The sequence below is a fragment of the Streptomyces sp. NPDC050619 genome, assembly GCF_040654815.1.
Classification (GTDB): Bacteria; Actinomycetota; Actinomycetes; order Streptomycetales; family Streptomycetaceae; genus Streptomyces.
In genome coordinates, this window is the sequence record NZ_JBFAIR010000060.1 from 1 (window position 1) to 44,952 (window position 44,952).

39 protein-coding genes and 3 pseudogenes are annotated in these 44,952 nt (G+C 71.7%); 21 read left to right on the forward strand and 21 right to left on the reverse strand.

What is annotated here, in order from left to right; genetic code table 11:
- Positions 1-156: 156 nt before the first annotated feature.
- Entirely contained in the window at positions 157-582 is a 426-nt protein-coding gene (locus AB0I77_RS49780; RefSeq protein ID WP_363289623.1) for an ATP-binding protein, read from the reverse strand.
- 232 nt (positions 583-814) lie between these two features.
- On the opposite strand from AB0I77_RS49780, the gene AB0I77_RS49785 reads away from it, so the two are divergent.
- Both AB0I77_RS49785 and AB0I77_RS49790 read left to right on the forward strand, forming a co-directional pair.
- Positions 815-1,657: a helix-turn-helix transcriptional regulator gene (locus AB0I77_RS49785; RefSeq protein WP_363289624.1), complete on the forward strand. Its 843-nt coding sequence runs from the start codon at positions 815-817 to the stop codon at positions 1,655-1,657.
- A 2-nt stretch (positions 1,658-1,659) separates the two neighbouring features.
- Positions 1,660-1,833: a DUF397 domain-containing protein gene (locus AB0I77_RS49790; protein WP_363289625.1), complete on the forward strand. Its 174-nt coding sequence runs from the start codon at positions 1,660-1,662 to the stop codon at positions 1,831-1,833.
- On the opposite strand, the gene AB0I77_RS49795 is transcribed toward AB0I77_RS49790, so the two are convergent.
- The 3 genes from AB0I77_RS49795 to AB0I77_RS49805 all read right to left on the reverse strand — a co-directional run bounded on the left by AB0I77_RS49795 (position 1,826) and on the right by AB0I77_RS49805 (position 5,485).
- The gene (locus AB0I77_RS49795) at positions 1,826-2,302 is read right to left on the reverse strand and encodes a hypothetical protein (RefSeq protein ID WP_363289658.1); all 477 of its coding nucleotides are present in this window, start codon (positions 2,300-2,302) and stop codon (positions 1,826-1,828) included. The genes AB0I77_RS49790 and AB0I77_RS49795 overlap by 8 nt on opposite strands.
- 112 nt (positions 2,303-2,414) lie before the next feature.
- Positions 2,415-4,022 (reverse strand): methionine--tRNA ligase, encoded by a 1,608-nt coding sequence (gene metG, locus AB0I77_RS49800; protein WP_363289626.1) that lies wholly within the window; start codon positions 4,020-4,022, stop codon positions 2,415-2,417.
- 92 nt (positions 4,023-4,114) lie between these two features.
- Entirely contained in the window at positions 4,115-5,485 is a 1,371-nt protein-coding gene (locus tag AB0I77_RS49805; RefSeq protein WP_363289627.1) for a VWA domain-containing protein, read from the reverse strand.
- A 272-nt stretch (positions 5,486-5,757) separates the two neighbouring features.
- Between AB0I77_RS49805 and AB0I77_RS49810 the strand changes: the two genes are divergently transcribed.
- Complete coding sequence (locus tag AB0I77_RS49810) at positions 5,758-7,830, forward strand: PhoX family protein (protein ID WP_363289628.1); 2,073 nt, start codon at positions 5,758-5,760, stop codon at positions 7,828-7,830.
- Between the two features lie 76 nt (positions 7,831-7,906).
- On the opposite strand, the gene AB0I77_RS49815 is transcribed toward AB0I77_RS49810, so the two are convergent.
- From AB0I77_RS49815 to AB0I77_RS49830, 4 genes and pseudogenes are all read right to left on the reverse strand, one after another.
- Positions 7,907-9,868 carry an FUSC family protein gene (locus AB0I77_RS49815; protein ID WP_363289629.1) on the reverse strand — a complete coding sequence of 654 codons (1,962 nt, stop codon included), beginning with the start codon at positions 9,866-9,868 and terminating at the stop codon, positions 7,907-7,909.
- A gap of 82 nt (positions 9,869-9,950) precedes the next feature.
- Positions 9,951-10,684, reverse strand: a pseudogene (locus AB0I77_RS49820) (endonuclease/exonuclease/phosphatase family protein); the annotation flags it as partial.
- A gap of 277 nt (positions 10,685-10,961) precedes the next feature.
- Positions 10,962-11,129 (reverse strand): annotated as a pseudogene (locus AB0I77_RS49825) (endonuclease/exonuclease/phosphatase family protein); the annotation flags it as partial.
- A 10-nt stretch (positions 11,130-11,139) separates the two neighbouring features.
- The gene (locus AB0I77_RS49830) at positions 11,140-11,919 is read right to left on the reverse strand and encodes an alpha/beta hydrolase (protein ID WP_363289630.1); all 780 of its coding nucleotides are present in this window, start codon (positions 11,917-11,919) and stop codon (positions 11,140-11,142) included.
- Positions 11,920-11,996: 77 nt separating this feature from the next.
- Here AB0I77_RS49830 and AB0I77_RS49835 point away from each other — a divergent pair, with 77 nt between their 5' ends.
- A complete protein-coding gene (locus AB0I77_RS49835; protein ID WP_363289631.1) occupies positions 11,997-13,361 on the forward strand; it encodes a PLP-dependent aminotransferase family protein in 1,365 nt (454 codons plus the stop codon).
- Here the strand turns inward: AB0I77_RS49835 and AB0I77_RS49840 are convergent.
- Both AB0I77_RS49840 and AB0I77_RS49845 read right to left on the reverse strand, forming a co-directional pair.
- Positions 13,258-14,163, reverse strand: coding sequence for a hypothetical protein (locus tag AB0I77_RS49840; RefSeq protein ID WP_363289632.1), 906 nt, complete (start codon positions 14,161-14,163; stop codon positions 13,258-13,260). The genes AB0I77_RS49835 and AB0I77_RS49840 overlap by 104 nt on opposite strands.
- A gap of 157 nt (positions 14,164-14,320) precedes the next feature.
- Positions 14,321-14,737: a hypothetical protein gene (locus tag AB0I77_RS49845; protein ID WP_363289659.1), complete on the reverse strand. Its 417-nt coding sequence runs from the start codon at positions 14,735-14,737 to the stop codon at positions 14,321-14,323.
- 221 nt (positions 14,738-14,958) lie between these two features.
- On the opposite strand from AB0I77_RS49845, the gene AB0I77_RS49850 reads away from it, so the two are divergent.
- Together AB0I77_RS49850 and AB0I77_RS49855 are read left to right on the forward strand one after the other, a co-directional pair.
- Complete coding sequence (locus tag AB0I77_RS49850; RefSeq protein WP_363289660.1) at positions 14,959-16,098, forward strand: PP2C family protein-serine/threonine phosphatase; 1,140 nt, start codon at positions 14,959-14,961, stop codon at positions 16,096-16,098.
- Between the two features lie 149 nt (positions 16,099-16,247).
- Positions 16,248-17,429, forward strand: coding sequence for a hypothetical protein (locus tag AB0I77_RS49855; protein ID WP_363289633.1), 1,182 nt, complete (start codon positions 16,248-16,250; stop codon positions 17,427-17,429).
- 32 nt (positions 17,430-17,461) lie between these two features.
- Here the strand turns inward: AB0I77_RS49855 and AB0I77_RS49860 are convergent, their stop codons facing one another.
- A complete protein-coding gene (locus tag AB0I77_RS49860) occupies positions 17,462-18,703 on the reverse strand; it encodes an amidohydrolase (RefSeq protein WP_363289634.1) in 1,242 nt (413 codons plus the stop codon).
- 89 nt (positions 18,704-18,792) lie between these two features.
- Entirely contained in the window at positions 18,793-19,602 is an 810-nt protein-coding gene (locus AB0I77_RS49865; RefSeq protein WP_363289635.1) for an NPP1 family protein, read from the reverse strand.
- Between the two features lie 268 nt (positions 19,603-19,870).
- Here AB0I77_RS49865 and AB0I77_RS49870 point away from each other — a divergent pair, with 268 nt between their 5' ends.
- A complete protein-coding gene (locus tag AB0I77_RS49870) occupies positions 19,871-23,770 on the forward strand; it encodes a hypothetical protein (RefSeq protein ID WP_363289636.1) in 3,900 nt (1,299 codons plus the stop codon).
- Positions 23,771-23,773: 3 nt separating this feature from the next.
- On the opposite strand, the gene AB0I77_RS49875 is transcribed toward AB0I77_RS49870, so the two are convergent.
- The gene (locus AB0I77_RS49875) at positions 23,774-23,965 is read right to left on the reverse strand and encodes a hypothetical protein (RefSeq protein ID WP_363289637.1); all 192 of its coding nucleotides are present in this window, start codon (positions 23,963-23,965) and stop codon (positions 23,774-23,776) included.
- Between the two features lie 99 nt (positions 23,966-24,064).
- Here AB0I77_RS49875 and AB0I77_RS49880 point away from each other — a divergent pair, with 99 nt between their 5' ends.
- Positions 24,065-25,408, forward strand: a complete 1,344-nt coding sequence (locus AB0I77_RS49880) for a tetratricopeptide repeat protein (protein ID WP_363289638.1) — start codon at positions 24,065-24,067, stop codon at positions 25,406-25,408.
- A gap of 369 nt (positions 25,409-25,777) precedes the next feature.
- Positions 25,778-26,524 carry a GAF and ANTAR domain-containing protein gene (locus AB0I77_RS49885; protein ID WP_363289661.1) on the forward strand — a complete coding sequence of 249 codons (747 nt, stop codon included), beginning with the start codon at positions 25,778-25,780 and terminating at the stop codon, positions 26,522-26,524.
- Positions 26,525-26,594: 70 nt separating this feature from the next.
- On the opposite strand, the gene AB0I77_RS49890 is transcribed toward AB0I77_RS49885, so the two are convergent.
- Positions 26,595-27,374 (reverse strand): hypothetical protein, encoded by a 780-nt coding sequence (locus AB0I77_RS49890; RefSeq protein WP_363289639.1) that lies wholly within the window; start codon positions 27,372-27,374, stop codon positions 26,595-26,597.
- A 331-nt stretch (positions 27,375-27,705) separates the two neighbouring features.
- On the opposite strand from AB0I77_RS49890, the gene thrS reads away from it, so the two are divergent.
- Together thrS and AB0I77_RS49900 are read left to right on the forward strand one after the other, a co-directional pair.
- A complete protein-coding gene (gene thrS, locus AB0I77_RS49895; protein WP_363289640.1) occupies positions 27,706-28,974 on the forward strand; it encodes a threonine--tRNA ligase in 1,269 nt (422 codons plus the stop codon).
- A gap of 38 nt (positions 28,975-29,012) precedes the next feature.
- Positions 29,013-29,969: a nucleoside hydrolase gene (locus AB0I77_RS49900; protein ID WP_363289641.1), complete on the forward strand. Its 957-nt coding sequence runs from the start codon at positions 29,013-29,015 to the stop codon at positions 29,967-29,969.
- A gap of 56 nt (positions 29,970-30,025) precedes the next feature.
- On the opposite strand, the gene AB0I77_RS49905 is transcribed toward AB0I77_RS49900, so the two are convergent.
- Entirely contained in the window at positions 30,026-30,775 is a 750-nt protein-coding gene (locus AB0I77_RS49905; RefSeq protein WP_363289642.1) for an SDR family oxidoreductase, read from the reverse strand.
- A 95-nt stretch (positions 30,776-30,870) separates the two neighbouring features.
- Between AB0I77_RS49905 and AB0I77_RS49910 the strand changes: the two genes are divergently transcribed.
- Positions 30,871-31,479 carry a TetR/AcrR family transcriptional regulator gene (locus AB0I77_RS49910; RefSeq protein ID WP_363289643.1) on the forward strand — a complete coding sequence of 203 codons (609 nt, stop codon included), beginning with the start codon at positions 30,871-30,873 and terminating at the stop codon, positions 31,477-31,479.
- Positions 31,480-31,585: 106 nt separating this feature from the next.
- Here the strand turns inward: AB0I77_RS49910 and AB0I77_RS49915 are convergent, their stop codons facing one another.
- Positions 31,586-32,401 (reverse strand): methyltransferase domain-containing protein, encoded by an 816-nt coding sequence (locus AB0I77_RS49915; protein WP_363289644.1) that lies wholly within the window; start codon positions 32,399-32,401, stop codon positions 31,586-31,588.
- A 54-nt stretch (positions 32,402-32,455) separates the two neighbouring features.
- On the opposite strand from AB0I77_RS49915, the gene AB0I77_RS49920 reads away from it, so the two are divergent.
- From AB0I77_RS49920 to AB0I77_RS49935, 4 genes and pseudogenes are all read left to right on the forward strand, one after another.
- Positions 32,456-33,175: a GntR family transcriptional regulator gene (locus AB0I77_RS49920; protein ID WP_363289646.1), complete on the forward strand. Its 720-nt coding sequence runs from the start codon at positions 32,456-32,458 to the stop codon at positions 33,173-33,175.
- A gap of 787 nt (positions 33,176-33,962) precedes the next feature.
- A complete protein-coding gene (locus tag AB0I77_RS49925; protein ID WP_363289648.1) occupies positions 33,963-34,172 on the forward strand; it encodes a hypothetical protein in 210 nt (69 codons plus the stop codon).
- Positions 34,169-34,370: pseudogene (locus AB0I77_RS49930) on the forward strand (radical SAM protein); the annotation flags it as partial. The gene AB0I77_RS49925 and the pseudogene AB0I77_RS49930, both read left to right, overlap by 4 nt.
- A 36-nt stretch (positions 34,371-34,406) precedes the next feature.
- A complete protein-coding gene (locus AB0I77_RS49935) occupies positions 34,407-34,934 on the forward strand; it encodes a hypothetical protein (RefSeq protein WP_363289663.1) in 528 nt (175 codons plus the stop codon).
- A gap of 97 nt (positions 34,935-35,031) precedes the next feature.
- Here the strand turns inward: AB0I77_RS49935 and AB0I77_RS49940 are convergent, their stop codons facing one another.
- A complete protein-coding gene (locus AB0I77_RS49940; RefSeq protein WP_363289649.1) occupies positions 35,032-35,976 on the reverse strand; it encodes an LAETG motif-containing sortase-dependent surface protein in 945 nt (314 codons plus the stop codon).
- Between the two features lie 248 nt (positions 35,977-36,224).
- Between AB0I77_RS49940 and AB0I77_RS49945 the strand changes: the two genes are divergently transcribed.
- Positions 36,225-37,889, forward strand: coding sequence for a glycoside hydrolase family 13 protein (locus AB0I77_RS49945; RefSeq protein ID WP_363289650.1), 1,665 nt, complete (start codon positions 36,225-36,227; stop codon positions 37,887-37,889).
- 32 nt (positions 37,890-37,921) lie between these two features.
- On the opposite strand, the gene AB0I77_RS49950 is transcribed toward AB0I77_RS49945, so the two are convergent.
- The gene (locus AB0I77_RS49950) at positions 37,922-39,046 is read right to left on the reverse strand and encodes an aminopeptidase P family protein (RefSeq protein ID WP_363289651.1); all 1,125 of its coding nucleotides are present in this window, start codon (positions 39,044-39,046) and stop codon (positions 37,922-37,924) included.
- Between the two features lie 298 nt (positions 39,047-39,344).
- Here AB0I77_RS49950 and AB0I77_RS49955 point away from each other — a divergent pair, with 298 nt between their 5' ends.
- A complete protein-coding gene (locus AB0I77_RS49955) occupies positions 39,345-39,905 on the forward strand; it encodes a hypothetical protein (protein ID WP_363289652.1) in 561 nt (186 codons plus the stop codon).
- On the opposite strand, the gene AB0I77_RS49960 is transcribed toward AB0I77_RS49955, so the two are convergent.
- From AB0I77_RS49960 to AB0I77_RS49970, 3 genes are all read right to left on the reverse strand, one after another.
- Positions 39,865-40,053, reverse strand: a complete 189-nt coding sequence (locus AB0I77_RS49960; RefSeq protein ID WP_363289653.1) for a hypothetical protein — start codon at positions 40,051-40,053, stop codon at positions 39,865-39,867. The two genes, AB0I77_RS49955 and AB0I77_RS49960, sit on opposite strands and share 41 nt — an antisense overlap.
- A 162-nt stretch (positions 40,054-40,215) precedes the next feature.
- Positions 40,216-40,587: a DUF6479 family protein gene (locus tag AB0I77_RS49965; protein WP_363289654.1), complete on the reverse strand. Its 372-nt coding sequence runs from the start codon at positions 40,585-40,587 to the stop codon at positions 40,216-40,218.
- A gap of 51 nt (positions 40,588-40,638) precedes the next feature.
- Positions 40,639-41,313, reverse strand: coding sequence for a TetR family transcriptional regulator (locus tag AB0I77_RS49970; RefSeq protein WP_363289655.1), 675 nt, complete (start codon positions 41,311-41,313; stop codon positions 40,639-40,641).
- A 111-nt stretch (positions 41,314-41,424) separates the two neighbouring features.
- Here AB0I77_RS49970 and AB0I77_RS49975 point away from each other — a divergent pair, with 111 nt between their 5' ends.
- From AB0I77_RS49975 to AB0I77_RS49985, 3 genes are all read left to right on the forward strand, one after another.
- On the forward strand, positions 41,425-42,180 hold the full coding sequence (locus AB0I77_RS49975) for a dienelactone hydrolase family protein (RefSeq protein ID WP_363289656.1): 756 nt from the start codon (positions 41,425-41,427) through the stop codon (positions 42,178-42,180).
- An 85-nt stretch (positions 42,181-42,265) separates the two neighbouring features.
- Positions 42,266-42,892: a DUF4328 domain-containing protein gene (locus AB0I77_RS49980; protein WP_363289662.1), complete on the forward strand. Its 627-nt coding sequence runs from the start codon at positions 42,266-42,268 to the stop codon at positions 42,890-42,892.
- A gap of 174 nt (positions 42,893-43,066) precedes the next feature.
- Positions 43,067-44,952, forward strand: a 1,886-nt coding sequence (locus AB0I77_RS49985; RefSeq protein ID WP_363289657.1) for an MFS transporter, incomplete at its 3' end; no start/stop codon positions are given.

Here is a 44,952-nt window from a genome sequence, read left to right on the forward strand (position 1 = left end):
GCCGTATCGCGCGGGTCTCTCGGTGCACCGTCCCTGACACCTGGACCCGGCCACCGATTTCCTGACATGCTACGGTCCCCATCACCTTTCAGCTCCGGGTAAGTCATTTGACCCAGGAATACTCTCCGAATTCCTCCCGGCTCAACCGGGGATACATCAAGGCGCCTCCATGGCGCACTCGCACCAGACGTACTTGCCTCGGCTGCCGTTCCTGGCCAGCGGCTGCCAGCCCCAGAGGTCGGCGCAGGCGCGGACCAGGGCGAGGCCTCTGCCCTCCTCGGCGTCGGTGAGGGTCGCCAGGTCGAGGGGTGGGTGCGGGGGTTCGGGGTCCGCGTCCCAGGCGCCGATGCGCAGGACGCCGGCCGACCAGTGGACGCGGAGGATGGCGGGGCCCTTGGTGTGGAGTACGGCGTTGGAAATCAGCTCCGTGGCGAGGAGTTCGGCGGTGTCGGTGAGGCGGATCAGGCCGTGCATGGTCAGGATCAGGCGGAGGGTGCGGCGGGAGACGGTGACTGCTCGGGGGTCGTGGGGGATGGAGAGGGTGTATTCCCAGGGTTCGGGGGCGGGGTGGGTTTCGGGCATGGGTGGACTCCGGGTGTGGTGGGGAGTTGGTGGTTCGCTGCGGGATGGGCGGTGGCTCCGTCGCTCCCGTCATGGCATGGCGGGGCGGTGCGCTTCCGGTAACCCCGGGTTCCGCAGCGTGTGCGTCGCGTCACTGACGGTATGGCATTAATTTGTGCCGCAGCAAGCTCGTTGCTTAATCTGGCACCCACAAGTGGGACGTCAGTATGGGCTGTTGAGGGAAGAGGGTCGGATGCCGCCGAGGAGTCAGCCGACTGCGCGTCAGGTGCGGTTTGGCGCGGAGCTGCGCAGGCTGAGGGACGCCGCAGGCATGACCGCACGGGAGGTGGCCGGCTTTCTTGGCTCGACATCCGCTCAGATGAGTCAGATGGAGGCGGGCATCGCCGGAGTCAGCGAGGAGCGGGTGCGCAGGCTGGCTGCCCACTATCGCTGTGGGGATGTCGCGTTGGTCGACGCGTTGGTGGAGATGGCGACGGATCGCACGCGCGGGTGGTGGGAGGAGTACCGGGACAGGTTGCCTCCCGTGTTCCTTGACCTGGCGGAGTTGCAGCACCACGCGATGTTCCTCCAGGAGATCGCCACCGCACATGTGCCGGGGCTGCTCCAGGTCGAGGAGTACGCGCGCGCTGTGTTCGCCTACTGGCGGCCTGAACTCTCGAAGGCCGAGCTGGAGTTGAGAGTGGAGCACCGAATGCGGCGGCAGGCGGACATCGGGGCGACTCCGTATGTGGCGGTACTCCACGAACCGGTGCTGCGTACCCGGGTCGCCGACCGGCGCGTGGCACGGGCTCAACTCGACGCGGTACTGGCACAGTCAGAGGCTCCCGGCATCACCGTACGGGTGATCCCGTTCGACGTGGACGGCTTCGCAGGCGCGAGTGCCGAACTGCTGTACGCGGGCGGCCGGGTACCCGCATTGGACACTGCTCAGCGTGACACCCCTCAGGGGACGGCCTTCGTGGATGCGCCGGCGCAGCTCCTTTCCATGCGAACGCTCTTTCGTAAAGTGGAGGCGGTGTCCCTCGAACCGGTCCGATCCCGGGACTACATTCACCGTCTGGCGAAGGAGCTGTAGACGTGATCCAGTGGCAGAAGTCGACCTTCTCCAGTGGGAGCGACGGAGCCAACTGCGTGGAACTGGCCGTCCACGAAGAACAGTTGCTCCTCCGTGAGAGCGACGACCCCGACCGAATACTCCAGGTCACCCCGGACAGCCTCGCCGCCCTCCTTCACCAACTGCGGCTCAGGTGACGTACCTGCCGTCCCAAGGTTCGCCGAATTCGAGGCGGTCGGGGTAGAGCTCCGCCCAGGACTCGCCCTCCTCTTCGCGGATCACCAGGCCGAACCGGACGCCGTCGACGGTGAGTTGGAAGGGGCGTATGGCGATGTCCGTGTAGGAGCGGCGCGGGAGGCTGCGTAGGAGTTTCGCCAGGTGGATGCGGGCGCGGCCGAGGACCGAGTCGTCGCCGGCCGGGGCGCGCTGCTGCTCGGCCCACGTGCCCGCGCACCAGATCTCCGAGTCGCGGTAGTGGCCGTCGGCGTCGAAGGTGTGGAGTGCCACGTAGAGGCGTTTGTGCTCTTCCCAGCCTTCGCCGGGACGGAAGCCTTCGGGGAAGGCGTACGTGATCGACGCCAGGAACTGACCGTCCGCGTACCGGCCGATGGACTCGGTGTGACGCCTGGGCACGTAGGCGATCGGAATGACCTCGGGTACTGCCATTGCCATGGCGGAAACCATACGGGTGGTCGGGGACATGCAGGTAGGGGGTACGGGTAGGCCGAGGGCCCGGGAAGCACCTCTGGCTTCCCGGGCCCTCGGCCGCACGCGTGCGTTACGCCGTCGGCTTCTCCTCCAGGCGGGGGAAGAGGACCGCTCCCTTGGTGACCGTCGTGCCGGACGGGAGCCTGCCCCACTCGCCCGCCTCCTGGACCTTCTGGTCCGCGAGGGGACCGAGGGAGGAGCCGGCGCCGAGGGAGTCCCAGAGCTTCTGGGAGGTGTCCGGCATGATCGGGTTCAGGAGGACCGCTACCGCGCGGAGGGACTCGGCGGCCGTGTAGAGGATCGTCGCCAGGCGGGCCTTGCCCTCGTCGCTCGTGTCCTTCGCCACCTTCCACGGCTCCTGCTCCGTGATGTAGCCGTTGACCTGCTTGACGAAGTCGAAGACGGCCAGGATGCCGCCCTGGAAGTCCAGCTCGTCGCCGATCCGGCGGTCTGCTTCCGCGACCGCCTTCGCCAGGCCGTCCTCGATCGCCTTCTCGGCCTCGCCGGACGCCGTCGCCTCGGGCAGGGCGCCGCCGAAGTACTTGCCGACCATCGCCGCGACGCGGGAGGCGAGGTTGCCGTAGTCGTTCGCCAGCTCGCTGGTGTAGCGGGCGGCGAAGTCCTCCCACGAGAAGGAGCCGTCCTGGCCGAAGGCGATCGCGCGCAGGAAGTACCAGCGGTATGCGTCCACGCCGAAGTGCGAGGTCAGGTCCTGGGGCTTGATGCCCGTCAGGTTCGACTTCGACATCTTCTCGCCGCCCACCATCAGCCAGCCGTTCGCGGCGATCTTGCCCGGCAGCGGGAGGCCCTGCGCCATCAGCATCGCGGGCCAGATGATCGCGTGGAAGCGGAGGATGTCCTTGCCCACGAGGTGGACGTCGGCGGGGAAGGTGTTCTCGAACTTCTCCGGGTTCTCGTTGTAGCCGACCGCCGTCGCGTAGTTCAGCAACGCGTCGATCCACACGTAGATGACGTGCTTGTCGTCCCACGGGACCGGGACGCCCCAGTCGAAGGTGGAGCGCGAGATGGACAGGTCCTGAAGGCCCTGGCGGACGAAGTTCACGACCTCGTTGCGCGCCGACTCGGGCTGGATGAAGCCGGGGTTGGCCTCGTAGTGGGCGAGGAGCTTGTCGCCGTACTCGCTGAGCTTGAAGAAGTAGTTCTCCTCCTTGAGGATCTCCACCGGCTTCTTGTGGATGGCACACAGCTTCGTGCCGTCCTCGGCCTCGATGAGGTCGCCGGGGAGCTTGTACTCCTCGCAGCCCACGCAGTACGGGCCCTCGTAGCCGCCCTTGTAGATCTCGCCCTTGTCATGGAGATCCTGGACGAACTCCTGGACGCGGTCCGTGTGACGCTTCTCCGTCGTACGGATGAAGTCGTCGTTCGCGATCTCCAGGTGCTCCCAGAGGGGCTTCCAGGCTTCGGTGACGAGTTTGTCGGCCCACTTCTGCGGGCTGACGCCGTTCGCCTCCGCGGTGCGCATGATCTTCTGACCGTGCTCGTCCGTGCCGGTGAGGTACCACACCTTCTCGCCGCGCTGACGGTGCCAGCGCGAGAGCACGTCGCCTGCGACGGTCGTATAGGCGTGGCCCAGGTGAGGAGCGTCGTTGACGTAGTAAATGGGGGTCGAGACGTAGTACGCCTTCGCCCCCTGCTTCTCGGATCCAGTGGCCGCCATGGGCGAAATCCTACTGGGCCTGGGGAGATCGACTCACATGCGTTTCGGGGGGTGGGAGTCGGGAGCCCACCCCCCGAGGGGCGCATGCGTGGTTACGGGCGCCAGGTTGCCAGTACGCCCTCGTAGAGCTCCGTGTCCGTGAGCTCGCGGGGGGTCGGGCCCGCGTGGAAGAAGGACGTGTTGTCGGTCTTCAGCTTGCGGAGGTAGTCGAAGGCCTTGTTGTCGTGCTCGCCGAACGCGACGAAGGAGAAGAAGACGGAGGGGTGCTTTTCGGCGGCCTCGGTGAGGGACTGGGTGGCGGGGGTTTTGGCGTCCGGGGCGCCGTCCGTCTGGAAGACGACGAGGGCGGGGGTGCCGGGGGCTGCCTTTTCGTGGTGGGTTTCGTGGTGGGTCACGACCGCTTCGACCGCCGCGTGGTAGCTGGTACGGCCCATGCGGCCGAGGCCGGCGTGCAGCTCGTCGATCTTGTTGTCGTGGTCGGTGAGGGTGAGCTCGCCGGTGCCGTCGAGTTCCGTGGAGAAGAAGACGACGTGGACCTTGGACTCCGGGTCCATGTGCGCCGCGAGGGCGAGGGTCTGCTCGCCGAGGGCCTGGGCGGAGCCGTCCTTGTAGTACGGGCGCATGCTCGCGGAGCGGTCGAGGACGAGGTAGACCTTGGCGCGGGTGCCGGTGAGGTTCTTGTCCTTGAGGGTGGTGGCGGCGGCGTCGTAGGCGGTGCGGAGGGTTGCCGGTACGGTCACGGCCTCGGCTTCGCCTTCGGCCGTGTCGTTCCCACCCGCACCACCCGTGCTGCTTTCGTCGTCGACTGCGGGTGGCCCCTGTGGGGCGTCCTCGCCGTCGGCGGCCAGCGGTTCGGGGGTGGGCTCGGCGGTCGGTTCCGGTTCCGGTTCCGGCTCGGGCTCCGGTGTGACCTCTGCGACGGGCTCCGGCTCGGGTTCGGGAGCAACCTCCGCAATCGGCTCCGGCTCCTCCACCGGTTCGGGAGTGATCTCCGCGACCGGCTCCGGCTCCTCCACCGTCGCCGGCTCGGGAGTGACCTCCGCGACCGGCTCCGGGTCGGGTTCGGGTTCCGGCTCGGAGACAACCTCCGCAGCCGCCACCGGCTCCTCCGCCTTGGTAGGCGCAGCGACCGCCACCTGGTCGAAGGCCGCCGCGACCAGGTCGTGCTCCTCCTTCGTGGACAAGGTGGTCGGCGTGGACGTCCGGGGCTCGGGTACCCGTGCCGTCTCCGAGGTCGTCGCCGTCTGCTGCGGCTCGGGGGTCGGCTCCGTCGACGGGGACGGGACCTTCGGGTCCGCCTCCGGCGAGGTCACCGGCGAGGCCTCCGGCGCGGTCACCTGTGAGGCCTCCGGCGAGGCGACCTCGTCTGTCTCCCGCTCAGCCCCCTGCGAAGGCACCGCCTCGGCGGTACGCCCCTTGCGTGACTTGCCGAACGTGTTCCGCAAGAGAGTAAGAATGCCCATGGTGCGCAACCCTTCGCATGAGTTGAAGCCCGTCAATCCCTGGCCAGGACGGACACGTAAGGTTAGCCGCCCCTGCGGGTGATCTTGGGCAGGGGCGGCTCATACACCGCCCTGGACGTCAAGGCTCACATCAGGTCTGCCTCATCTCTCCGGTCAACTGACCTACATCCACTTCCGGTTCACCCTGCGTTCACCAGTGCGCCCCGCTCCCGCACAAACAGGGCCCTACCGTCCGTCACGCTGGATAAAAGGGGAAGCAAGGGGAGAGCAAAGTGCGCATACAGTTGCCGTTGATCAGGACCTCGACCGAGTCGCATCCCGGTGGGCGGTCCGCTCTGACGTGCCGTTTCCGGTGTGGTGACGCCTGTTTCCACGAGGTGCCCAACACCTCCGCAAACCCGTACGTCGGTGATGTGATCGCGGGTGCGCTCAGTCGCCGTTCGATGATGCGGGCCGCCGCCGTCGTCACCGTGGCCGGTGCCGCGGGAGCCGGTCTCGCCGCGCCCGTCGCCGCGGCCGAAAACAGCCCCGAGAGCGCTACGACGCACAAGCCCGGCACCTCCAAGGGCGCCCGCGGACTGCGGTTCACTCCCGTCGCGCCCAACACCGCCGATGTCGTGACCGTCCCGGACGGCTACCGGCAGAACGTCGTCATCCGCTGGGGCGAGCCCATCCTGCGTGGCGCGCCCGCCTTCGACCCGGAGAAGCAGACCGCCGCCGCCCAGGCCGGTCAGTTCGGGTACAACAACGACTTCCTGGCCCTCCTGCCCCTCCCGGGGGAGCGGGACAAGCAACTTCTCGTCGCCAACCACGAGTACACCGACGAAGTGCTCATGTTCCGTGGTTACGACGCCGCCAACCCCACCCGTGAGCAGGCCGAGATCGCCTGGGCGGCGCACGGGCTGTCCGTCGTCGTCGTCGAAGGGGAGCGGAAGAACGGGAAGCTCGGCGCCGTTTCCCGGCATCCGCTCAACCGGCGCGTCACCGCCACCACCGAGTTCCGGGTCACCGGGCCCGCCGCCGGGTCCGACCTTCTCAAGACCTCCGTCGACCCGACCGGCCGCAAGGTCCTCGGCACCCTCAACAACTGCGCGGGCGGGACGACCCCCTGGGGCACGACCCTGCACGGCGAGGAGAACTTCAACCAGTACTTCGCCAACGCCACCAGCGCCACCGACAAGCGGTACGGCATCGGTACCGGCGCCTCCGAGCGCAAGTGGGAGCGGTTCGACAAGCGGTTCGACGTCGCCCAGGAGCCGAACGAGCCGCACCGCTTCGGGTACGTCGTCGAACTCGACCCGTACGACCCGCACTCCACGCCCCGCAAGCACACCGCCCTCGGCCGGTTCAAGCACGAGGGCGCGACCGTGCGGCTCACGCACGACGGGCGGCCGGTCGTCTACACCGGGGACGACGAGCGCTTCGACTACATGTACAAGTTCATCGGCAGCAAGCCGATGAAGCGCGGCAGCAGCCGTGCCGTGCGCGAGCACAATCTCTCCCTGCTCGACGAGGGCACCCTCTACGTCGCCAAGCTCACCGGTGACTCCCCCGCCATCGAGATCGACGGCACCGGCAAGCTGCCCGCCGACGGCGAGTTCGACGGCAGTGGTGAGTGGGTTCCGCTGGTCACCGCTACCGCCAAGGGCGCCGTCTCGCACGTCGAGGGCATGACCGCCGAGGAGGTCTGCGTCTTCACCCGCCTCGCCGGTGACAAGGTCGGCGCCACCAAGATGGACCGGCCCGAGGACATCGAGCCGAACCCGGCCACCGGCAAGGTGTACGTCGCCCTCACCAACAACACCAACCGCGGTCTGACCGGCTACGCCGCCGCCGACGAGGCCAACCCGCGCAACGCCAACAAGCACGGGCACGTCCTGGAGCTGACCGAGCGCTGGAACCTGGCCGACAGCACCAAGTTCGCCTGGTCCCTGTTCCTGGTCGCCGGTGACCCGAACGACCCGGCCACCTACTTCGCCGGGTTCCCGAAGGACAAGGTCAGCCCGATCTCCTGCCCGGACAACGTGGCCTTCGACCCGCACGGCAACCTGTGGATCTCCACCGACGGCGCTCAGCTCGGCTTCCACGACGGCCTCTTCGGCGTCGCCACGAAGGGCGACCGGCGCGGTGAGCTCAAGCAGTTCCTGACCATGCCGAACGGTGCCGAGACCTGCGGCCCGCTCGTCCAGGACCGGCGCGTGCTCGTCTCCGTGCAGCACCCGGGGGAGATCAGCGGCGCGTCCGTGGAGAAGCCGGCCAGCACCTGGCCCGACGGTCCCGGCACGTACGTGCGCCCGTCGGTCGTGTCGGTCTGGCGCGCGGACGGCGACGACATCGGCGTCTGACACAAAGGACAAACAAAGGACAAACAAAGGACAAAGGGGAACACCTCGGTGATCGCGTCACCCCTGAGCCTCACCCTCAGTGCGGTGACGCGATCGCCCTCGCCGCCGCCACCTCCTGCCGCAGCGGCTCCAGCACGCTGTCCGCCGGCCCGGTGAGGTCCGTACGGACCTCGAACAGCACCTCGACCTCCCGTACGCCCTGCGCCAACTCCCGTAGCTGGAGGGCGACCTGGCCCACCTCGGCCGAGGAGGGCGGCGGCGCCCCGTGCTTCACCCGGACCCGGGCCGCCGTCGTCGCGTCCACGATGCGCTCGACGGCCACCACCAGCGGCCACCAGGCCGCCGCCCGGCGTCCGGTGGGCGGCGGCTCGGTCAGGGCGCGCTGGAACTCCGTACGGATGGCGGACAGGTCGCGGTAGAGGCGGCGGCGCATCCGGGCACGCGCGGGCGGGTCCACGGCCGCCACGCCCGGCGCTCCGAACGCGCCCTCCACATAGCGCGCGGTGTCCGAGACCGCGTCCGCGAGGCGGTCGCCGACGCGGGTGTGCCAGCTCTCCGGCCAGAGGAGATAGCCGGCCACGAGGGCGATCGCGCAGCCGATCAGGGAGTCCACCAGGCGGGGCAGGAGCAGGGCCGTGCCCTCGTGGTTCAGGACGTCGGATATGAGGAGGATCACCGGGGTGATCGCCGCCGTCTGGTAGCCGTAGCCGCGCGGGGTGAGCGCCGGGATCAGCGGGGCCAGCAGCAGCATCACCGGTACGTCCCACCAGCCCCGCGGGACCTGGGAGAGGACCGCTGCCGCGATCACCAGCCCGGCGACCGTGCCCAGGGCCCGCAGCAGCGCGCGGGAGAACACCGAGCCGAAGTCCGGCTTCAGTACGAAGGTGATGGTCAGGGCGACCCAGTACGAGCGCGGGACGGAAACGATCGAGACCAGCGACTGGGCCAGGCCGATGCAGAGCGCGAGGCGCAGGCCGTAGCGCCAGGAGGCGGCGGAGAGGGCGACGTCGCGGGCGGCGCGGGCGGTGCGGATGCTCAGGGCGGCCGGGCGGCCCAGGCGGTCGTCGATGCCCCGGGGGTCGACGTCCGGCGCGGTGACGACCTCGGCGGTGTGGCGCAGGGCGTGGTCGACGGCGCGGGAGGTCTCGGTGAGGGGGACGGGGAGGTGCAGGCCTATCGGGCCGGTGTAGCCGGTCTCGACCGCCTGGGCGAGGTGGCGGACGGCCTCCGGGAGCTCCGCCGCGAGCGGGGTGCCGGCCAGGTGGACGGCGGGGGCGGCCTCCACGACCGGGATGATCGCGTTCAACTGGGCGAGCAGGCGGGTCAGTTCGGGGCTGCGGCCGTGGTGACGGGCACGCCGGGCGAGGACGAGGTCGTACGCCTGGTTGAGGGACTGGGTGACGGCATGGCGGGCCTCGTCGTACTCCTCCTCCGTCCGGTCGGTGCCGCAGACGGCGAGCAGACCGGCCACCGTCCGGTACGCGTCCCCCACCGCCGCCCGCTCCGGCACCCCCGAACGCAGCGGCCAGGCCAGCAGCGCCAGGAGCAGGACGAGCAGCCCGCCGCCGGCCATCAGGGCCGGGGCCAGCCACCACTCGCCGGGCATGTCGAGGCCCGCGCCCACCACGGAGTTGAGGAGCAGCAGCAGTCCCGATACGGAGGCCACCGCGCCGATCGTCGAGATCATCCCGGAGACGAGCGCGACGCCGGTGACGGCGGCGACGGCCGCCCAGCCGTGGCCCTGGACGAGGGAGCCGAGGGTGATGCCGACGGCGCCGAAGAGCTGCGGGATCGCGATGTTGAGGATCCGCATGCGGTAGGCGTCGGCGGTGTCGCTGATGACGCCGAAGAGGGCGCCCATGGAGGCGAGGGCGCCGTAGGCCGTGTGATCGGTGGCGAGGCCGATCGCGAGGGGGAGGGTCATCGCCACGGCGGCGCGGGCGACGGCGGGCCGGTTGACGGGCGGTGCCTGCTGGGGCCGGAGGTTCCTCACCAGCCAGTCGGGAGGCGTGAGGCCGATGGGGAACTCTCGGGACATGCGCCCATTATGAGCCCGGCTATGAGCCCGGCCCTCAGTCATTCCCGCTGGTGAAGCGTGACGTCGACGAGCAGCGCGCGGAGAAGTCCCGGGAGACGAGGACGTGGTCGATCTGGACACCGAGCGTCGGGGCGGTGCGGGCCGGCCAGCTGGGCGTGCGGTCGGCTCCGGCCAGGCGGGCCGCGTCGCGCAGGCCGGTGTCGAGGATGCGGCGGAAGGCGGCGTGGTCCTGGGAGGCGTTGAAGTCGCCGGCCAGGACCGTGGAGGTGTCCGAACTGTCCGACCCTGCGGTGCCTTCGGTGCCTTCGGCGGCGAAGTCGCGCAGGGCGCCCAGCTCCCGCCGCCAGACGTCTACCTGGCCGGGCAGCGGGGGCATGGGGTGCGCGAGCTGGAGCCGTACGGCGCGCCCGCGCACGTCGGCGACGGCGCCCGGCATGCCCATGGTGCCCGGCACGCCGTCGGCGGCTTCGAGGGGGAAGCGGCTGAGGATGACGGATCCTTTCGAACCGCCCGCCTCCACGGCCTGCCGGTGCGGGTAGGCGGTGCTCAGGGCCCGCTTCAGAGCCGCGTCGCACGCGTACTCGCACTCCGCCACGAACACGACGTCCGGCTTCTCCCGGCGGACGGCCGCGACGAGGGAGTCGGAGCCACGTCCGAACCGACGTTCGAGGTCAGCACCCGGAAGGAGGCGAGGGCGGTGCCGCCGGGTTCACCGCTCTTGCCGTACGGCTCGATGAACCAGGCCAGGAGCCCGAGCACCACCATCGCCCACGCCACCCCGGCCCACCAGCGGGCGAGCAGCGCGAGCCCCAGACCTGGGGCCTGTCCGGCGGATCATGCCGCAGACGCGGGGTCGCAGTGACACTAGCCGCTCCGCGGCGGGCGCCCATCTGCGGCGTTGTCGTCACTCGCCGACTCCCCCCACGCTCGGCTTCGCTCGAGCGGGGGGACCCCCATCGCGTCGACTCCCTCCTCCGCCTTGCAGCTGGACGCTCCCCCACGCTCGAACAACCTCGCGCGGGGGCACCCCCATCGCCCCCGCTCACCGGCGCTGATGAGGCGCCGCCGATTTCCTGCGACCTGATCCGCCGGACAGGCCCAGCCCGGCGGGCGCGAGCAACCAGGGCAGGAAGGCGAGGAGTTGCGGGACGGGCGTGATGCCGTCGGTGTCGGCGGCCCGGCAGCCCACGACGACACTCACGCCGGCGAACAGCAGCGCGGCGACCCACATACCGAGTCTTCGTCCGGGCCGGCCGGTCATCGTCCCGAGACTACGAGTGGCCGTCCACCCGCGCCAGGAACTCTTCCAAGGTCTCGTTGAACTCCTTGGGCCGTTCCAGGTTCGGCAGGTGGGCCGCGCCCTCGATCACCCGCAGCGTCGAGTCGGGGAGCGCCGCGTGCATCGCCTCCGCGTCGGCGACCGGCGTGTACGCGTCGTCGGCGCCCACGACGACCAGCGCGGGGACCGTGACGCGGGTCAACAGGTCGCGGTAGTCGGGGCGTTTGGCGCGGGCGCGGAGGGCGGCGGCGGCACCCTCGGGGGGCGCGGACGTCATCATGCGGTGGACGTGGGCCTTGACCCCCGCCTCGGCATACGGCGCCACCATCTTCTCCAGGACCTCCTCGGCGTAGCCCCGCATGCCCTCCCGCAGCAGCCGGTCCGCCATGGCGTTGCGGGCCTCGACGCCCTCCGGTGTCTCCGCCGCCGGGAAGGTGTCGGCGAGCACCAGCCCACGGACGCGGTCGCCGAGCTGCCCGTAGCACTCCATCGCGATCTGGCCGCCCATCGACAGACCGGCCAGGACGAAGGTCTCCACTCCCAGGTCGTCCAGCTGCGCCCCGATGTCCTCGGCGAACTGCGCGAAGCGCGTGATGCCGGGGGCGGCCTGCGGCGCCGCGCCGTACCCGCGCAGGTCGGGGGCGATCACCCGGCGCGTGGCGGAGAACGCCTCGATCTGCGGGGCCCACATCGTGTGGTCGAAGGGGTGGCCATGGACGAGAACAAGGGGAACAAGGGGAACAACAGGGGTAAAGGGAACCGGAGGGGTCATGTGAGCGACCCTAGATCGCTCCAACTCATCGGTGCAATAAGATCTTTGCCCTCGGTGCAATCCAGGAGAGCTACAACATGAACGACTACCGGCGCATCGCCGACCGGCTCGCCGACGACATAGCCGCCGGACGGCTCAAGCCCGGTGAACGGCTGCCGCCGCAGCGGGTGTTCGCGCGGCGGCGCGGGATCGCCGGGTCGACGGCGGGGCGGGTGTACGGCGAACTCGTGCGGCGGGGGCTGGTCGTGGGCGAGGTGGGGCGTGGGACGTTCGTCCGCGCGAGCCGGGCCGCACCGGCCGGGCTCGCCCTCACCGAACCGGCCGCCGCAGCCGCCGCGACCGCCGCAGCCGCCGTTCCCGTCAACATGGAGCTCAACTACCCGTCCGTGCCGGGCCAGTCCGAGCTCCTCGCCCCCTCCCTCGCCGCCCTCCTGCGCCCGGACGTCCTCGACGAGGCCCTGCGCCCGGCCGCCGCCACCGGTACCGCCGCGGCCCGGGAGGCGGCGGCCACCCTGCTCTCCCTGCCGCGGGAGCACCCTGCCGGGCAGCTCCTGTTCACCGGCAACGCCCGCCAGGCCATCGCCGCCGCCCTCGCCTGTCTGGTCCGGCCCGGCGGCCGGGTCGGTGTCGAGGCGCTGACGTATCCCCTGGTCAAGGAGATCGCGGCCCGGGTGGGCAGCACGCTGGTGCCGCTGGTCTCGGACGCGGACGGCGTGCTCCCCCAGTCCGTGGCCGCCGCCCATCGCGCGGCCCCGCTGTCCGCCCTCTACCTCCAGCCGACCCTGCACAACCCGACCTCCCTGACCATGAGCGAGGAGCGGCGCCGCCAACTCGCCCACGCCGTCACCGACTTGGACATCCCGGTCGTGGAGGACCGCATCTGGTCCTTCCTCGACGATCGGAGCACCCCGCTGGCCGCTTACGCGCCCGGCCTCACCCACGTCGTCGACAGCCTGTCCAAGCGGGTCGCGCCCGGGCTCACCGTCGGTTTCCTCGTCGTACCGCAGCGGCGCGCGGGGGCCGTGGCCGCCGCCATTCGTTCCGGCGGGTGGAGCGCGAGCCGGTTCGCGCTGGACGCTGCCGTGCGGTGGATCGGGGACGGGACCGTGGCCCGGCTGGTCGCGGCGAAGCGTTCGGACGCGGCGCGCAGGCAGCGGATCCTCGCGGCGGAACTGCACGGCTTCTCCGTGCGGTCCGATCCGCGCGCCTATCACGCCTGGTGGGAGCTGCCCGCCCCGTGGCGCGCGGACACCTTCACGGCTGCCGCCGCGGCGCACGGGATCGCCGTCACGCCCGGTCCTGCCTTCGCCGTCGACCCCAGCCGCACCCCGGACGCGGTCAGGCTCGGACTCGGGTCGACGGGTGTGCCGGATCTGGAGCGGGCGCTGCGGACGCTCGCCCGCCTCGCCAGAAGCCGAGCGGACGGCCGTACCGTCCGGTGAGCCAGCAGCCCAGCGCCACCGTCAGGCCGAGGACCACCAGCAGCCAGGACACCGTGCGCAGGGTGGCCGTGAGGGCGTCGTAGACGGCGCCCGCGGCCGGATGGTGGGCCGCGTCGGGCAGGTCGGCGAGGGTGAGGCGGCGGCCGATCGCGACAGCGAGGCCGAGGAACGCGCCGCCGAGTGCCGTGCCGAGCGCGGTCGCGGTGACCGCGCGACGGCGGCAGGCCGCGACGGCGATCCCCGCGACGGCGAGGGCGATCGCGGTGACGGGAAGCCAGAAGCCGGCGACTTCGAGCACGTCGTACCCCTTCCGGAGCCGGTTCAGATCTTCGGCCGGGAGCACGGCGACCTCGGTGTGCCGGACCGGGATGCGGTGCGCCAACGGCACGTGGTCCTGGGTGAGCCGGTCCTTGACCTGCGCGGTGAGGGGCGCGAGGTCCACGGTCACCGCGCCCTCGCTGCCGTCCCGCAGGGCGCGCAGTACGGCGTCGTGGACGGCCCGGTTGCCCGCGTCCCAGACTGTGCGAAAGGCCTCGGTCCGGGTGAACGAGTGCACCGCGTCCCGCACGAAGGTGCGCATCGGCGGTCCGACGCCCGTCTCCTGGACGATTCCGGCCCCGACGGTGTCCGCGATCGCCTCGCGCACGTCCGGGTCGGAGGCGAGCGGCGCCATCGTGGTGACGTACCGGCCCGTGTCGGCGAGCCCGTACGCCACCCAGGCCGCCAGCGCGCCGAACGGCACGAGCAGGCAGGCCAGGGCGATCAGCCCGGCCGACAGGGCGTTCCGGAGACGTGTGGGCACCTTTCCAGGCAACGGCCCGGGGGCGGGGCGCGCGAGCGGCGTGCCTGCATATGGGCGAATACGTCAAGCCGTACGGGCGTCCGACCTGCGGTTTTGGAGGATGCGGTCAGTGGATGCGGTCAGCGGATGCGGTCAGTGGATGCGATGTGCGATGCGGTCAGCGGATGCGGTTTCCCTGAGCGTCCTCGTGCGTGTAGTAGCGGTAGAAGAACACCGCGAAGATCGCCGCCGTGACGAGCAGTGCCATGACCGTGGACCGCAGCACGGAGGCGCCGGACTGGCTGTACAGGAAGCCGAACGCCGCGCCGGCGAAGCCGGACTTCGTCAGCGAGTGCAGTTCCCGCTTCAGCCGCGGGGCCAGCGTCGCCACCGCGATGCACAGCACGATGAACGCGAGCGCGGTGACGAAGCCGAAGAGGATGTTCCAACCGGTGACGGGCCCGCCGTCGCGCCGGTTGGCCGCGGCCCAGTAGCCGTAGACGAGCCCGAGGACGACGGGTATCCCGATCCTCGCCATCCGGTGGACCCGCTCGTCGAAGACGTCGGGCGCGCGGGACGGGCCGGTGCTGCGCATACCGCGCGTTCCCCGCATACCGCGCATTCCGCCGGGTGTGGGTGCCGTATGGGCCATTGAGAGCACTCCTTTCTCTCCTCGTCCCTGCCTCCCAGGGCACACCTCGTGACAGGCCATGGCAAGTCGGCGGACATGCGGCTCTCGCGGGCGCGTGTTTCGCTGGGCCCGTGAGCGGCCGAGTGCTGAGACCGGTGAGCGGTCGCCGGAGAGTCCTCGCCCGGCTGCCCCGCGCCCTGCCCGAGGACGTCCTCCAGCGCCACCTGGTGCTGCGGATCCGGGGCCGCAGCATCGCCTGGGTGGCGCCGCTGCTGCTGCTCGTCGCCATCACCGTGGTCGACATCAACACCACCGGCGAGTCCCGGATCATCTCCTGGATCGTGCTGGTGCCCGGCATCGCCGCCGCGCTCTGCGGGATGGGCGGCACGATCGCGTTCGCCGTCCTCGCGCTGGTCACGTACATCCTCGCGGACAACGCCTGGCCGCATCAGTACCAGACCGGCCTGGCCGACTTCGTCCTCGTCGCCGTCGGCGGCTTCCTCGCCACGCTGGCCTGCACGGTCCGGGTGCGCGGCGAGCGGCACATGCTGCACATGCGGGACGTCGCCGACACCACCCGCCGTACCGTGCTGCGCCCGCTGCCGCCGGGCTGGGGCGGCCTCGACCACGCCGCCGTCTATCTCGCGGCCGACACCGAGGCCCGCGTCGGCGGCGACTTCTTCGACATCCAGCCGGGCCTGTACGGCACCCGCGTGCTCGTCGGCGACGTGCAGGGCAAGGGGCTCGACGCGGTCGAGGCGGCGGCAGCGCTGCTCGGCACGTTCCGCGAGGCCGGCTACCACGAGCCGGACCTCGCGACCGTCGCCGAACGCCTGGAGATCCGCATGCGGCGGCACGGCCTGCACAGCGCGGCCCTGGGCCGGGAGGACGTCGACCGGTTCGCCACCGCCGTACTGATCGGCTTCCCCGAGCACGAGCGCGATGTGGTGGAGGCCGTCCTCTTCGGCCACGAACCCCCGCTGGCGGTCGGCCCCGACGGCGTACGGCCCCTGCCGCCCGGCGACGGGGCCCCGCTCGGGCTGAGCGAGCTTGCGGGCGGGCTGCCACCGGTGCACCGGGTCCCCCTCGTACCCGGCGCGACCCTGCTGCTCACCACCGACGGCGTGACCGAGGCACGCGACGGCGACGGCGTGTTCTTCCCGCTCGCCGACGAGGTGGCCCGCGCCGTCGCCGCCGACCCGCGCACCGCCGAACCCCACCGCCTGGTCGCCTTCGTCCGCGACGGCACCCTGCGGCACTGCGGCGGACGGCTGGCCGACGACACGACGGTGTTCGCGGTGCGCCGGGACGGTGAGGTCCCCTGAGGTCCCCTGAGGTCCCCTGAGGTCCCCTGAAGTCCCGTGAGTCCGACGAGTCATCCGGAAAGGGACGTTTGCAGTCCTGAGACCCACCTTTGCAGCCGCAGCGGTTACGGTGCTGACGTACGTGATCGACGGGGGATGGGGAGGGACCGATGCCCGGAACCGTGCTGCTGCTCGCCGCCTCACCGGTGGGCAAGGGCTGTCTGGTGGACGCGGCGTCCGTGCTTCCCGTCCTCGCGGCGGTCCCGCCCGCCGTGCTGTCGGGCACCGACACCGCGAACGTCGTCGAACTCGCCGACCCCCTGGAACCGCAGGCCGTCCTCACCCGGCTCCGCGCGGCGGCGGCGGCCCCCGGCCCGCTGACCGTGTTCGTCACCGGCCAGCTCCTCCTCGACCGCCGCCAGCACCTGCCCCACCTGGCGCTGGCCCGCACGACCACGTCCACGGTCCGCTACACCGGCCTCCCCTGGCACTGGATCCGCGAGGAACTGCGGCTGCGCGCGCCGGGGTCGACGACCCTCCTCCTCGATCTGCACGCCGACGCGGAGACCTGGGAGTGGCTGCGCTCCCACCGCCTCGACTCCGGCGACAACAACGCGGTGTACGGGCGGGTGGCGCCGCCGCCGTCCCGGCGAACGGTTGCCGCACCGGCGTACATGAAGGCGGTCGCGACGATTCTGCGCAGCGGGTGGCGTCCGCCGGTGGAGCAGTTGCATCAGCAGGCGTTGGGGCGGCTGGGCAGCGATGGGTACGCGGATGTCGTTCTGACGGCACCCGGCGTCGGCGTTCCTGAGGGCTTCGCCCCCAGACCCCCGTATCGGCCTGAACGGCCTCGTCCTCAATCGCCGGACGGGCTGAGTGATGCCGACCGGCGCGGAACAGATGACGTCGGCCCACGTGACGGCGACCCCCACGCCTACATCACCGCCGCCGTCCAAGCCGGCCGTCACCCCGACGCCGATGCCCTGGCCGCCGAGCACGAACGGGTCGCCGTACGTGCGCACGGCCCCGGCTCCGAAGAAGCTCTGCACTGGACCGAAGTCCGGGCGGATCTGGCGATGTTCGCCGGGGATCCGGTGCGCAGTTGCCGTACCTGGCTGGCGGTGGCCGGTGCGCGGCTGACCGCCGGGCAGGCGCCGGACGCACCGGATGTCGAGGCGGCCGTCGACCGGGCCCACCATCAGTGGAGCCAGATCCGGGACGCGGCGCAGGCTTGTGAACTCGGGCCCGCGCTCGCGGAGTTGCGCGGCCGGGTGCCCGGGCGGCGCGAGGGTGCCCTGGAGAACGTCCACCGGCAGCTGCGGCAGCTGCGGCAGTTGCAGACGCAGGGGTAGGCCTTGCAGGCGCTTCAGGCGCTTCAGGCGCTTCAGGCCTTCTCCAGCAGAGCCAGCGCGCCCGAGACCAGGGTCCGTATGCCCGGCGTCAGGGTGGACAGGTCGGGGGCGAAGCGGGGGCTGTGGTTGCTGGTGACGGCCGCGAGCTTCTCGGCCAGGTCGTCGCCGGGTGCCGCGTCCCACACGTCGGGCGGGGTGGAGGTCACGAACCAGTAGGCGTACGGCAGTCCGTCCGGGGCCAGGTGGGGAAAGTCCTCGCTGGCCGTCGCGGGGCCCGGGTCGAGGATCGTCCCGGTGCCGAAGACCTCGCCGTGCACGGCGGCCACGCGCCGGTCCGTCTCCGGGTCGTTGACGGTGGGGGGGAAGGACTCGCCGACCGTCACCTCCGGCTCGCGCGGGCAGCCCGCCGCCGCGCACTCGCCGGCCGCGATCCGCCGTACCGCCGCGATCATCCGCTCCCGGACCGGCTCCGACTGCGTACGGATGTTCAGGGAGATCCGGGCCTCGGTCGGGATGATGTTGGGCCGGGTGCCCGCCTCGATCCGGCCGACCGTCAGGACGGCCGCCTCCCCGGCGGCGATCTCGCGCGAGACGACGGTCTGGAGACGGGTGACCAGGAAGCACGCCGTCACCACCGGGCCGACGGCTGTCTCCGGGCGCGAGCCGTGCCCGCCCACGCCGTGGACGACGATGTCGATGTCGGTGGAGGCGGAGAGGATCAGGCCGGGTGTGTGGCCGTACAGGCCGGCCGGCCCCGGCACCGCGTGCTGGCCCAGCAGCACGTCCGGGCGCGGGAAGCGCTCGTAGAGCCCGTCGGCCACCATGCCGGCCGCGCCCAGCCCGGTCTCCTCGGCGGGCTGGCCGACCACGAGCAGCGTGCCGGACCAGGTGTCCCGGCCGGCCGACAGCGCTTGCGCCGCACCCGCCAGCCAGGTCACGTGCAGGTCGTGCCCGCAGGCGTGCATCAGGCCGGGCGTCTCGGAGGCGTACGGCAGCCCCGTCTCCTCCTGCACCGGCAGCGCGTCCATGTCGGCGCGGAGCAGGACGACGGGCCCTTCGCCGTTGCGCAGAACCCCCGCGACTCCGGTGCCGCCGATGCCGTCGGCCGTCTCGTATCCGGCCATGCGCAGCCGCTCGTCGAGCTTCCCGGCCGTGCGGTGCTCGCGCAGCGACAGTTCGGGGTGGCGGTGCAGGTCCCGGTAGAGGTCCTCCAGGGCGGTCACCGGGAGGTCGCTGGTGAGGTCCAGTGCGGTACGGGCGGCGGGAGAGGTCACTTCGGCAGCCTACTCACGGCCCCGGGCGACGCCGGAGCCACCGGTGGGACGGGGGAGTATGCCCCACCGGTGGCGGCTTGCGCCGTGCGTCAGAACTGCGGGACCGCCGAGGGGCGGGCCTTGTTGATGTTGCTGACGAGGTTGTTGGTCAGCGGGAAGTTGGCGAGGCCCCACGTGGAGTTCCACAGCTGGTCGCGCGGCGTCTTGTCCATGTTTTCCATGGTGACCAGGGCCGGGCGGTCCCAGCCCCCGTCCCCCCAGGCCACCGGCCTCTCGTCCCACTTGGCGAAGCGGAAGGCGTGCGTGCTCGCGCCGTCCTTGTGGTAGACGATCTTGACGCGGTTGCCGTCCATCGGCACCTCGTTGATCGGGTGGGTGCTGTAGCCGCCGTGCCGGGAGGCGGACAGGTAGCGGGGCCGCTCCTCGCCCTGCTTCTGGAAGACCACGACGGACTCCCAGTCGTGGCGGTGCCCGCAGTCACTGATGCCGGTGGGGTCGCACTGGTCCTTCTCGAAGTACAGGGTGTAGACGTACGCGCACCAGCCGTTCTTGCACTGGGACTGCGAGTACGTGTTGGCCTTGCCGAGGTGCCCGGTCCGGCAGCCGCCGGTGAGCGACCCGCTGTTGTTGAGGCCGCCGTTGAGCTTGCCGCTCGCGTCGACGGCCGCCGCGGGGAAGCAGCTGTCCGAGTCGTAGTCGAACAGCGGCATGTACTTGTTCTGGAACGTGCTCGCGTTCCACGGCAGGGGGGTCAGGATCGCGGCGTTGGCGCTGCCCGTCAGGCCGACGGTCAGGGCGGTGACGCTGCCCGCGACGAGGGCGGCCTTGGCGAGGCGGGACTTCGTTCTCTTCTTGGCTGCCCGGGACGTGACTGCCCGGGACGTGACTGCCTGGGACATGCGGGTGCTCCGGTGGCTCGGTCCGTGAGGGGTGGTGCCGCACCGCGAGGCGGTGCGACGGGACCGAGGCTGACAACCCGGGAGTTGATCGGCAGGCCCTTTCGTCAGGGCAATCAATGTCGCCCGGAGCGTTTGTGCGGGCGTCATCAACCCCACACCTTGTGTTGGTTCACGACGGATCGTGCGGAAACGTACGTTGAACGTCCTGAACATCGTTGTCATCTGTTGGCATCTGTTGTCATCTGCTGTTTCGGAAGTGGGTGGCCCCGTGGGGCGTCCGGAACGACCCTTGGACCCCGAGGCCGGACCCGTGCAACGCCTCGCGGACGAACTGCGGGAGCTGCGCCGGTCCGCCGGCCGCCCCGCGTACCGGACGATGGCGAAGACGGCCGGCTTCTCCGCGACCACGCTGTCGCAGGCCGCGGCCGGCGAACGGCTGCCGTCGCTCGCCGTGCTCCAGGGGTATGTACGGGCCTGCGGGGCGGACCCGACGGCGTGGGAGCCGCGGTGGCAGCGGGCGGAGGCAGAGGCCGCGGGGGCGCTCGTCGAGGGCGAGGGCGAGGGGCCGGCGCCGTATCGGGGTCTGGCGCGCTTCGAGCCGGACGACCGCGACCTGTTCTTCGGCCGGGACCGGCTGGTGCAGGAGCTGAACGGGCTGGTGCGCGAGAACCGGTTCGCGGTGCTGTTCGGCGCGTCCGGCAGCGGCAAGTCCTCGCTGCTGCGGGCCGGACTGATCCCCCGCCTGCGGGCGGAGATGGCGGGCATGGGACGCCCGGCGGTGCTGCGCGTGCTCACGCCCGGGCCGCGACCGGCCGAGACGTACGGTCATCTGCTCGCCCCGGCCGGGGACGAGCCGGAGATCTGGGCGGTGGTCGACCAGTTCGAGGAGGTCTTCACCCTGTGCCGGGACCCGGCCGAGCGCGCCCGGTTCCTCGGCCTCCTGCTGGCCGCCCGGGACCCGGGCACCCGGCTGCGGGTGCTCATCGCCGTCCGCGCGGACTTCTACGTCCGGTGCGCCGAACACCGGGAGCTGGCGGACGCCCTGCGCGGCGCCGGCCTGCTGGTCGGCCCGATGACGGCGGACGAGCTGCGGGAGGCGGTCGTCAGACCGGCGCAGGCCGTCGGCCTCCTGGTGGAACGCGAGCTGACCGCACGCATCGTGGACGAGGTCCTCGACCAGCCCGGCGCCCTGCCGATGCTCTCGCACGCCCTGCTGGAGACCTGGCGGCGCCGCAAGGGACGGCTGCTGAGCCTGGCCGCGTACGAGGCGGCGGGCGGAGTGCGCGGGGCCATCGCGGCGAGCGCCGAGGAGATGTACGAGCAGCTGTCCCCGGACCAGAGAGGCACCGCCCGGCGGTTGCTGCTGCGGATGGTCGAACCCGGGCAGGGCACCCCCGACACCCGGCGCCCGCTCACCCGCGCCGAACTGGCCGAGTGGGTGGACCGCGAGGTGCCCGAGGTGCCCGAGGTGGTGGAGCGGCTGGCCGGCGCCCGCCTGCTCACCGCCGACGAGGAGGCCGTCCACCTCGCCCACGAGGCCCTGATCACCTGCTGGCCCCGGCTGCACCGCTGGATCGAGGCGGAGCGGGAGCGGTTGCGTCACCACCGGCGCCTGACCGAGGCGGCCCGCGCCTGGCGGGAGCACGACCGCGACCCCGGCACGCTGTACCGGGGCAGCCGGCTGGCGCGGGCGGAAGAGCTGTTCCCGCACCACGCGAGCGACCCGGCGCTGACCGTGGCGGAACGGTCCTTCCTCGTCGCCGCGTTCGCTGCGCGGGCGGCGGAACGCCGGGCCGCGAGCCGGTCCAGACGGCGGGCCCGGGTGCTGGCCGGCGCCCTGTCGGCGGTGCTGGCCGCGGCCCTTGTGGCCGGTGTGGTGGCGGTGCGGCAGCACCAGGACAACCGCCGCCAGCGCACGGAGAACACCGCCCGCCGGATAGCCGCCGTCGCCGACGGCCTGCGCACCACCGACCCCCGGGCCGCCCTGCTCCTCGGCGTCGCCGCCTGGCGCATCGCCCCGCTCCCCGAGACCCGCCGCGCCCTGCTCGGCTCCCTCGCCCAGCCGGAGCCGGACACCTTCACCGACCCCGCGCCGGGATACACGGCCCGGCGCTTCCTCGTCGACTCCGGCCGCACCCTGCTCAGCGTCGACGGCCGCACCTGGCGGACCTGGGACGTGACCGGGCACCGCCGCACCGGCTCGGGCCGGCTGCCCGCGGGCGAGGTCCTCGCGGCCGGCCCGGACGGCCGGATGCTCGCCCTCTTCGCGTCCGACGGCGTGCGCCTGTGGGACACGGCCACCGGACGGTGGGCCGGGGCCCGGCCGCCGGCCGGGCGGTACGGCCTCGACTTCGGCGCGAGCGGCCGCAGCTATCTGCTGGGCGGCGCGGACGGGTATCCGCGGGGCGGCACCGACGGGAACCGGGTCCGGAACCGGGCCCAGAATCAGGTCCAGAACCAGGTCCAGAACCGGGTCCAGCTCCGATCCGTGACGGACGACCGGCTGCTGTTCGAGACACGGGAGGCCGACCGGGCCAACGTGGCGCCGAGTGCCGACGACCGGCTGGTGGCCGTATGTCCGACGGGCCGGGCGCCGCAGGTGTGGGACACCGCCGCCCCTCGCCTGCTGCCCGGCGCCTGGGAACAGGCCGGCGGCCTCTGCGACGACGAGAACTCGCTGGTGGTGTTCGCGGGCGGAAGCCGTGGTGGGGGTCGCGCCGGGGGCCGTGGCGAGGGCCGGTTCGCCGTCGTGACGCCGACCGGCCTGCACGTCTGGGACGTCGGGTCGGGCCGCCAGGTCGCCGCGATCGACGCCCCGGGCGTCGCGTACGCCTCCTTCAGCAAGGGCGGAGCCTTCCTCGCGACCGCCGGCAGCGACGAGATCCGGGTCTGGCGCCTGTCGGACCCCACCGCCCCCGTCTTCCGCCACCCCCTCAACAACCAGCACCTCTACGGCGGCCTCGGCTGGGACCCCGGCCCGCCCCTCCTGCGCTACCTCGAAGGCGGCTCCGTACACACTCTCGACCTCACGACGACGGTCACCGCCGCCTGGCGTGACGCCCCGCTGGACGGCGTACTGCTCAGCCCCGACGGCCGCGCCTTCGGCACCGCCGAACGACGGGGCACCCGCTACCGCTTCGAACTGCGCGCCACCCACGACGGCCACCTCATCGAGGCCCTGCCCTCCCCGCCTCCGCCCGTCTCCCGCGACCCCGCCCTGCCCGTCGTACCGCGGGACACGCTGCCCTTGATGTCGTTCAGCCCCGACGGCAAGGCCTTCGCCTACGGCGTCTCGGCTCCCGGCCGGGAGGCCGCACCCCAGCGGATCACGATCTGGGACGTGCCGAGCGGCCACGCCCGTACGTCACTGGACCTGGCGACGGCGGGGTCCGGCTCGGCGGGGTCCGGTGCGGCGGTGGTCTCCCTCGCCCTGGACCCCGGCGGCCGTACCCTCTACGCCACCCGCGCATCGGCTACCGGAGAGCTGAGCAATGAGGTGTGGACGGCGAGGGGTCGTCGGCTGGGCGTGGTCGCCTCGTCCGAACTCATCGGCGCTCACCTGGCGGTCCGTCCCGACGGCCGGCTCATCGCCGGCGACAACCGGGTGGCCCGGCTCCCCGCGGGACGGAGCATCGCCCGGGACCAGCTCCAGGGCGAGCGCGCCCGGGACCTCGTCCAGGGCGAGCGGATCAGCGCGCTCGCCTTCGGCCCCGACGGCCACCGCCTGGTGGCGGGCGACCGGACCGGTCGCGTCGCGCTGTGGGACGGTGACCTGCGCCACCGCGCGGGTGTCCTGCGCAACGTCTTCCCGGGGCCCCTCGACGGCGCCACCCCGGAAGCGGTCGGCGCGCTGGCGTTGAGTCCCGACGGCCGCACCCTCGCCGTCGGCGGCGACGCGGGCACGCTCCAGCTCTGGGACACGGCGACCCAGCAGCCGCTCGGCAGGCCCCTGCCCACCCCCGGCGAGAGCATCGACACTCTCGCCTTCTCCGCCGACAACGGCACGCTGTACGCCGGTGGCACCCATGTCCCCCTCCAGCGGTACACCGTCGACGCCGACCGGGCCGCCGCCCAGGTCTGCGCACGGACGGGCGGCGCGGATCTGACGAAGGCGCAGTGGCGGTCGTATGTGCCGGAGGTGGCGTATCGGAAAGTGTGCGCGGAATGAATCTCAGTGAGAGGTGTGGCCGTCGGGGCGCTCCGCCGAGTCCGTGATCCCCGCGGTGTGCGTGGCGTACTGCTGCCCCGGCTCCGTCGCCCGTGCCGGTCCCGCGTTCGCCGCCAGGATGAGGGCGGCGACGGCGATCACGGCGGCGGTGAAACCCTTGGTGAAACGCTGGGTGGTGCTGGGGCGTTCGAGCACGGCGACCTCGCAGCAGCGGTGACGTAAACAGGCTTACTACCCGGTTTAACCTAGGGGCTGTCGGAGTCGAACGGCAAGGGGCACAGGGGGAGTTGGGCGATGTCGGAGCGCGACGACCCGGTGACCATCGGGCGCAGGGTGCAGCAGTTGCGCGTCGAACGCGGGCTCACTCAGAAGCAGGTGGCCGAACCGGCCTACACCCCCGCCTACATCTCCACCCTGGAAGCCGGCCGCGTCCGCCCCTCCGACGACGCGCTCAGGCATCTCGCCCAGCGGCTCGGCGTCGGCTTCGAGGAACTGGCGACCGGGCGGCCGGCCCGGCTCCTCACCGATCTGCGGCTCAGGCTGACCGAGGCCCAGCGCACCCTCGCCACCGGAGAGGCCGAGGCGGCGGCGGAGCAGTACGCCCGGCTGCTCGCCGAGGCGGAGTCTCTCGGCCTCGACGAGGCACGGGCGGCGGCGCTGCTCGGGCTCGGTGAATGCGCCATCGAGACCGGTGAGTTGGAGGAGGGACGACGGTACTTCGAGCGCGCGGAGGAGGCGTTCGGGGACGTCCCCCTGCCGGTCCGCGTCCCGGCCCTGCGCGGACGTGCCCTGTCGCACTACCTGGCGGGCGAACTCCGGTACTCGGTCTATCTCTTGGAATCCACGATCGATGAACTCAATCGTGGTGGTCTGCACGACCCGGACGCCCTGCTCCTCCTCTACGCCGGCGTCATCGGGCCCTACATGGACATGGGCGCGCACGCGCGGGCCGCGCAGGCAGCCGAGCTCGCCCTCGCGCTCGCCCCGCAGGCCGGTGACCCGGCGCTCGTCGCCCGTATGCACCGCTCCGTCGCGCGCACGCTGCTCGCCGAGGGCAAGCTCGCCGAGGCCGACGCCTCGCTGGCCAAGGCGGCCGAGCTGTACCGGCAACTGCAACTGCGCACCGAGCTGGCCAACTGCCACTGGATGCGCGGGTACGTGTACGCGCAGAACGGCGAACTGAGGCGTGCCGAGGACGAGTTGAGACAGGCCCTCGCCATGCTCTCCGCCAGGCGGGCCGCCCTCTACTCCAGCCAGGTCGCCGTCGAGCTGGCCGACGTACTGCACCGGCGCGGCAAGTCCGACGAGGCCGCCGAGCTGCTGCACGAGGTGCTCAGCGACCTGAGCCCCGAACGCGGCGCCCTGCACTCCGCCGCCGCGCACCGCCTGCTCGGCATCATCGCCGAGGACGCCCGGGACACCGAGGCCGCCGAGGAGCACTACGTCCGGGCCCTGAGCCTGCTGGAACGCGCGGGCGCCGCCGGTGACCTGGCCGACCTGTGCCGGCTGCTGGGGGACCTGCTGCGCCGTACGGGACGCGTGGAGGCGGCGCTGGACGCGTACCGGACGGGGCTCGGACACCGTACGGCCCCGGGCACCACCACCCTCGGGCCCGCGCCCGCACAGCCTCCGCTGTAAGGAGACAGCGGTAGGGGGTGGGGGAGCCTCGTAGGGGAGCGTCTGGACCGGCTCGTAGGGGAGCGTCTGGACCGGCTCGTAGGGGAGTTTCTGGACCGGCTCGTAGGGGAGCCTCTGGACCGGGTTTCGCCCTACGGTCGAGGGGTAGTCGGGCGTCGCCCCCGAACGGGCGTGCCACGAGTCCCGCCCCTGCTCCGGGTGAGCCCGCGCCGGAGGCGAGGTACGACAGACAGGGCCGCACCGTGAGCGAAGGAGGCGGTGGACGTGCGTCCCAAGGACGACCGACCCGGCGCCTCCGGCGGCGAGCCCGGTCGGCGCGGAGCGGCGGACGACGATTCCCGGCGCCTCCCGCATCCCCGGCTGTCGGGTCTGGACGCCGACAGCGAGCGCCGACGGGACCGGACGCGGGCCGCAGAGACGCGGGCCGCCGACGTCATCGCCGAAGGCGTATGGGACGCCGAGCCCCGGGAGATCCCGGGGAGGCTGTGCGCGGTGGCGGTCGACCTGCTGCCGGTGGTCGGCGCGAGCGTGGCGCTGCACAGCGACGGCTTGCCCGTACGGCTGAGCGCGAGCAGCGAGCGGGCCGCGCGCCTGGCGGAGATCCAGGCCACCCTGGGGGAGGGCCCCTGTCAGTACGCCGCGGGGCTCCGCGCCCCCGTGCAGGCCCGCGACCTGACGGCCGGCCCCGACGCCCGCCGCTGGCCGCTGTTCGCGCAGCAGGCCACGGCCGCCGGGATCCAGGCGGCGTACTCGATGCCGCTGGGCATCGACACCGTGTGCGTGGGCACGCTCGACCTCTACAGCGACACCCCCGGCGAGCTCACGGGCCGCGACCTGCACACCGCGCTGCTTGTGGCCGGCGTCATGACGGTGGCGCTGATGGCGCTGCCCCGCGGGGAGGGGAACGGCGGCGAGGGAGACGAACCCTGGCTGAGCGGACTGGCCACGGACCAGGACGAGGTCTACCAGGCCGTCGGCATGACCATGGCCCAGCTGGGTTCCGACGCGGACGAGGCCCTGGCCCGGCTGCGCGCCCACGCCTTCGCGGACAGCCGTACGGTCCTCGAGGTGGCGCGCGATGTCGTGGCGCACCGGATGCGGCTCCACCGCGACTGAGGCATACGGGTCTACGGGTCTACGGGTCTACGGGTCTACGGGTCTACGGTCTACGGGCGGGCCGGATGGGTCAGATCTCCGCGCGGCCCTGTTTGCGGACCGTCGTCAGGCGCTCGGCCCCGAGGTGTACGGCTCCCTCAGTGATGTCATGTGCCACGTCGCCGAAGCCGCCGTGGGTGAGGACGATCGCGTCGTCGCCGACGCGGACGGCGGCGACGTCCACGGTGAGCACGACGGGCTCACCGTCGGGCGTCTCGCCGTACACGGTGACCCGCAGGGCCTGGCGGGCGTCCCCGACCTCCGGCAGCGGCGCCTCGGTGACCTCGACGCCCTGCTCGGTCCCCCGGACGTTCGTCGCAGTGAACTCCTCGCACTTCCGCGGCAGGGTCTTCAGCCAGGCCAGGGTCCGGTCCACCTCCGCCCGGGGCTGGGTGACGACCTGGTAGCGCAACTGGGCCTCGTTCCAGGTGTCGTCGAGGCCGATCACGGCACGGGCCCGGGGGTCCGTGCCGAAGAGTTCCTCCGCGTAGAGGGAGTCGAGCAGGCGCCGGCAGTCGGGAAGGTTCGTCCTCGCCTTGAGCAGACCGTCGTGCCAGGTCGCGGCGGACTGTGCGGGGGTCCAGGGTTCGCCGAGGTCGGTCACTCTGATGAGGGCGGCCTGCGCCTGGGCCTGGGTGAGGGCGGCGGCCCCGGCCGGGGCCGGAGTCGTCGCGGGCCGGCTGGTCGTGGCGGTGAGGTCGGGTTTCGGGGCGGTGGGCGGGGTGGTGAGGGCGGAGCAGGCGGCGGTGGTGAGGAGGGCGCACAGGGCGAGGGCGGAGGCGGCGAGGGTGCGGGCCGGGGACGGGTTCATCGGGGTGCCTCCTTGGGGACGTCCGGCGCCGGCTTCGGCGTCCAAGATCGAGTACGCCCTCTTACCGCACCACCGGCGGCGCCGGACCACCAGCGAGCCGGGCCGTCCGGGTGAGGAAAACTCCCTCGCCCAGCCGTTCACCCCTTGCTACGGTCCCCCTATGCAGCGCGCCCACGCAGTACGTGACTCACGTCCGTCGCTCACGACGACGCCGGAGAGTGTCCCGGCGCGCTGACAGCTGAGCTGATGCGAAGCCCCGGGGCGAGTGCCCCGGGGCTTTGTCATGGGTGCTCGCCTCTGGAATTCCCTGGAATCTCCTGGAGGAGCAGCCATGTACGACAACAACCACGACAACAACCACGATCACGATGACGACCACGACCACCGCCGACTCGGCCGTGAACTCGACCTGTTCGGCACCGACCCGCTGATGGGCGCGGGCCTGCCGTACTGGCTGCCCGACGGGGCCGTCGTACGCCACGCCCTGGAGGAGTACGTCCGGGAGGCCGAACGCGCCGCCGGCTACCGCCACGTGTACTCGCCCGTCCTCGGCAAGCGGGAGCTGTACGAGATCTCGGGGCACTGGTCCCACTACAGCGACGACATGTTCCCGCCGATGGAGCTGGGCGCGGAGGAGGTCGTACTGCGCCCCAGCCTCTGTCCCCACCACGCGCTCATCTACCGCTCCCGCTCCCACAGCTACCGCGAACTTCCCCTCCGTATGGCCGAGTTGGGCGGCATGTACCGCTCCGAACCGTCCGGGGTGCTGGGCGGCCTGACCAGGGTCCGGGCCATCCATCTCAACGACGCGCACATCTTCTGCACCCTGGAGCAGGCCGTGGAGGAGGCCCGTGCCGCCCTGGAGCTGATCGGCCGCGCGTACGCCGACCTGGGCATCCGCGCCACCCGCCACCGGCTCTCCCTCCCCGGCGAGGACAGCAAGGGCAAGTACGTGGCCGACCCGGAGCTGTGGCGGCGGGCCACCGCACTACTCCGTGAGGTGCTCGACAGCTCCGGCATCGCCTACGAGGCCGCCGAGGGCGAGGCCGCCTTCTACGGCCCCAAGATCGACGTCCAGATCACCGACCCCGCCGGACGCGAATCCACCCTCTCCACCGTCCAGATCGACTTCCACCAGCCCGAACGCTTCGACCTGCACTACATCGGCGCCGACGGCGCGAAACACCGGCCGGTCATGGTGCACCGCAGCATCATCGGCAGCGTGGAACGGGCGGTCGCGCACCTCATCGAACAGCACGGCGGAGCGTTCCCGGTGTGGCTCGCCCCCGTGCAGCTGGTGGTGCTGCCGGTGGCGGACGCACAGGAGGAACAGGCCCACGAGGTCGTACGGCGGGCGCTGGCCCGGGGACTCCGGGCGGAGGTCCACGGCCCCGGCGAGGGCACCCTCGCGGCCCGGATCCGGGCCGCGCGGCTCGTGCCGTACCAGGCGGTGATCGGCGCGCGGGAGGCCGACGGCGACCTGGTGGCCGTACGGCTGCGGGACGGGGGCCGTCCGGGGGCGGTGGCCGTGGAGGAGTTGCTGGCCCGGATCGGCACCCGGGTCGAAACTCGTGGGGCCGAACTGTGGGCGGCTGCGTAAGGTCGCTGTCGTAGCCCGCGGAGAGAGGATTCCCCACCGTGACCGGTCAGCCCATCCCGGTGATCATCGACTGCGACACCGGTGTCGACGACGCCCTGGCCCTGCTGTTCGCCGTACGGCATCCCGGTCTCGACGTGCGCGCGGTGACGTGCGTGGCCGGGAACACCGATGTGGACGGGGTCGTCCGCAACACCCTGACCGTGCTGGAGCATGCCGGGGCCGGTGACATCCCGGTCGCGAGAGGTGCCGAGCGCCCGCTGATCGAGCCGGTCCGCACGGCCCGGCACGTGCACGGGCAGGACGGGATGGGCGACCTCGGGCTGCCCGCGCCGGCCCGCAGGCCGGTCGACGTGGACGCGGTGACCTTGCTGCGGCGGGAGATCCTCGCCTCGCCGAGGCCGGTCACTCTGATCCCCACCGCCCCCCTGACCAACATCGCGCTGCTGTTGCGTACGCACCCGGAGGTCGTACGCAACATCGAGCGGATCGTGTTCATGGGCGGCGCGGTGGCGACCGGGAACGCCACGCCGGTCGCGGAGTTCAACGTGTGGCACGACCCGGAGGCCGCCGCGGTCCTGCTCACCGCGGGGGTACCGATCACGATGTACGGCCTGGACGTCTTCCAGCAGGTCCTGGTCCCGGCCGCGGACGTCCAGCGGCTGCGCGCGAGCCCGGAACCCCGCCTCCGGCTGGCCGGCGAACTGCTCGCCCACCGCGACCCGGCCACCTCCGGCGACCCCACTCCCACGGGCGGCCTCGGCGACGCGGGCGCGGTCTGCGCGGTCGTCGACCCGAAAGGGATCACCACCGAACTCCTGCCGGTCGAGGTGAGCCTGGCCCCGGGCCCCACCCGAGGCCAGACGATCGTCGACCGCCGCCCGCGCCCCGGCGAGGCCGAGATCCACGAGGGGGCACGCGAACAGCGCCTGGTGGATGTGGCGTTGGGCGTGGACGTGGAGCGGTATGTGAAGTTGTGGCTGACGGCGGTGGAGTAGGTACGCGTTTGTCAGGAGTACACCCCTTAGGGGTCCCTTAGGGGTGTACTCCTAAGTCAGATCTGGTTCTCGCCGCCGTCGACGTACAGGTTGGCCCCGAGGATGAAGCTGCTCTGCCCGGAGGCGAGGAACGCCACGACCGCGGCGACCTCCTCAGGGCGCCCGATCCGGCCGAGTGGGACGCCTGCGGCCCACTGTGCCTTGGTGATGGGCGTGTCGCCTGTAGCCGCCACGTCGTCGAGTCCAGGAGTGTCGATGGTGCCCGGGGAGATCGCGTTGACCCGGATGTTCCGGTCCTTGAGCTCGCCTGCCCAGGTCCGGGTGAAGGAGCGGATCGCAGCCTTGGAGGCCGCGTACGCGCCGAACGCCGCGGGACCGTCATCGGCGCGCACCGAGGAGTTCAGGATCACCGATGCGCCGTCGTTGAGCAGCGGCAGCGCCTTCTGCACGGTGAACAGCGTGCCTCGCACGTTGACGCCGAAGATCTGGTCGATGTGCTCCTCGGTGGTCTGCTCCAGCGTCGCGAACGAAGCGCGCGCCGCGTTCGCGAACAGCACGTCCAGGCCCTGGCCCCGGGCGCGGACCGCGTCGTACAGGCGGTCCAGGTCGGCCAGGTTCGAGATGTCACCCGGCACCGCCGTGGCCCTCGCGGAACCGATGGTCTCCACGGCCGCGTCCAGCGCGGTCTTGCGCCGGCCGGTGATGAACACGTGCGCGCCCTCGGCGGCCAGCCGAGCGGCGGTGGCCAGGCCGATCCCGGTGCTGCCGCCGGTGACGACGGCGGTCTTGCCTTCAAGCTGCCCCATGCGTATGACCTCCCCAAAGTTCGGTACCGATCGGTACGGAAAGGGACCGTAGCATCTTACGCACCGATCAGTACAGAAGAGGTAGGGTGGGCCGCATGGAGATCCAGCGGAAGGCGCCGATCGGCCGGCCCAGAGGCTTCGACGCCGACGAGGCCCTCGAACGTGCCATGCGGGTCTTCTGGGAGCAGGGCTACGAAGGCGCCAGCCTCACCGACCTGACCAACGCCATGGGCATCACCCGCACCAGTATGTACGCGGCCTTCGGCAACAAGGACGAGCTGTTCCGCAAGGCCCTGGAGCGCTACACCGAAGGCCCCGCCTCGTACGCGGACCGGGCCCTGCGGGAACCGACGGCCCGGCAGGTGGCCACCGCGTTCCTGGACGGCTCCGTCCGGGCCACCACCCGCCCGGGCCACCCCACCGGGTGCTTCGGCGTCCAGGGCTCCCTCGCCGCCGGCGACCCTGGACGCGACGCCCGCGACGCCCTCATCGCCTGGCGCAACGACGGCACCTCGCGCCTTCGCGACCGATTCCAGCGAGCCGTCGAGGAAGGCGACCTGCCTTCGGACGCCGACCCCGGACTGCTCGCCCGCTACCTCATGGCCGTAGCGAACGGCATCGCCGTCCAAGCCGCCAGCGGAGCCACTCGCGAGGACCTCCAGCAGGTGGCCGACATGGCCCTGCGCAGCTGGCCACCTGCCTGACGGCACTGACGGCACTGACGGCACTGACGACCGAGGCCGTCGGCGAAGGATCTGCGGAGCGGAAGCGGAGACCGCTCCTACCCGCGATGAATGCCACCTTGCCGCCTCACGCCGGTCGGCGTCCGATCGCCAGCAGATGGGAGCTTGCCGCCAGCAACTCCGGGTACGGCTCCGCCATGCGCGCCGCGACCAGCGCCGACTCGAACATCGGGGAGCCGATCTGGGATTCGCCGGTGTGCCGTTCGGTTGCGGCGAGCAGGGACCAGGCCGGGCCCTCGATGCCGTACACCTCGGCCTCGGCGAACCCGACAGCGGCGACTTCGTCGCGCAGCTGCTCGCCGCTGTGGAAGTACGCCGCGGTGAAGGCGTTCTTCCCGTCGTGGATCTGCGTGGCGAGGATGCCGCCGATGCTCTTCTGCATCGGTTCCCTGTACAGGTGCGCGAAGGCGGTGTGCTCGAACAGCGAGGCGTATCGGTTGATGCCGGCCGCCGCCAGGAGGCCGCCCGGCCTGAGCACGCGGCGGGCCTCGGCGAGGGCCTGGTCGCGGTCGGCGCGGTCGAGCAGGTGGTAGAGCGGACCCAGCATCAGCACGATGTCGTAGGAGGCGTCTTCGGCGGTGAGCCGGCGGGCGTCTCCCAGTTCTACGGTGGCTCCGGTCTGCTCCGCCTGCTCTATGTGGCGGGCGATCGGGTCGACGAGGTGCACGGTGTAGCCGTCCTCGACGAGCCACCGGGCGTGAGCGCCGGGGCCACCGCCGACGTCCAGGATCCGCGCGGGTGGCGCAGGGAGGTGGCGACGCAGCAACTCCTGCGTGCGTACCATCTCCAGGCGTCCGTCGGCCGTGGTGCTCAGCCGGTCCGCCTCGTCGACGGTGTCGGTGTAGAACCTCACGATCTCCGGCGCTACCTCAGGGCTCGTCATGCGGGCATTCTGGTGGCTTACCGGTGGACCAGTCCAGTGATCGGAAGCAAACCCATGCCGCTGCTGAAGTACGAGCAGATCGCCGAGGATCTGCGCACCCGGATCACGAACGACGAGTTCGGCCCCGGCGATCTGCTGCCCTCCGGCCGTGACTTGGCCGAGCAGTGGGGTGTGTCGCGAGCCACCGTCGTGAAGGCGTATGACGTATTGCGCAATGACGGCGTGGTCGTGGCTCGGCAGGGTGCCGGGTTCACCGTCGCCGAGACACCCGTCGCCCGGCCCGCCGGTGGACGACGCGCAGGTTCCGCTCGCGTGTCGGGTGGTGCTCCGTACCGGCGCCTCGGCGTTCCGGACCGCACGGTGCCTCCTCCGCGTGTCGTCGACGCCTTGGGGCTGGAGTCAGGCGCGGAGGCGCTCCGGAGGGTCCGGCTCCTCTTGCTCGACGACGGATCGCCGCACTCCTTGGTCACGGCCTGGTTCCCGCCTGCCATCGCGGACGCCGCGCCACGTCTGGCCATGAAGGGGCCGATAGCCGAAGGAACCACGCACTACGTGCGGCGCGAGACGGGCCGCTCTCCGGTGGAAGGCGTGGACATCACAACCGTGCGGCTGGCCACCGATGAGGAGGCCCGGCTGTTGGAGGTGGAACAGCCGACGGCGGTGGCCGTCTTGCTGCACGTCGCGCTCGACCAGGATCAGCAGCCCCTCGTGTGCGAAGAGGGCGTGACGGCGTCGCAGCTGTTCGAGCAGGTCGACAACTACCCGATGGGGTAGGAAAACTGACGCTTCGCTTGACTGGACCGGTCCACCGGTCCAGTCTCTTTTTTGGCACTGCGCAGGCCAGTTGCTGCGGGCTGTCATGCCTGGCAGCAGACAGGACGAACCCCGGCGACCGCTGTCACGGCCCCGGGGCGTGGCCCAACGCTGACAAGGAGCGTCGACAGTGAACATGATTCACGCGTTGCTGCGGTGGATGCTGGGAGTGTTCGCGCCCGGTAGCGGCAGACGGCGGGGCGGGTCCCAACTCACCGGACCAGCACCCGGGCACAGGCCCGAGGCACCCCATGCCGTGACGCCGCGGCTCCCGGTTCCGCGCTCCCCATACGGGCTGGACGTGCCGCTCGACGGTGGTGCTTCCGCGCTTGTCCGGCCGTACGTTCTCTTGGCCGACTTCGGCATCGTGCTTGACCGGCATCTGGTAGGCGCGGAGAGGGCGGCGTGATGGGTACGACCTCGAAGTGGATGCAGGTCGCTGAGGGCGGCATGGTCCTCCTGCCACGGTGCGGGTGCGTCTGCCACGGGCCGGTGGCGGGAGGGCGTGCGCGGTGAACGCCGGAACTTCGCCTGAGCCGGGCATGTCTCGGATGACCATCGAGACCTACCGGCTCACTCCGGACGGGAAACGCGTCGGCGTGACCCGGCGGCATACGATCACGGCCCCTCCGGACCCGGAACGACTCGCGGATGCGCTCGGTTGGCCTCCGTGCCGCTGCCCCCGGTGCCGGAGAGCTGGTGCCGCCCTGGTGATGCCGAGCCGCGTCGTGGCCGACGGAGTCGAAAAATGACCGCGCCCGCCACGGAGACCTCGCCCCTGTCGGCGGAATGCACGCTGGCCCAGCGTCCGGAATACGAGGCGCTGCATGGCGACTGCCGCCAGACCAAGGACATCCCGCTCCCCCGAACCACGGGCATCCTGCTCCAGCCCCGCTGCGGCTGCCCCTGCCACCCCTACTACAGCAGGCGCATCACACCCAAGGAGGGACACGCATGACAATTGCTCCCGAGGCACCCGCAACACCCGCACCCCTGACGTTCCTTGAGCTGGAGATCACCGGCCGGTGCCAGCTGTCGTGCTCGTCGCACTGCTACGCGGAAGCGGGACCAACGAAGGGCCACGGCACGATGACCGGCACCGACCTGGCGACGTGTCATCGACGAGGCCGCCGCGATGCGCGTGGAAACCGTGCAACCGTGGCTGGCTGCCCCGCGGCCCGGCGGACGGCTCGTGACCACCCTCGCCGGAACCGGGCTGATCGTCACTGCGGACAAGACCGAGGACGGCGGGGCCGTGGGGCGCGTCGAGCCCGACGCGGCCGGCTTCATGCGCACCCGCCACGGTGACGACTACGAGCGGCCGACTGATGGGCTGTGGGAGAAGGTGAAGCGGGCCGACGGTGAGCAGGTGAGCATCAGCCGGTATCCGCTGCTGTACGTGCCGGACTCGTGGGAGGTCATGTCGATGCTCGAACTCCTCGTGCCCGGCATCGACCACCGGACCGCAGTCGAAGGCGACGAACGAAGCGTGTGGATGCTGCACCCTGACGGCTCCTGGGCCCGCGCCACCGCGGCCGGGTTCCTCGACTCGCCGACGGTGCACCAGGGCGGCCCCCGCCGCCTGTGGGACGAGTTGGAGCGGATCCGTCACCGGCTCAACCGCGAGGGCGGATTGCCGGTGTACGGGGCGCGGGTCCGGATCACGCCGGACGGCACCCTCGCCCTCTCGCGGGGAGGGTGGTCGGTGACCGTGGCCTGACAGCCGAGACTCCCGAGGCCCTGCAGGGCCTCGGACGACCGTCGGACGGACGGGCTGAACTCGTCCGTCCGGCGGTCGGGTCGTCAGTCGGCGGTGCTTACGAGCGGGTCGCCCGGCGTCGCCGCGTGGCGATCACCATTCCCGCGCCGCCCGCCAGCAGCACTGCCGCGCCGATCGCGATCGGGCCGGTCGCGCTGCTGCCGCCGGTTTCCGCGAGGTCGTCGCCGCCGCCGTTCGGGGTGGTGGCCGGGGCGGTGGTGGACTCGGAGGCGGAGGGCGATGGGGTCGGGGAGTCGGTTGCGGGGGTCTCCGTCGCCGGAGGCGTGGTCTCCGGCGACGTCGGCGTCGCGGGCTCGGTGGACTCCGGGGTCGACGGGGTCGGGGTCGGGGTCGGCGTGGTCGGCGGCTCGGACGGGGCCGTCGTGCAGTCCTTCGTGCCGCCGTTCCAGGCCGCGATCAGCTTGTCCTTGATGACCGGGCGGTCCGGGCCCTTGGGCAGGTCGCCGTGCTCGAAGCCGTCACCCACGTCGGGGTCTTCGCCGTCGTACTTGACCGCGCCCCGGTAGAGGTCGATCTGCGCGAAGCAGCCGGCGTCCGGCACCGCGATGTCGAGGGAGTCGGTCTGCCCGGGCTTGACGGTCACCGTGTCGAAGTCGACGAAGACCTGCTCGCCGGAGGTGGCGAAGGTGGCGCCGTGGGCGAGGTAGGAGGCCAGGGAGGCGGTGCAGGTGGTGGCGTCGCCGGCGGTGCGGACCTTGACGTGGACCTTGCCGTCGTCGGTGGGCTTGAGGTTCTGGTCGTCGACCTTGACCGAGTCGTAGAAGCTCGTGCCGTCCAGGGAGAACTGGCAGCGGTCGGTTCCGGTCTCCGTGCCCGCGCCCGTGCCGGGCTGGTAGGCGCCGCCGGACTTCCATCCGTCACCGCCGGGCGTACCGGTGGCCCAGGCACCGGAGGCGGCGGCGACGGAGGCGGAACAAAGGACGAGCGCCGCGGCGCCCGTCCCCAGCAGGCGGCGCGCGGTGACACGTCTGACTATGGACATGCGGATCCCATCGGATGGTTTGTGAGGGGTGGTCACTGGACTCATTGGTCACATGCGCCACAGTGTCTGCACATCGTGGATCTCCGTGCGAGGGCTGTCAACCTGCGGATATACAGGGAGAGTTGCAAGGGCCATCACGATTCCGTCACACAGGGAATGAAGTCCTCCGGACGGCGTTCGAGTTCGCTTCTCCGGCTATGTGGACAAGTACCTGAGTGCCGTTCGACCACTGCCCCGAGGGAGACCGCGTGACCGAGCCCGTTCGTGAACGTCTCGACCTGTCCTCGAAGGATCCGAACTGGTGGCGGCAGGCCGTCGTCTACCAGGTCTACCCCCGCAGCTTCGCCGACGCCGACGGCGACGGGCTCGGGGACCTGCGCGGGATCACCCGGCGCCTCAACCACCTCGCCGCTCTCGGCGTCGACGCCCTGTGGCTCAGCCCCTTCTACCCCTCCGAACTCGCCGACGGCGGCTACGACGTCGCCGACTACCGGGACGTGGACCCGCGCCTGGGGACTCTCGACGACTTCGACGCCCTCGCCGCCGAGGCGCACCGCCTCGGCCTGAAGGTGATCGTCGACCTCGTCCCCAACCACACCTCCCACCAGCACGTGTGGTTCCGGGAAGCGCTCGCCGCCGGGCCCGGCTCCCCCGCCCGCGACCGCTACGTCTTCCGCGAGGGCCGCGGCCCGCACGGCGAACTCCCGCCCACCGACTGGCAGTCCGTCTTCGGCGGCAGCGCCTGGCAGCGGGTGCCGGACGGGCAGTGGTACCTGCACCTGTTCGCCCCTCAGCAGCCCGACCTGAACTGGGCGAACGAACAGGTCCGCGCCGACTTCCGCAGCACCCTGCGTTTCTGGTCCGACCGTGGGGTCGACGGCTTCCGCGTCGACGTGGCCCACGCCCTCGCCAAGGACCTGACCGAGCCGCTGCGCGACCTCGGCGCCCCGGAGCTCAGCGGCGAGGAGGCGCTCGGGGAGTTCCCGCCCGGCACCCACCCCTTCTACGACCGCGACGAGGTCCACGAGATCTACCGCGACTGGCGCAAGGTCCTCGACGCCTACCGCCCGCCCCGCATGGCTGTCGCCGAGGCCTGGGTACCGGGCGCCCGACGCGCGCTGTACGCCCGCCCGGACGAACTCGGCCAGGCCTTCAACTTCGAGTATCTGCAAGCGGGTTGGGACGCTCAGGAGCTGCGGCAGGTCATCGCCGGCTCGCTGGCGGACGCGCGGGCGGCGGGGGCGTCGGCCACCTGGGTCCTGTCCAACCATGACGTGATCAGGCACGCCTCCCGGCTGATGCTCCCGCCGGGGACCGACGAGAACGCCTGGCTCCTGACCGGCGGTCACGCGCCGCGGGTGGACGAGGCGGCGGGCCTGCGCCGGGCCCGGGCGGCCACTTTGCTGATGCTGGCGCTGCCCGGATCGTCGTACGTCTACCAGGGCGAGGAACTCGGCCTGCCCGAGGTCGCCGACCTGCCTGTCGAGGTGCTCCAGGACCCGATCTGGGAACAGACGGGACGCGTCCGCAAGGGCCGCGACGGATGCCGGGTGCCGCTGCCGTGGACGACGACGGGACCGTCGTACGGCTTCGGGACGGGCGGGGCCTGGCTGCCGCAGCCGGAGTGGTTCGCGCAGTACGCCGTCCAGGCCCAGGACGAGGTCGAGGGCTCGACCCTGGAGTTCTACCGCACTGCCCTGCGGCTGCGCCGCAAGCTCCAGGAGGGGGAGTCACTGGTCTGGGCGGACGACAGCCCGGCGGGGGTGCTGGACTTCGCCCGCACTGAGGGGTGGCGGTGTGTCACCAACCTCTCGGACACGGCCGTTGACCTGCCGCCGGGGGAAGTGCTGCTGAGCAGTGGGCCGTTGGAGGACGGACGGCTGGGCCCGGACACCACTGTCTGGATCGCATAGATGTGTCGGAGTCTGGATGGCGCGAGCCGTCGTCAAGCGACGATCGCCATCTCGTGCGGTGTCGTGTTCAGGCGCCGCCCGCCCTCCTCCGTGCACGTCACGATGTCCTCGATCCGGACGCCGAAGCGGTCCGGGAGGTAGACGCCGGGCTCGATGGAGAAGCACATGCCGGGCGCCAGGGGCCGCTGTTCGCCCGCCACCAGGTACGGCGGCTCGTGCGTGGTGACGCCGATGCCGTGGCCGGTGCGGTGCGCGAAGTACTCGCCGTAGCCCGCGTCCTCGATCACCGCGCGGGCCACCCGGTCGATCTCCTGGCAGGGCACGTCGGGATGGACGGCCTCGAAGGCCGCCTGCTGGGCGGCGCGGACGATCTCGTGGACCTGGCGCTCCTCGTCGGTCGGTTCGCCCACGTGGACCGTGCGGGTGGTGTCGGAGCCGTAGCCGTCCTTGAGGCCGCCGAAGTCCAGGACGACCATGTCGCCCACGGTGATGATCCGGTCGCCCGCCTCGTGGTGCGGGTTCGCGCCGTTCGGGCCGGAGCCCACGACCGTGAAGTCGACCTGGCTGTGGCCGTGCGCGAGCAACGACCGTGCCAGGTCGGCGGCCACGTCCCGCTCCCGGCGGCCGGCGAACCGTATGGAGAGGATCTCCTGGTACGCCGCGTCCGCCGCTGCCCCGGCCGCCGCGAGCCGTGCCACCTCGTGCGCGTCCTTGACCGCCCGCAGCATCGGCAGCGCGGTGGTCAGCGGCCGGTACGTGGTCAGCGGCAGCGCCTCCTGAAGGCCCAGCAGGTGCAGCGCCCAGGTCGCGTCGGAGACGCCGTAGTGGCCGTGGGGGCGGAGCAGGCCGGCCGCGGCGGCGTACGGGTCCTGGCCGTCCTGCCACGCGGACATCCGCAGGGCGCCCGCGCCCGGTGCCGCCTCCGCGTCCGGGAGTTCCAGCGCCGGGACCAGCAGGCGGGGCTCGGAGTCGGCGGTCAGGACGAGGAGGGTGAGGCGTTCGGTGCCGGCGGTGGGGCGGTAGCCGCACAGCCAGATCAGGTCGGGTCCGGGGGTGACCAGCAGCCCGGCGAGTCCCGCGGCGGCCGCCTCCCGGGCGGCGCGGTACATACGGGCCGCGTAGTCCTGCTCGGTGAAGGCCACCGGTGTCTCACTCATCGCCCTGCCTCGTCGTCGTCGCCGGGTGGTCCGCTGATCCGCTGACCTGTCCATTGGACGGGCGCGGGGGGTGCGGCGCTCGGACGGATACGGCCATTCGGGTGACGGCGTCCTGTGTCCGGATGTCGCCACCGCGCCCGGTCTCACCCGGACGGCCCCGCCCCGTGGCGGCGGTCCCCACCCCGCCCGATGGTCGAAGCAGACGAAAGAAGATGAAAGAAGACGAAAGCAGACGAAGCACCTGACGTCGGCGGACGGCGTACCGCGTCGCCCGCCCCGGAAGAAACGGGGTCCCGCCATGGCTCAGCAGCCGCATGCGACACCGCCGCCGAGCGGCGGAGGACAGCAGTCGGTGGGCGGTGAGCAGCAGGTGCCGGTCCGGGACGACACCTTCCGGCCGACCGGTCCGGCGTCCGGCATGGGCGGCGACTACGGCCACGCCCCGATGCCCCCTGAGACCGCCTGGGCCACGGGCGGGGTCGTCTTCGCCGGCGTACTGATGCTCGTGAACGGCGTCCTGGCGATCTTCCAGGGCATCTCCGCCCTCGCGGAGGACGACGTCTACGACAACATCGGCGACTACGTCTACAAGATCAACCTCACCGGCTGGGGCGTCATCCTGCTCGTCCTGGGTGCCGTGGCCGTCATCACCGGCGGGGGCATCCTGGGGGGCGCCGCCTGGGCCCGGATGACCGGCATCTTCCTGGCGTCGCTGAGCATGGTCGCCCAGTTCCTGTTCCTGCCGTACTTGCCGATCTGGTCGCTCATCATGATCGGGATCGACTTCTTCGTGATCTGGTCCCTCGCGGTGTACCGGCCTAACGCTTCAGCGCGCGGTACCGCTTCAGCAGGGCGCTGATCCTCGCCGGGTCCGCTCCGCCGTTCAGCTCGGTCAGCAGGTCGTCGGGACACAGCTCGTACAGGTCGCCCCACCAGCGGCGTCCTGTGTTGTCCCAGATGCGGTAGCCGCCGGGCACGCCTCTGGCCACGTAGCGTCGTCTGCTCATCCCCCCAGCGTGGCAGCGGGCCGGGACGCCGTCATGCGAGTTTCCCCGCCCCGCCCCGCCCCGCACCGGATCGCAACGCACCGCACTGGACCGCAACGCACCGCACCGCACCGCCGGCCCGCGGCCCTTGGACCTCGCCCGCTGCCACGAGGACCCCGTTGATCACACGTGTCCGAGACCGCCGCTGCCGAAGCCGCCGCTGGAGCCGGGCAGCCAGCGCTTCCGGCGCTGGTCCTTTCCGCGTCTGGTCCCGGAGGAGTGGAGCTGATACGGCATGAGCCGTTCCCGCTTGTCCTCGGGCATCGGGACTTCGTCCGGCTCACGCACCTCACGCATTTCGCGGACCGGGCCGGTATCGGGAAGACGCGGCTGCTCCTCGGGGCGAGGATGCGGCAGCTCCCGGTCCTGAACCCTCATGCCCAATCGCACGGCCCAGATCAAGGCGCCGGCGATGAAAAGGCCTCCACCAAAGGCGGCGAGCACGTTGAGCACGTCGCTCGACGCGGCCGCTAGTTCAAGCATCGCCGTACTCATGTTCCGATTATCGCCCATATGGGCGTTCGGTGTGTGGACTGGGTCACAGAATCACGGCTTGTTCGGTGTCGGCTTGTTCGGTGCCGGCTTGTTCCGTGCCGGCTTGTTCGGTGTCAGCGCCGCGAACGCCTCGTCCAGCAGGGCGACCAGGTCCAGGCGGCCCTCGGAGGCGGTCCAGTGGTCGAGGGCGACGTTCAGGCAGTCCAGGGCGGCGGCGGCCCGGACCGTGTGCCCCAGCGTCCCGGACCCGGGAGTAGCAGCGCGCTCGGCGAGTGCCTCGGCCAGGGCGGGGCGCCAGCTGTGCTGCTTCTCCAGGTGCCGGGCGGACAGTGCGGGGGTCTCGCGGACGAGCCGGGTCGTGGCCAGGGCGCCGGCCGGGTCCTCGTGGTAGCGCTGGATGACCGTGTCCATGGCCCGGCGCAGGGCCGTCCAGTCGTCCTCGTCGGCCGGGCGGGCGCGCAGCGCGTCGGCGACCCGGCGGTCGTGGCCGTCGAAGGCGGCGAGGACGGCGTCCTCCTTGGTGCCGAAGTAGCGCAGGAAGGTACTGCGGGACACCCCGGCGGCCGCCGCCAGGTCGTCCAGGGTGACCTTGTCGAACCCCTCGCGGCGGAACAACTCGAAGGCCACCCGGGCCAGTTCGGCCCGTACGGCGGCCCGGGCGATGCTCCTCGTGCGGGTGCGCGGGTACGTGCCCGCTGCCGCTCCGCGTGCTGCTGCTCCGGTCACGTCGCGATCGTAACGCTCTCCTCGGCCCTCCCTTGCGGCGATCGGCACTCAGTCGCTAGCGTGACACTCAGTTTCATATACGGATCTGAGTTGGCGAGAGGCACGCTCCCCATGACCGCTGTGCACGGATCGACCGTCGACATCCCCACCCCGGACGGCACCGCCGACGCCTACTTGGCCCACCCCGACGACGGCGCCCCGCATCCCGCCGTCCTCTTCTACATGGACGCCTTCGGACTGCGCCCGCACCTGAAGTCCATGGCGGACCGGCTGGCGTCGGCCGGCTACACGGTCCTGGTGTCCAACGTCTTCTACCGGCACGGCCGGGCGCCCGTGGTGGAGCTGCCCGAGTTCATCGACCCGGCCGAGCGGCCGGAGATCATCCAGAGCCTGGGCCCGGCCGCGCGGACCCTCACCCCCGTGGGCGCCATGCGGGACGCGGCCGGCTATCTCGACTGGCTGGCCGCCGCTCCGCTGACGACCGATGGCCCGGCAGGCGTCACCGGCTACTGCATGGGCGCGGGCCTCGCCCTGCGCACCGCCGGCACCCACCCCGACCGGGTCGCCGCCGCGGCCGGCTTCCACGGCGCCTACCTCGCGACCGAGGCACCGGACAGCCCGCACCTGCTGGCCGACCGCATCACCGCCGAGCTGTACTTCGGCCACGCCGACCAGGACTCCACCAACCCCGCCGAACACATCGACCGGCTCGACAAGGCCCTCACCGCGGCGGGCGTCCGCCACCGCACCGAGGTGTACGCGGGCGCCCACCACGGCTTCACCCAGGCGGACACCGCGATGTACGGCGCGGAGGCGACGGAACGCCACTGGGAGGCTCTGCTCGATCTGCTGAACAGGGCGCTGTAAGCGCTGCGAGGATGCCGGGGTGAACGATCAGACAGCGCGGGCCGCCGCCCGCCCCTCCGCACCGCCCCCGTCCGACCCCTCCGCACTGCGTCCGGTCGTGGACGCGGCCCGCTGTGCCATCGCCGGCCTCGTCCTCGCCGCCCTCGCCTGGACGGCCCGGGCGGTGTGGGAGATCCGGCTCGCCGCGGCCGGGCAGCCCGCGTCCGGACCGCCGGACCAGGGCGACGGCAGGCATCGTCAGCTGACCGCGCTGGAGGACGGCTACAACCTCGTCAGCTCCATGAGCGGGGCGGCCGCCGCGCTCTGCGCGATCATGTTCCTGCTGTGGCTGTCGCGCGTCCGGGAGAACGCCCGGGCCCTCTCGGGCGAACGGCCCCGCTACGCATGGATCTGGCTCTACGCGGGCTGGGTCCTGCCCATCGCCAACCTCTGGATACCGCGGGGCATCATCGCCGACATCCACCGGGCGAGCGCCCCGGGCCGGCGCCTGCCGCGCTCCGTGAACTGGTGGTGGGGCCTGTGGCTGGTCGGCATGCTGTCCGGCGTGGGCCTCATGTCCACCGACTCCAGGGACGAGATCATCGCCCGCGCCTACACGGACGTACCAGCGCTGCTCGCGTCCGACGCGGTGGTGGTGGGCGCGGCGGTGGCGGGCGTGCTCGTGGTCCGCGCGGTCACGGCGGCGCAGCGGGAGCGGATGGACGGGGTGTGAGCCATGGACAGGTGAACGGCAGGGCTTCCTCGGTCGCCCCTGGCCGGCGGGGCCGAGCTTTGCCTTTGCCAAGACTTTGGGGCGGTCGGCCCCGGATCAGCTTGCCTGTAGCAACCAACGGAAATCATCCTTGCCTAAGCAAAAGATAAAGGCCGCTGGAAGCGAAGGAAGTTCATGGCAACGTCCATACCGGCGGGCGCGCGGGCCCACGTCGACCATGCCGACCCCGGAGGGCACCCCTCCGACGGCGCCCCGATGAGCCACCGCCAGATCATGGAAGCGCTGACCGGCCTGCTGCTGGGCATGTTCGTCGCCATCCTGTCGTCGACGATCGTCTCCAACGCCCTGCCCCGGATCATCGGCGACCTCGGCGGCGGCCAGTCCGCCTACACCTGGGTCGTGACGGCGTCGCTGCTCACGATGACCGCCTCCGTCCCGCTGTGGGGCAAACTGGCGGACCTCTTCTCCAAGAAACTGCTGGTACAGCTCGCGCTGGTCCTCTTCGTGGGTGCCTCGGCGGTGGCGGGCATGTCCCAGAACCCCGGGATGCTCATCGCCTGCCGCGCGGTCCAGGGCATCGGCATGGGCGGCCTGACCTCGCTCGCCCAGATCATCCTCGCGGCGATGGTCCCGCCCCGCGAACGCGGCCGCTACAGCGGCTACCTCGGCGCCACCTTCGCCACCGCGATGGTCGCCGGACCGCTGATCGGCGGTGTCATCACCGACACCAGCTGGCTCGGCTGGCGCTGGATCTTCTACATAGGCGTGCCGTTCGCCGTCGTCGCCCTGATCGTGCTCCAGCGCACCCTGCGCCTGCCCGTCATCCGGCGCGAGGCGAAGGTCGACTGGGCCGGCGCCTTCTTCATCACCGCCGGAGTCTGTCTGCTCCTGCTCTGGGTGACCTTCGCGGGCGACAAGTACGACTGGCTGTCCTGGCAGACGTACGCGATGACCGGCGGCACGGCCGTCCTCCTCGTGGCCTTCCTCGTCACGGAGACCAGGGCGCGCGAACCGATCATCCCGCTGCGCCTGTTCCGCAACCGCACCATCGCCCTGACGTCCCTGGCCTCGCTCTTCGTCGGCGTCGCGATGTACGTCGCCATCATCTACTTCAGCCAGTACTTCCAGCTGGCCCGGGACAAGTCGCCGACCATGTCCGGCGTCATGACCCTCCCGATGATCCTCGGCCTGGCCGGCGCCTCCACGTTCTCCGGCCGGATCATCACCCGAACCGGCCGCTGGAAGGGCTGGCTGCTGGCCGGCGGCGCCCTGGTGACGGCGGGCCTCGGCCTGCTGGGCACCATCCGCTACGACACCGTGTACTGGCACGTCGGGATCTTCATGGCGCTGCTGGGCCTCGGCGTCGGCATGATGATGCAGAACCTGGTCCTGGCGACCCAGAACCAGGTGGAGGCCGCCGACCTGGGCGCCGCCAGCTCCACGGTCGCCTTCTCCCGCTCCCTGGGTGGCACCCTCGGCACCTCGGCACTGGGCGCGGTCCTCGCCCACCGCATCACCCACTACCTCAACGAGGGCCTGGCGGGCATCGACCCGAAGTACTCCGCCGCGCTCTCGGGGGGCTCCGGCGCCTCCGACAGCATCCCCGACGTCGACAGCCTCCCCGGCCCGCTGCGCACCGTCGTGGAGACCGCGTACGGCCACGGCATCGCCGACATCTTCCTGTTCGCGGCGCCCTTCGCGCTGATCTCGCTGGTCTTCTGCCTGTTCATCAAGGAGGTTCCGTTGCGGACGAAGGGGGGTGCGGGGGCGGCGACTGCGCCTGCGGCTGCGGCTGAGGTCACGAGCGCGCCTGCTCCGGCTCTGGCTCCGGCCCCCGTTCCCGTTCCCGTTCCCGTTCCGGAGGGGGCGTCCGGTGGTTCGGGTGGGGTCTCGGTGCGTGGGTTTGTGCGGGGTGCGGAGAGTGTGCCGGTGCCGCGGGCCGCGGTGACGTTGATCTCGCTGGGCGGGCGGCAGTTGGGCCGGTCGGTCGCGCAGGCGGACGGCTCGTATGCCGTGGATGCGCCGGGTGCGGGGTCGTATGTGCTGATCGCGTCCGCGGA

What these genes read in the sequence shown, in the direction of transcription:
- metG (WP_363289626.1), bottom strand. Translation starts at nt 4,022, where the DNA reads ATGGCGGCCACTGGATCCGAGAAGCAGGGGGCGAAGGCGTACTACGTC.
- AB0I77_RS49955 (WP_363289652.1), top strand. Translation starts at nt 39,345, where the DNA reads ATGGCTCAGCAGCCGCATGCGACACCGCCGCCGAGCGGCGGAGGACAG.
- thrS (WP_363289640.1), top strand. Translation starts at nt 27,706, where the DNA reads ATGTACGACAACAACCACGACAACAACCACGATCACGATGACGACCAC.
- AB0I77_RS49940 (WP_363289649.1), bottom strand. Translation starts at nt 35,976, where the DNA reads ATGTCCATAGTCAGACGTGTCACCGCGCGCCGCCTGCTGGGGACGGGC.
- AB0I77_RS49975 (WP_363289656.1), top strand. Translation starts at nt 41,425, where the DNA reads ATGACCGCTGTGCACGGATCGACCGTCGACATCCCCACCCCGGACGGC.
- AB0I77_RS49865 (WP_363289635.1), bottom strand. Translation starts at nt 19,602, where the DNA reads ATGTCCCAGGCAGTCACGTCCCGGGCAGTCACGTCCCGGGCAGCCAAG.
- AB0I77_RS49780 (WP_363289623.1), bottom strand. Translation starts at nt 582, where the DNA reads ATGCCCGAAACCCACCCCGCCCCCGAACCCTGGGAATACACCCTCTCC.
- AB0I77_RS49880 (WP_363289638.1), top strand. Translation starts at nt 24,065, where the DNA reads ATGTCGGAGCGCGACGACCCGGTGACCATCGGGCGCAGGGTGCAGCAG.
- AB0I77_RS49835 (WP_363289631.1), top strand. Translation starts at nt 11,997, where the DNA reads ATGAACGACTACCGGCGCATCGCCGACCGGCTCGCCGACGACATAGCC.
- AB0I77_RS49960 (WP_363289653.1), bottom strand. Translation starts at nt 40,053, where the DNA reads ATGAGCAGACGACGCTACGTGGCCAGAGGCGTGCCCGGCGGCTACCGC.
- AB0I77_RS49855 (WP_363289633.1), top strand. Translation starts at nt 16,248, where the DNA reads ATGCCCGGAACCGTGCTGCTGCTCGCCGCCTCACCGGTGGGCAAGGGC.
- AB0I77_RS49920 (WP_363289646.1), top strand. Translation starts at nt 32,456, where the DNA reads ATGCCGCTGCTGAAGTACGAGCAGATCGCCGAGGATCTGCGCACCCGG.
- AB0I77_RS49965 (WP_363289654.1), bottom strand. Translation starts at nt 40,587, where the DNA reads ATGAGTACGGCGATGCTTGAACTAGCGGCCGCGTCGAGCGACGTGCTC.
- AB0I77_RS49830 (WP_363289630.1), bottom strand. Translation starts at nt 11,919, where the DNA reads ATGACCCCTCCGGTTCCCTTTACCCCTGTTGTTCCCCTTGTTCCCCTT.
- AB0I77_RS49785 (WP_363289624.1), top strand. Translation starts at nt 815, where the DNA reads ATGCCGCCGAGGAGTCAGCCGACTGCGCGTCAGGTGCGGTTTGGCGCG.
- AB0I77_RS49950 (WP_363289651.1), bottom strand. Translation starts at nt 39,046, where the DNA reads ATGAGTGAGACACCGGTGGCCTTCACCGAGCAGGACTACGCGGCCCGT.
- AB0I77_RS49795 (WP_363289658.1), bottom strand. Translation starts at nt 2,302, where the DNA reads ATGGCAGTACCCGAGGTCATTCCGATCGCCTACGTGCCCAGGCGTCAC.
- AB0I77_RS49925 (WP_363289648.1), top strand. Translation starts at nt 33,963, where the DNA reads ATGACCGCGCCCGCCACGGAGACCTCGCCCCTGTCGGCGGAATGCACG.
- AB0I77_RS49890 (WP_363289639.1), bottom strand. Translation starts at nt 27,374, where the DNA reads ATGAACCCGTCCCCGGCCCGCACCCTCGCCGCCTCCGCCCTCGCCCTG.
- AB0I77_RS49905 (WP_363289642.1), bottom strand. Translation starts at nt 30,775, where the DNA reads ATGGGGCAGCTTGAAGGCAAGACCGCCGTCGTCACCGGCGGCAGCACC.
- AB0I77_RS49815 (WP_363289629.1), bottom strand. Translation starts at nt 9,868, where the DNA reads ATGTCCCGAGAGTTCCCCATCGGCCTCACGCCTCCCGACTGGCTGGTG.
- AB0I77_RS49915 (WP_363289644.1), bottom strand. Translation starts at nt 32,401, where the DNA reads ATGACGAGCCCTGAGGTAGCGCCGGAGATCGTGAGGTTCTACACCGAC.
- AB0I77_RS49845 (WP_363289659.1), bottom strand. Translation starts at nt 14,737, where the DNA reads ATGCGCAGCACCGGCCCGTCCCGCGCGCCCGACGTCTTCGACGAGCGG.
- AB0I77_RS49805 (WP_363289627.1), bottom strand. Translation starts at nt 5,485, where the DNA reads ATGGGCATTCTTACTCTCTTGCGGAACACGTTCGGCAAGTCACGCAAG.
- AB0I77_RS49910 (WP_363289643.1), top strand. Translation starts at nt 30,871, where the DNA reads ATGGAGATCCAGCGGAAGGCGCCGATCGGCCGGCCCAGAGGCTTCGAC.